This is a genomic window from Cryobacterium mannosilyticum (genome assembly GCF_004402705.1).
GTDB lineage: Bacteria > Actinomycetota > Actinomycetes > Actinomycetales > Microbacteriaceae > Cryobacterium > Cryobacterium mannosilyticum.
Map to the genome: position 1 here is coordinate 57672 of NZ_SOFM01000023.1, position 55390 is coordinate 113061.

Sequence of the window (55390 nt, forward strand, 5' to 3'; positions counted from 1 at the left end):
CATCAGCAGCCCCTCATGGCTGGTGTAGAACTCGGTGCGACGCATCGCCTCGAAGTCGGCGCCGCAGGCGATCATGAACTTGATGGCCCGGTCGATCTCCTTGGCCACCTTCTCGTAGCGCTGGTTCGCCGGGTTCGCCGCGAAGCCCTGGTTCCAGCTGTGCACCTGACGCAGGTCGGCGAATCCACCCTGGGTGAACGCGCGGATGAGATTGAGGGTGGATGCCGCGGTGTGGTAGCCCTTGACCAGGCGGGCCGGGTCGGCCTCGCGCGATTCGGGAGTGAAGTCGTAGCCGTTGACGATGTCGCCGCGGTAGGCCGGCAGGGTGACGTCGCCCCGGGTCTCGAAGTCGCTGGAGCGCGGCTTGGCGAACTGGCCGGCCATCCGCCCCATCTTGATCACGGGCATGGACGCGCCATAGGTGAGCACCACGGCCATCTGCAGCACGGTCTTGACCCGGTTGCGAATCTGCTCGGCGGTCGCGCCGCTGAAGGTTTCGGCACAGTCACCGCCCTGCAGCAGGAAGGCCTCACCGTTGGCGGCCTGGGCCAGCCGGTCCCGCAGGATGTCGACCTCGCCCGCGAAGACGAGCGGCGGCTGCGTCGACAGTTCAGCGGATGCCGCGGCCACGGCCTCGGAGTCGGGCCAGGTCGGCTGCTGCTTGATCGGCAGTGTGCGCCAATAGTCCAGGCCAGCGATCACAGATCGATCTGCGACAACGACTGGTTCGGTAGGGTCTACCACTGGGCTAGTCCTGTTTTCTCTTAGGTGGCACGCGGGAAAACTGCCTGCCGGGGCTGGGATTGTGGCCGGTTGCGGCCTCGGAATCTGGGCGAAACCAATGACGCGAGCTTATCGCGAAAGGCTTGCCCGCTTTTCTTTCACGCTGGTGGCGTAGACGTCCACGTACTCCTGGGTGCTCAGCCGCTGCAGTTCGTACATCAGCTCGTCGGTGATCGAGCGGAGCACGAACCGGTCGCCCTCCATGCCGTCGAACCGGCTGAAGTCCAGTGGCGTGCCGATGACGACTCCGATCCGGCGCACCTTCGGGATGCGGGTCCCGGTCGGCATGGCCTTCTCGGTGTCGATCATCGCCACCGGGATCACCGGCACGCCGGCCTCGAGCACCATCCGGGCCACCCCGGTGCGGCCGCGGTACATCTTCGCGTCGGGGCTGCGCGTGCCCTCCGGGTAGATGCCGAGCACGCCGCCGCCGGCGAGCACGCGCAGGCCGGTGTTGAGGGAGTCCTCCGACGCCTTGCCGCCCGACCGGTCGATGGGGAGCTGCCCGGTGGCCTTGAAGAACTGGCGCGTGGCCCAGCCCTTGAGACCCTTGCCGGTGAAATACTCGCTCTTGGCCAGGAAGACGACCCGCCGCGACACGACCAGCGGCAGGAACACCGAGTCGATGAAGGACAGGTGGTTGCTGGCGAGGATCACGCCGCCCTCTTTGGGGATGTTCTCCAGCCCGACCACCCAGGGCCGGAAGATACCGAGCACCAGCGGACCGATGACAATGTTCTTCATGAACCAATAAAACATTGGGCTCCCTCCGTTGGACTCCCTGAGCCTACTTCGTGAAAACGTGCTTCCGCGCGAGGTCGGCCGCTCCGACCACGCCGGCATCGTTCACGAGCTGGGCGATGGCGAACTCCGCCTCCGGGTGGTAACCCCGGGCCGGGAGGTTCTCCAGGTAGGCGGCGCGGATCGGATCCAGCAGCAGGTCGCCGGCGTCGGCGACTCCGCCGCCGAAGACGAAGATCTGCGGGTCGAGCACGGCGGCCAGGCTGGCACAGGCCTGGCCGAGCGAACTGCCAAGTTGGCGCAGCGCGGCCAGCGCGCCGTTGTCGCCGTCCTGGATCAACCGGCCGACGTCCTTGCCGGTGAGCTTGCCCTTCCCCTTGCGGGCGGCGGCGAGGCCCTGGCCGATTCCGCCGGCATCCGCCAGTTCGTTGGCAATCCGCAGCAGGGCCCGGCCGGACCCGTACTGCTCGATGCAGCCCTGGGCTCCACAGCCGCAGGAGCGCCCGTTCGGGACGATCCGCAGGTGCCCGAGCTCAGCGGCGCAGCCGAAGCCGCCGCGGAAGAGCCGGTTCTCGGAGATGATCGCGCCGCCGACGCCGGTGCCGATGGTGAGCATGACCATGTCGCTGTACATCTGGCCGGCGCCGAAGCTGAATTCCGCCCAGCCGGCTGCGTTGGCGTCGTTCTCGATCAGGATCGGCATGTCGAGTCGAGCTTCGAGGGTGGCGCGGAGAGGTTCGTGGCGCCAGTTGACGTTCGGGCCGTAGTAGACGACCGACTGGGCTGCGTCGATGAACCCGGCGGCGGCGATTCCGGCAGCGACGACCTCCTCGCCTTCGGCGAGGCCGGTGATCATCTCGACGACGGCATCCTCGATGCCGCGCGGGTCGCTGGCCGTGGTGGGGCGGCGATCGGAACGGATGATCGTCCCGAACTCGTCGACGAGGGCGGCGGCGATCTTGGTGCCACCGATATCAATCCCAATCGCGTGCACAGCGAACTTCTTTCGTAGGTGTGGCCGGGGGAAATACGCCGCGGGGCGATCAGGGATGCCGGGGCGTCCCCTCTAGAGTGTAGTGAACCAGCACCCTGCCAGACGAAACGTCCACGACCGCCGGCCGACGCGGATAGAGTGGGCGCAAACCCGTCCGGTGCCAAAGGAGTTACCGTGAAACAGTTCGACCAGCCCGCAATCGTTCCCGCCGACCCTCAGGCCAACGTCACCGACCTCTTGGCCGCCCGCGTCGCGGCCACGCCTGACTCCGTGCTCTTCTCACTGCCCGTCAATGGTCAGTGGACGCCGGTCACGACCAGTGAGTTCCACCGTCAGGTGGTGGCGCTGGCCAAGGGCCTCGTCGCCAATGGGATCGAACCCGGCGACAAGATCGGCCTGATGTGCAAGACCAGGTATGAGTGGACGCTGATCGACTTCGCCGCGTGGTATGCCGGGGCCGTGCTCGTCCCGGTCTATGAGACCAGCTCCCCCATGCAGATCCAGTGGATCCTCGGCGATTCCGGTGCCACAGCCGTGATCCTCGAAACGGCAGACCACTTCTCCCGGTTCGACGAGGTGCACCCTGACCTGCCGAGCATCCGGACCGTCTGGCAGATCGGCCTGGGCGACCTCGACAAGCTCGCCGCCTCCGGCACCGGTGTCACGGATGCCGAGATCGAGCGCCGCCGCAACCTCGCCGTGGGCGACGACATGGCCACGCTGATCTACACCTCCGGATCGACGGGCCGCCCGAAGGGTTGCGTGCTCACCCACTCCAACTTCGTGGAGACGACCCGCAACGCCTCGGTCGCGCTCAAGGAGGTCCTCGAGGACGAGAATGGAGCGTCCACGCTGCTCTTCATCACGACCGCGCACATCTTCGCCCGGTTTATCGCCGTGCTCTGCGTTCAGGCCGGAGTGCGGGTCGGCCACCAGCCGGATACCCGGCAGTTGCTGCCCGCGCTCGGCACGTTCAAGCCGACGTTCCTGCTGGCCGTCCCTCGCGTCTTCGAGAAGGTCTACAACTCGGCAGAGCAGAAGGCCGAGGCGGCCGGCCGCGGCAAGATCTTCGAGGCGGCGGCGCAGATCGCCGTCGACCACTCGATGCTCGTCGACCAGGGCAAACCGGTTCCGCTGATGACGAAGATCAAATTCGCCATCTTCGACCGCCTCGTCTACAGCAAGCTGCGCGCCGCGATGGGCGGCAACGTCAAGTACGCCGTGTCAGGATCCGCGCCCCTCGGCGCCCACCTCGGGCACTTCTACCACAGCCTCGGGATCAAGATCCTCGAGGGCTACGGCCTCACCGAGACCACCGCGCCGACCAGCGTCGGGCTCGCGACCAAGTTCAAGATCGGCACCGTCGGCCCACCCCTGCCCGGCGTCTCCGTGCGGATCATGGACGACGGCGAGATCGAGGTGAAGGGCGTCAACGTCTTCAAGGAGTACTGGAAGAACCCCGCCGCGACCGCCGCCACGTTCGACGACGGCTGGCTCCGCACGGGTGACATCGGCGACTTCGACAGCGAGGGATTCCTCACCATCACCGGGCGCAAGAAGGAGATCATCGTCACGGCCGGCGGCAAGAACGTCGCCCCGGCCGCCCTCGAAGACCCGATTCGCTCCAATCCGCTGGTCGGGCAGGTCGTCGTGGTCGGTGACCGCAAGCCGTTCATCGCGGCCCTGGTCACGCTCGACCCTGACATGCTCGCGGTCTGGCTGAACAACAACGGCGAGGATGCCGGCATGTCACTGGCCGCGGCGGCCGTGAATCCGACGGTGGTCGCCGAGCTGCAGCGTGCGGTCGACCACGCCAACGATCACGTCTCCCGGGCCGAGTCGATCCGCAAGTTCATCGTGCTCAGCACCGAGCTCACCGAGGAGAACGGCTACCTGACTCCGAAGCTGAGCATCAAGCGGGACGTCATCCTCAAGGACTTCGCCGACGTCATCGAGGGCATGTACGCGGGTTCGCCGATCACCGAGAGCAACCCGCTGCGCGGCTGAGTCGGACGAACCGGTGGCTCAGCGCAGGTAGTTCAGCGGCAGGCAGCCCAACGGCTCAGAACCAGGTGGACTGGCGGATCTCCTTCATGGCGGCCCGCCGGTTCTCCTTGTCGAGCCGGTCGAGGTAGAGCAGACCGTCGAGGTGGTCGGTCTCGTGCTGCAGCGCCTGCGCCATGATGCCGGTCCCGGACAGTTCGACCGGGTTGCCCTCGAGGTCGATGCCGGAGACGCGTGCGAACGGGAAGCGGCTGGTGGGGTACCACAGGCCGGGCACCGAGAGGCACCCCTCCTCGACGAGCTCGGGCTCGCCGGTCACCTCGACGACGACCGGGTTGATGATGTAGCCGATCACGCCGTCGACGTTGTAGCTGAAGGCCCGCAGGTTGACGCCGATCTGTGACGCCGCCACGCCGGCACGGCCGGGGAGGCGCACGCTGTCGACCAGGTCGTCGACGAGGCCCCGCACCCGGGCATCGATGACGCCGATCGGGTCGGAGACGGTCTTGAGTACGGGATCTCCGAATAGTCGGATCTGGCGCTCGGGCACAGGGAAGACTCCAAGTCGGTTCATGCGGCGATTGCCGCGGTGACGGTGGCGCTGGTGCCGGCAGTGCGGGTCAGGTCAGACCGCGCGGTCGGCCGGCAGGCCCTCCACCACGAGGGCAGCGAGGGTTCTGGCCGCCAGCTGGGTGATCGGCTTGAGGTCGTTGTACGAGATCACGCTGCCGGCGGCCAGCTGCGGGTCGTACGGGATCCGCACGATCTCCCGCACCCTCGACCGGAAATGCGATTCGATCTCCTCGAGCTTGACCAGGTTGGTGCCCTGCGTCGCCGTGTTGAGGGCGACGATGGCATTGCGCACCAGGTCGCCGTAGCCGTTGGCCTCCAGCCAGGTCAGGGTCTCCGAGGCGAGGCGGGCCTCGTCGACGCTGCCGCCGGAGACGATGACGATCGAGTCCGCGCGCTGCAGGGTAGCGCGCATGACCGAGTGGACGATCCCGGTGCCGCAGTCGGTGAGCATGATCGAGTAATACCGGGCGGCGAGGTCGGCGACGACGTTGTAGTCGTTCTCATCGAACGCTTCGGAAAGGAGCGGGTCGGTGTCGGAGGCGAGAATGTCCAGCCGGGTGGCGTCGCGGGAGACCAGCGCGGAGAAGTCGGTGAAGCCTCCGATCGACGCGGCCTTCGACACCACGTCCCGCACGGTCGACCTGGTCTGCTTGCTGACCCGTTCGGAGAGCGTGCCGCGGTCGGGATTCGCGTCGACGGCGATGATCCGGTCCTCGCGGGCGTCGGCCAGGGCCATGCCGAGCAGCGCGGTGACGGTGGTCTTGCCGACGCCGCCCTTGCGGGTGAGGATCGGCACGAACCGGGTGCCACCTTCGAACTCGCGGCGGATGCGCTCGTCCATTGCGTTGTGGGCGCGAACCTTGGCCGAATCGCCGAGGTTCACCAGGTGCAGCGTCGCCGCGTAGACGAAGCTGTTCCAGGTGCCATGGGGCGGCGGCTTGGTTTTGCGGTTGACCGCGAGCAGACGGTCGGAGGTGAGCATCGACGCCGACTCCGGCGCCGGGCCGTTCTCGGTGCGAAGACGCTCACGACGGGAGTGGGTGGCGGCGGAAGAATCGGCCGCCGGGACGGACAGCGCTGCGACGACGCCCGTCGCCGGGCGGGCGGCGCGGGCGGCGCGGGCGACGCCCGGCGTGCTGATCTCGACCGTGTGCGTGGCCGGGTGCGCGGCGGAATCCGCCGCCCGGGGGCCGCCGGACAGACCCGGACGGGTGCCGGTTACCGGCCGGGCGGAAAACGACGCATCCGCTCGCCCGTTCAGGTTGCCCGGAAGGGCGGCCGCCAGGTTCTGGATGGTGTGCGGCGGCAGTTCGCTGTTGTACTCGTCGCCGGGAACGGTGCCAGGCGACATGGAGGGTTCCTGGCCGGATTCCTCGTTGCCTGTGCGCTTATCTGACAAAAGACCCGTCCCTTCGTCGATAGATCGGCCCCAATCCTAGCGCGGTCGCACCACCACGAGCAGATCGCCCGCATCCACCTGCTGGGTTTTGGGGATCGCGACCCGGTCCACGACGCCGCTGATGGGAGACGTGATCGCCGCTTCCATCTTCATCGCTTCGATCGACGCCACGCTCTGGCCGGCCTCGATGGTGTCCCCCTCCTCGACCTGCAGGGTGACCACCCCGGAGAACGGGGCTGCAACCTGGCCGGGCCGGTTCGCATCCGCCTTTTCCGCCGCCTTGGTGCTGACGGTGATGCTGCGGTCGCGCACGAAAACCGGGCGGAGCTGCCCGTTGAGGGTGGTCATGACGGTGCGCATGCCCTTGTCGTCCGCCTCACTGATGGCTTCGAGGCCCACGTACAGCCGCACGCCCCTCGCGATCTCGACGGCGTGCTCGGTGCCCTGCTGAAGGCCGTTGAGGTAGTCGACGGTGTCAAGCACCGACAGGTCCCCGAACAGCTCGCGGATCTGCTCGTACTGGCGGGTCGGCGCCGGGAAGAGCAGCTGGTTGAGCATCGCCCGGCGGGTGAGGCTGTCCTTGTCGAGCGCGCCCCGCTCGTCGGCGGTGAGTTCGGTGACGCCGATGCGGATGTTGCGCCCGGCGAGCACCTTGCTGCGGAACGGTTCGGGCCAGCCGCCGGGCAGGTCGCCCAGTTCCCCGGCCATGAAGCCGATCACGGAGTCCGGCACGTCGTAGTTGCCCGGGTTCTCGGCGAAGTCGGCCGGGTCGGCGCGCACCGCGGCGAGGTAGAGGGCGAGGTCGCCGACCACCTTCGACGACGGAGTGACCTTCGGCACTCGGCCGAGGATGTTGTTCGCCGCGGCGTACATGTCCTCGATCAGTTCGAAGTCGTCCGCCAGGCCGAGCGCGACCGCCTGGGTGCGCAGGTTGGAGAGCTGGCCGCCCGGGATCTCGTGGGTGTAGACCCGGCCGGTCGGCGCGCGGAGGCCCGATTCGAAGGGGTGGTAGACCCGGCGCACATCCTCCCAGTACGGCTCGAGGTCGCAGACGGCCTTGAGCGAGATGCCCGTGTCGCGTTCGGTATGGGCGAGGGCGGCGACGAGCGAGGAGGCGGACGGCTGGCTGGTGGTGCCGGCCATCGGAGCGCTGGCGACGTCGACCGCGTCGGCGCCGGCACGTGCCGCGGCGAGCAGGGTGGCCAGCTGGCCGCCCGGCGTGTCGTGCGTGTGCACGTGTACCGGGAGGTCGAACCGTTCGCGGAGGGCGCCGACGAGCTTTTCGGCGGCCGCGGGGCGGAGTAGCCCGGCCATGTCCTTGATCGCGAGGATGTGCGCGCCGGACTCGACGATCTGTTCGGCCAGCCGCAGGTAGTAGTCCAGGGTGTACAGGGGTTCGGCAGGGTCGAGCAGGTCGCCCGTGTAGCAGAGTGCCACTTCGGCCACGCTGGTGCCGGTCGCGAGCACGGCGTCGATCGCCGGGCGCATCTGGGACACATCGTTGAGGGCGTCGAAGATGCGGAAGATGTCGACGCCGGTGTCGGCGGCTTCACGCACGAAGGCGTGGGTCACCTCGACCGGGTACGGCGTGTAGCCGACGGTGTTGCGGCCGCGGAGCAGCATCTGCACGTTGATGTTCGGCAGGGCCTCGCGCAGCGACGCGAGGCGTTCCCACGGGTCCTCGCCGAGGAAGCGCAGGGCCACGTCGTAGGTGGCTCCACCCCAGGCCTCGATCGAGAGCAGCTCCGGGGTCATCCGTGCCACGTAGGGGGCGACCGCGACGAGGTCGCGGGTGCGCACCCGCGTCGCCAGCAGCGACTGGTGCGCGTCCCGGAAGGTCGTGTCCGTCACGGCGAGGGCCTTCTGCGCACGCAGGTCGGCGGCGAAGCCCGCCGGACCGAGCAGCTGGAGGCGCTGGCGTGAGCCGGCCGGGGCCGCAATGGACAGGTCGAGCTTGGGCAGCTTCTCGGCCGGGTTCAGCAGCGTGATCGGCACGCCGTTGGGCTTGTTGACCGTGACGTCGGCCAGCCAGTTCAGGATCTTCGTGCCGCGGTCCTTCGAGGCCCGGCCGCGGAGCAGTTCCGGTCGCTCGTCGATGAAGGAGGTGCTCAGGTTGCCGGCGGCGAAGTCGGGGTCGTCGAGCACCGCCTGCAGGAAAGAGATGTTCGTCGACACTCCGCGGATGCGGAACTCGGCCAGGGCGCGCTTGGACCGGGTCACGGCGGAGGGGAAGTCACGGCCGCGGCAGGTGAGCTTGGCGAGCATCGAGTCGAAGTGCGGGCTGATCTGGGCGCCGGGGTTGATGGTTCCGCCGTCGAGGCGCACACCGGCACCGCCGGGCGAGCGGTAGGTGGTGATCTTGCCGGTGTCCGGCCGGAATCCCATAGTGGGGTCTTCCGTCGTGATCCGGCACTGCAGCGCTGCGCCGCGAAGCTGGATCTTGTCCTGGGTCAGGCCGAGGTCGGCAAGGGTCTCCCCCGCGGCGATACGGATCTGGGCGACGACGAGGTCGACATCCGTCACCTCCTCGGTGACGGTGTGCTCGACCTGGATTCGCGGGTTCATCTCGATGAACACGTGCTGGCCGGCCCGTTCGCCGACGGTGTCGAGAAGGAACTCGACCGTTCCCGCGTTGACATAGCCGATCGACTTGGCGAAGGCGACCGCGTCCGCGTAGAGGCGCTGGCGGATCTCGTCGGAGAGGTTCGGCGCCGGGGCGATCTCGATGACCTTCTGGTGGCGGCGCTGCACCGAGCAGTCGCGTTCGAACAGGTGCACGGTGGCGCCGGTCGTGTCGGCGAGGATCTGCACCTCGATGTGGCGGGGCCGCAGCACCGCCTGCTCGAGGAACATGGTCGGGTCGCCGAAGGCGCTGTTGGCCTCCCGCATCGCCTCCTCGAGGGAGCCGCGGAGCTCGCTCATCTTGGCGACCCGGCGCATGCCGCGCCCGCCGCCGCCGGCGACGGCCTTGGCGAAGATGGGGAAGCCGATTTCCTCCGCCGCGGCGATGAGCTCGTCGACGTCGCGGGACGGCGCGCTGGACCCCAGGACCGGCACGCCGGCAGCGATCGCGTGCTCCTTGGCGGTGACCTTGTTGCCGGCCATCTCGAGCACCTGCTCGCCCGGGCCGATGAAGGTGATGCCGGCTTCACGGGCGGCGCGGGCCAGTTCGGGGTTTTCGGAGAGGAACCCGTAGCCGGGGTAGATGGCGTCGGCGCCGCACTCCTTGGCCACCCGGATGATCTCGCTCACGGTGAGGTACGCCCGCACCGGATGCCCCGGCTCGCCGATCTGGTACGCCTCGTCGGCCTTCAGCCGGTGGAGCGAGTTGCGGTCCTCGAACGGGAACACGGCCACCGTTTTGGCGCCGAGCTCATAGGCCGCACGAAACGCACGAATCGCGATTTCTCCGCGGTTGGCAACAAGAATTTTCGTGAACATGCAGACCTTTCGAGCGTGGAGCCGCACACAGCTGACGGTTAGGTTCTCCCAGACTAGTGAAGGTAACGTATCTACTTGTGCACGTACTAAGCGTTAGCTCCCTCAAGGGAGGAGTAGGCAAGACCACGGTGACCCTTGGTCTGGCGTCTGCTGCCTTCGCCCGCGGCGTACGAACCCTGGTTGTGGACATTGATCCCCAGTCGGATGTCTCGACCGGCATGGACATCGAGGTGACCGGCCACCTGAACATCGCCGACGTCCTCGCGTCGCCCAAGGAGAAGGTCGTTCGCGCGGCCATCGTGCCGAGCGGGTGGACCCGCGGCCGTCAGGGCACCATCGACGTGATGATCGGCAGCCCGTCCGCGATCAATTTCGACGGGCCGCACCCCAGCATCCGTGACATCTGGAAGCTGGAAGAGGCGCTGTCCACGGTCGAGAAGGACTACGACCTCGTCCTCATCGACTGCGCCCCCTCCCTCAACGCACTGACCCGCACCGCGTGGGCGGCCAGCGACCGCGTCGCCGTGGTCACCGAGCCCGGCTTGTTCTCCGTCGCGGCGGCTGACCGCGCCCTGCGGGCGATCGAAGAGATCCGGCGTGGCCTGAGTCCTCGCCTCCAGCCTCTCGGCATCATCGTCAACCGGGCCAGGACGGCCTCACTCGAGCACCAGTTCCGGATCAAGGAACTCCGCGACATGTTCGGTCCGCTCGTGCTCAGCCCCCAGCTTCCCGAGCGCACATCGCTCCAGCAGGCGCAGGGCGCCGCGAAGCCGCTGCACACCTGGCCGGGTGACAGCGCCCAGGAGATGGCCCGCTACTTCGACCAGCTGCTCGAGCGGGTGCTGCGCACCGCGCGCATCGGCGAATACGCCGAACAGCACTGACACCCCGGACAGCAAAAACCGCCCGGCGGCGGTGCCAGGCGGCGGGACGTGCGGGTGAAGGCGCAGTGCGGAAAGGGTCAGGAGACCTTGCGGCTGGTCCTGCGGGCGGCGAGCTCGTCGGACGGGTCGATGGTCTGGGTGTCCAGTTCGACGAGACTGGTCTCGACCTCGCGAAGCACCTTGCCGACGGCGATGCCGAAGACACCCTGGCCGCGGCTGACGAGATCGATGACCTCGTCGTTCGAGGTGCACAGGTAGACGCTCGCGCCGTCGCTCATCAGCGTGGTCTGGGCCAGGTCGCTGACGCCGGATTCGCGCAACTGGTTGACGGCGGTGCGGATCTGCTGCAGGGAGATGCCGGTGTCGAGCAGTCGTTTGACGAGTTTGAGAACCAGGATGTCCCGGAAGCCGTAGAGGCGCTGGGAACCCGATCCGGCGGCGCCACGCACCGTCGGCTGGACCAGTTCGGTGCGGGCCCAGTAGTCGAGCTGGCGATAGCTGATGCCGGCGGCCCTGGCTGCCACGGCGCCACGGTAACCGGAATGTTCGTCGAGTTCCGGCATCCCGTCAGTGAAGAGGAGACCCAGTCCGTAACGGGAGGCGTCGTCTCGTTGGTTGAGCTCACTCATACGATCGCCTCTCGGGGGTGTCTGCGATGCCGATGATCGCTGTGTCAACGCTACCGAGGCGAACCGCCCTGATCAATGACATCCGCTCGACCAAAATCGGCGTGTCGGATGCAAGGAAGACTCGGGTCGATCGCGGCGGCACTCTTCGAGCGGCGTCGGTCTCCAGTGTATGGCTTTTTAGGTGAGACGCCCCAGCGCGGAGCGGATCAGACTCCCGCGAATCACCTCGAGCTGGCCGGCGATTTCGACCGCCATCTCGGCGGCCTTCGCCCGGCTGGAGGCGTCCTTCCGGCGCGACAGCGGCACCAGGGCGCTTTCGATCAGACCGAGTTCCCGCTCGGCGGCTCCGCGGAAACCGCGGAGGTGCCTCGGTTCGATGCCGCTGCGCTGCAGTTCCACGAGGGCACGCAGCACACCGAGCGCGTCCTCCCCGTAGACGTCGGCCGGGAGGATGATCGAGGCGGAGACGGCATCGTGCAGGAGCGTGGCGGCGGCCCCCGCTTCGCGCAGGAGTTCGTCCCTGCTCAGCCGGCGCACGTTGGACAACATCGAGGGGCCGGGGGTCACTCCGCCGGGCAGGGTGGGGGTGAGACCGTTGTCGATGTCTTCCAGGTAGCCGCGAATGACCTTCAACGGAAGGTAATGATCACGCTGCATCAACAGGATCAACCGCAGCCGGTCGAGGTCCCCCGCGCAGAACTTGCGGTAACCGGATTCGGTCCGTGCCGGGGAGACGAGTTTCTGTTCCTCGAGGAAACGCAGCTTGGATGGCGTGAGTTCGGGGAACTCAGGGGTCAGCCGGGCCAGCACCTGTCCGATGCTCAAGAGTGACGTCGCGCCCGGCTGCCGTGCCTGGGCGGAGGACGCGGGCACTAGTCGCTCGCCAGTGGCGAAAGGTCGAGCCGCGAGGCGTAGAACGTCAGCCGGAACTTGCCGACCTGGACCTCGGCGCCGTCGTGCAGCTGCGCCGAATCGATCCGGACACCGTCGAAGTAGGTGCCGTTGAGCGAAACGAGGTCTTTCACCTCGAACGTGCGGCCGTGGCGGAGGAACTCGGCGTGCCGCCGTGAGACAGTGACATCGTCAAGGAAGATGTCCGCATTGGGGTGACGGCCGACAGTGGTGACGTCGGCGTCCAGCAGGAAGCGCGCCCCCGAATTCGGTCCACGACGCACGACGAGCAGTGCCGACCCCGAGGGGAGGGCCGCGATGGCCTCCTGTTCCTCCGTCGTGACGTCGCCGTCGAGGGCGGCCAACTGCGCCGCGAACTCCTGGCTGAACGTCATCGTCGTGTCGGTGTTGGCGAAGTTTTCGGGCGTGCCCTTGCGCTGGGGTTCATTCGTCTTTTTGGAATCAATCACCGTACACCTCCTACTGGTCCAGCGTATCGGATTGAGCGGACGATTTTACCCGCGAAAGCCGAATCACCCTGGCGGCTTCAATTGCGTAGATTATGCCCGCCCACCAGTAAAGAAAGGCTCCCCAGATCCCGAATGCCCAGCCCACCGGACCAGACCACCAGGCCAGCATCGGGAAGGCCTGGCCGAGCATGATCATGGGCAGCGCGTAGAACAGGCAGAAGGTGGCGAGTTTGCCGAGCTGATGCACGGGAAGCGGCCCGAAACCGAAGTTGGCCAGGACGACGCCGAGGCCGAGCAGAAAGACATCCCGGCCGACGACGACGAGCACGATCCACCAGGGAACCAGTCCGCGGGAGGCGAGCCCGAGCAGCGCCGCGAAGATGTACAGACGATCGGCGGCCGGGTCGAGCAGTTGACCGAGCCTGGTGACCTGGTCGAACCGCCTGGCGAGGAACCCGTCGAGGAAGTCGGAGGCTGAAGCCACGACGAGCACGAGCAACGCCCAGGAATCCTCGCCGCGGATCAACAGGACGAGGAAGACGGGAACCAGGGCCAGCCGCAGCATGCTGAGGAGATTGGGCAGCGTGGCCACCCTCGAACTTACCTGTCGTTCCTCTGCCCCGCTCACAATTCCCGAGTCTACCGAGGCGCTCCCCGCAGCGGAGCGCGGCATCCCGTCAACCCGCCGATGCGCCGGTGCGGGGCTCCGCGTCGCCTCTCCCCGGCCGCGCACGGCTGGCCGTTTCGGACTTGGCACGGCTGCGCTCGACGCTTCGCCGGAGGGCCTCCATCAGGTCGAGCACTTCCCCGCCGCCTTCCGCGCCCTCCGCGCCCTCTCCGGACAAGCGGCCGAAGGTGACGCTGGTGTCGACCGTGTCGCCGGCCGCGAGCTTCGCCTCGATCAGCTCCCGCAGCTGGTCCTGGAAGTCGTCCCGGAAGTCTCCGGGCGAGAAATCGGAGGCGAATGATTCGACCAGTGCCGCCGACAGGTCCAATTCCTGGGCCGAAATGCGCACCTCCGCGTCGAGGGCGGGGAAATCCGCCACCCGGATCTCGTCCGCCCAGAGCAGAGACTGCAGCAGCAGCACATCGCCGCGCACGCGGAGCGCCCCGAGCCGGGTCTTCTGGCGCAGGGCGAATCGCACGATCGCGGTGCGGTCCGTCGCCTGCAAAGCGTGCCGCAGCAGCACATACGCCTTCGGCGATGAACCGTCTGGTTCGAGGTAATAGCTGCGCTCGTAGGTCATCGGGTCGAGTTGTTCGCTCGGCACGAACTCGACCACGTCGATCTCACGGCTCCGCTCGGCCGGCAGGGAAGCCAGGTCGGCGTCGGTGAGGATCACCGTGCGGTCACCATCGTCCCAGGCCTTGTCGATGTGGGCATAGTCCACGACCTGCCCGCAGATTTCGCAGCGGCGCTGGTAACGGATGCGCCCGCCGTCCTTGTCGTGCACCTGGTGCAGTGCGACATCGTGGTCCTCGGTGGCGCTGTAGACCTTGACGGGCACATTGACGAGTCCGAAGGTGATCGCGCCCTTCCAAATCGATCTCATGCCCCCAGTGAACACCGGTTGCCCGCGCCAGGCTAGCGGCCGGGCCCGCCGAGGCAGCCGAGTCGGCCCAGCGGCCCGCAGGGCGACCGAGCCGCTCCGATGGTCGAGCCTGTCTGGACCCCTGAATATATCTTCGAAAAAGTTATTCACAAGTAGTGACAAACGCTCACATTTGTGTTCGCATTTTGGTATCTTCGTGGCATGGACTCACCGGCAGAGCAACTCAGACAGGCAGCGGATGCCGTCGCCCGCCTGGGCTGCTCCAGCGCCGACTACGAGGCCCTGACGGATGCCGCGGCGCTGGCCGGTCAAAAAGACATCGCCACCGCACGCCGGTTGCTGGAGACCCGGGCCGCGTGGATGGCTGCGACCATCGCCGATCGCTCCCGCCCGGAGCTGGGCCATTCCGGCCTGGCCGCGCAGCAGGGGTTCCTCTCCCCGGAGGCGATGATCCAGAAAGTCACCGGCGCCAGCAAGAACGAAGCATTCAAGCTCGTCGCCGTCGGCACGATGCTCGCCCAGGCCGAGGCCGCCGACCGGCAGGCCGCAGACGCGCTCGGGTCGCCCGGTGTTGACGGGACCGGTGTCGATGGTGGTGCGGGCGGCGGGGCTGGTGTCGATGGTGGTGCGGGTGGCGACTTGGGCGGTCTCGACGGTCGCACTGATGGTTCCGGGGCCGGACCTGTGAGCGTCCCGCCCGATCCGGGCAGCCCGGGGTCGTGGCAGGGGCCGATCGCTCGCGCCGTGACCGCCGGGACCCTCTCCGTCGACGCCGCCGAATCCATTCGCAGGGGCCTGGGCGATATCGATACGGCCGTCACAGCCGACAGACTCGCCACCGCCCTCACCCGGCTGCTCGCGGAGTCCGCGACGTTGAATGCGGACCAATGCTTCACCCGGGCCCGGCGGATGCGCGACGACCTCGATCAGGCTGGCATCGCCGCGAGGGAGAAGCAGGCCTACGACGACCGGTTCCTCAAGGTCTACCGCCTCGCCGACGGGATGGTCCGCCTGCACGGGCTCTTCGCCCCCGAAGATGGCGAGTTCGTGCTCTCCACCTACGACTCGATCACCAGCCCGAGGCGCGGCGGGGTGCGTTTCGTCGACAAGAAGCGCAAAGCCTGGGCCAAGGCCGTCCAGGACGACCCCCGCAGCACCGCGCAGATCGCCGCGGACTCGTTCGTGCAACTGCTCAAGATCGCCGGCGAAGTCGACCCCGGCCAGATGCTCGGCGGCCGTCGCCCCGCCGTGCGCATCATCGTCACCCAAAAAGACCTCACCAACGCCACCCACACCAACACCGGCACCGGCACCCGCACCGGCACCCGCGCCGTCGCCGGCGGTGCCGACACCAGCACCGGGAGCGGGAGTGCAACCCAGGCACCGGCCCGCACATCCCCCTCAACACCATCAACACCCCATCTCACCGGGGCATCTGAAGCACCGGGAGCATCCGAGACGCCAGCAGGCCCCCGGCCCCTGCCGGCGGTCAGACCTGACACAGCAGCCCCGTCCACTCAACCCGGTCAACCCGGTCAACCCAGCCAACCCAGTCAACCCAGCCAACCCAGTCAACCCAGCCAACCCGACCTGTCCGGCCAGCCCGACCAACCCGACCAACCCGGCGAACCCGGCCAGTCCAGCGAACCCGGCCAGCCCAGCCAGCCCAGCCAGCCTGGCGAGCCCGACCTGTCTGATCAGCCCGACCTGTCCGGCCAGCCCAGCGAGCCCGGCCAGCCGGGGACGGCCCTGGTCCTGGCGGCCGGGCACGGGTCCATCGAGGGCAGCCCCGCCCCGATCTCCCTCGCCACCGTCCAACGACAACTCTGCGACACCGGCTACCTCGGAATCCTCTTCGACAACACGGGCCAACCCATCGACATCGGCAGGGAACAACGCCTCTTCACCCCCGCCCAACGCACCGCTATGGGCGCCCGCGACGGCGGCTGCGTCTGGCCCGAGTGCGACCGGCCACCCGCCTGGACCGAAGCTCACCACCTCAAGGAGTGGCTCCTCGAACACGGCTACACCGACCTCGCCGACGGAGTCTGCCTCTGCCACCCCCACCACCTGCTCCTCCACAACACGGGCTGGGTCATCCTCCGGGGCGGCGACCACTACTGGCTGAAGCCGCCGGTCTCGGTCGACCCGAAACAGATGCTCATCCCCCTACCCAGCAAGACCCACCGCCAACTCGACCCGGGCACGCCGACCCGGGACCGGGACACTGACTGACCGGCAACTCGCCCCGCGCACGCCGACCCGGGACCGGGACGCGGACGGACCGGCCGCGTCACCGGGTCCCCGACCGGCAGCGCCGCCGGCGAGTGAGGTCGCCGAGATCATGGCATCGGGTCCCGGCTGGCTCGACCACTGCAAGCTCCCGGCCCTCGGCAGGCAGAACCACCGCAAGTTCCCGGCCCTCGGCGGACTCAAGTACCAGGGCGGGATCGCCTGGGGCGGGGTCGCCTGGCGGCGGGACGGCACGACATCGGCCCACTAGCCGCGGACGGGGCGCGAGTGCATGCTGGTGCCATGAATCAGGGACCGGACCGTTCGGCCGCCAGCCAGGTCGTCACGGTCGGCGGCCATCGGATCACGCTCACCAGCCTCGAAAAGGTGCTCTACCCGGAGACCGGCACGACCAAGGCAGACGTGATCGCCTATTACGCGGCCGTGGCCGACGTGCTGATCCCCCATTCCGCCAACCGGCCGGCCACGAGGAAACGGTGGGTGCACGGCGTCGGCACCGCCGCGGAACCCGGCCACATGTTCTTTCAGAAGAACCTCGACGCGTCGGCCCCGAGCTGGGTCACCCGCCGGTCGATCGAGCACTCCGACCACGTCAACGTGTATCCGCTGGTCAACGACCTGGCCACGCTGACCTGGCTCGGCCAGGTCGCTGCGCTCGAAATCCATGTGCCGCAGTGGCAGTTCGGCCGAGACGGCCATCCGCGCAACCCGGATCGGCTCGTGCTCGACCTGGACCCTGGCGAGGGCGTCACCCTCGCCGAGTGCGCCCACGTCGCCCGGCTGGCCCGGGCCATCCTGCGCGACATGGGCCTGGATCCGTTCCCCGTGACCAGCGGGAGCAAAGGCATCCACTTGTACGCTGCGCTGGATCTCAGCCATACCTCCGACCAGGTCTCCGCGGTCGCGCACGAATTGGCGCGGGCGCTGGAGGCCGACCATCCCGACCTCGTGGTCAGCGACATGAAGAAAGCCAGGCGCGCCGGCCGGGTCTTCGTGGACTGGAGCCAGAACAACGCCGCCAAGACCACGATCGCACCGTACTCATTGCGCGGCACACCGTTGCCGATGGTCGCCATGCCCCGCACCTGGCGCGAATTGGCCTCCCCCGGGCTGGCCCAGATCGATTACCGCCAGGCCAGGCACCGGGTGGAACGCAACGGCGACGCACTGTCCGGCCTGCTCACCGCCCACCCGGGTTTACGGGCAGACTTCGGCGGCGCGACGGACCCAGGCCCCGGGGCGGCCGACCGGCTGGCCGAATACCGCAGCAAGAGGAACAGCGCGCGCACGCCGGAACCGGTGCCGGCCGAGATCACCGGGACAGCGGAGGGCCGCTCCTTCGTGATCCAGGAGCACCACGCCCGCAACCTGCACTACGACCTGCGGCTCGAGCATGACGGGGTGCTCGCCTCATGGGCGCTGCCGCGGGGAGTGCCGACCGAACCGACGAAGAACCACCTCGCCGTGCGCACGGAAGACCACCCGCTCGAGTACGGCACGTTCGAGGGTGACATTCCGGCCGGGGAATACGGCGCGGGCACGGTCAGGATCTGGGACAGCGGCCGATACGACCTCGAGAAGTGGCGCGACGACGAGGTGATCGCCACCCTGCACGGCGAACCGGGCGGCGGGCTCGGTGTGGCGCGACGATTCGCCCTGATCCACACGAAGGGCCCCGACCGGGCGGAGAACAACTGGCTGATCCATTTGATGAAGGCGACGGCGACGGCGACGGCCCGCCGTGCCGGGGCGGCGCAGGGGCCGCCCCGGGCGGCGGCCGCGCGCATCCGCCACTCGCCCATGCTCGCGACGCTCGGAACCCTGGCCGACCTGGCCGACCAGGATGGCCGGCCCTGGGCGAGTGAGATGAAGTGGGACGGGATCAGATTGCTCGCCTCCGTGACGATGAACGCCTCCGTGACAATGAACGCCTCCGTGACGATGAACGCCTCCGTGACGGTGGACGACCCCGGGGCCACGGTTCGCCTGGTCACCCGGAACGGCAACGACGTCACGGATGCCTACTCGGACCTGGTGCGCGCCCTGCCGGCGGTCGTCACGGCCGGATCGGCCGTGCTCGACGGGGAGGTCGTCGCCCTCGATGCCGCGGGCAGGCCGAGTTTCGGCCTGTTGCAGAACCGGACCGGCGGCACTCGGGTGAACTACCTCGTTTTCGACCTGCTCGAGCGGGACGGGCAGGACCTCACCGAGTTGTCGTATTCGGCGCGGCGCGAGATCCTCGGCCAGGTGGTGCACGGCAACGCCGACGTCCAGGTGCCGCCGGCCTTCGACGGCGATGCGGCGGCGGCCCTGCGAGCGAGCCGGGAGCTCGGCCTGGAGGGCATCGTCGCCAAACGGCTGGACGGCCGCTATGAGCCGGGCCGCAGGTCCCGGTCCTGGATCAAGATCAAGCACCATGCGACCCAGGAGGTCGTGGTCGGCGGGTGGCGCCCCGGCCGGGGCCACCGGTCCGGCTCGATCGGATCGCTGCTGGTCGGGATTCCGCACGGCGGCACCCTCGCCTACGCCGGCCGGGTCGGCACGGGGTTCCGTGATCTGGACCTTGAGGAGATCATGGCGAGGCTCGGGCCGATCGCCACGACCGCGAGCCCCTTCGCCGAGGTTCCCGCGGCTGACGCCGGTGACGCGAACTGGGTGCGGCCGATCCTCGTCGGCGAGGTGGAGTTCGCGGAGTGGACGGAGGCGGGGCGGCTCCGGCACCCCGTTTGGCGAGGCTGGCGCCCGGAAAAGTCGCCCGCCGACGTGGTCAGGGAAGGCCCCGGGTAGGCCCGGCCGCAGGTCAGGCGCGGCGCGGTTGCCTGGGCGGCTTGGGGAAGGCATCCCTCATGTGGTCCGAGGAGAGGTAGTCGCCGACGCCGATCATGATCAGGCTGAACAGGATTTGTTCGGTGACCATCCAGAACGGGTAGAGCCCGGGGATCGCGGCGAGGACAAGGGTGATCACGGGGAAGATCTTGCTGAACAGCCGCAGGCGGGAGTAGGCCCAGTAGTACCCCTTCTGGGCGCGCCAGGCGAAGTAGAACAGCGTGAGGGTCATCGCGAGCACCACGAAGGTGCGCATCCAGACCGAGAACGGCACTGCGGACCCGCCGAGGGCGATCACGACGGCCACGACCGCTGCCGCTGCACCGAGCACGAGTTCGGCAGCGAGCAGCCAGGCGATCGCGACGAAGGCGCGCCGGGTGCGCGGGTGGTCGCGCATTTCCGGCGGGATCGTGTATTCGACGCTCCGGCCTCCCGCGACCCGGTCGACGGCGAGAAACATGGGTTCCAGGTTCATGATGCCTCCGGAACCACGGTAGCCGCTCCGGGGAGTCAGCCCAGCCGCAGCCGCAACGCCGGCCACGCCGCGGCGAAGCCCGGATGCAGCGGGAGCGCGTCGACCTCGTCGGTCGGTACCCAGCGGAGTGCGATGCTCTCCCGGTCGCTGATCACCGGTTCGAACGGCCGGTTGGCGCGCACGACCACGGTCGTGTACGACCAGAACCCGAGGTCGAGCACCGAGCTGAATTGCACGCTGACCAGGTCGGCCGGCACCCCGGCCTCCTCGCCGGCCTCGCGCAGGGCGGCCTCGAGCGCGGTCTCGTGCTCGTGCCGCGCTCCCCCGGGCAGCCCCCAGGTGTCTCCCTGGTGGCTCCAGACGGCGCGGTGCTGAAGCAGCACGCCCAGCTCCAGGTGGTGCACGAGGAGACCGGCCGCACCGAATCGCCCCCAGAACTTCCGACCGTCGGGGCCGTAGACCCAGGTGTCGCCGTTACCGCTCATCTCCCCAGCATGCGTCACCGAGCCGTGAAACGTCACAGAGGCGTGGTCTGTCACAGGGCCGTGGTCCGTCACAGAGGCGTGGTCCGTCACAGAGCCGTGGTCTGTCACAGGGCCGTGGTCCGTCACAGAGGCGTGGTCCGTCACAGAGCCGTGGTCTGTCACAGGGCCGTGGTCCGTCACAGAGGCGTGGTCCGTCGTAGAACGTCGCCGGGCGGCAGGGCGCGGTAGTGCAGGTGAACCACACCATTGTCGAAGCGGTGTTCGGCCACCAGCTGAACCCGCAGCCGCACGCCGGCCGGGTAGAACCGGGTGCCGCCGCCCACGAGGACGGGCGACACGAACTGATGGTATTCGTCGACCAGGCCGGCCTCGATCGCGAGTTTCGCGAGCCCCGGGCCGCCCACGGACAGGTCGCGGTGGGCGGTGTCCTTGAGCCGCCGGATGACGGCAGGGTCGAACTCCCGCTCGAGCCTGGTGCGCGGAGCGCTGACCGATTCGAGTGTGGTCGAGTAAACGATCTTGTCGGTCGCCCGCCAGAGCGCCGCGAAGTCCTTGATGGCCTCCGGCTCGTCGGTGTCGTCGATGGTGTCCCAAGTGGCCATCACCTCGTACATCCGGCGCCCGAACAGCTGGGTGCCGATCTCCCGCTCGAGCTCGTTGACGAAGCCGTGCACCTCCGCGTCGGGCACGCTCCAGTCGAACTTGCCGTCCGCATCCGAGACATACCCGTCGAGCGACGTGATCCCGGCGTAGATCAGCCTGGCCATGGTTCTCCCGTCGCCGGCTTCCCGGCGGTCACGGCTGGCTGTGCCATTCGCCGTCACGGAAGATGATCGCGGACGGGCGGATTTCGACGGAGCCATAGAGCGCGCCCGGGCACTGCCTGGCCCAGTCGATGGCGGCATCGAGGTCGGGAACCTCGATCACGAAGGTGCCGTTGAGCCGTTCCCGGGTGTCCGCGAACGGACCGTCCTGCACCCGGAGCGCGCCGTCGCGGACCGAGATCGTGGTCGACGCCGCCACGGGCTGCAGGATGTCGGCGGAGACCAGCACGCCCCCGGCATCCAGCGACTTCGCGTAGGCGTCGAATGCCGTCCGACCCCAGTTCATGGCTTCTTCGCTGACCTCGGCGTCGCCGGGTTCCTGGCTGATGACGAGGAGTGAGTATCGCATCGGACGTCCTTCCGCTCGAACGATAGTGACACCACTCGCACGAGTGCGCCAGCGTCGGATCCACGTGCCCGGCGCAGGTCAGCCGTGGGCGGCGACGTAGTCGACGAGTCCCTTCACCGTCGCGACCTGGCCGTAGTCCCGCTCCGGCGTGTCCACCCCGGTCGCCCGGGCGATCGTCTCGATCAGGCGCAGGAAGTCGAGGGAATCGAGCTCGAGGTCCTGGCGCAGCCTGGCGGTCTCAACTTCCGCGGCGTAGCTGAGCGAGTGGGTGGAGCCGTCGGCCCGCACGAACCGCAGGGCTTCCCGTTCCGCGTTCGGGCCGGCCGCGTGCCGGTCGACGGCCTCATCGGCGATGTTGAGCCCCCGGCCTCCCGGAAGCCCCGACAGCCCGCGCCTGGCGTCGTCCCAGGTGAAGCCGGCGCAAGTGGCGTTGTAGTCGACCAGGTTCGGCCGCACTATCAGTGCGGCCAGGCCGGTCTGGTGCTGTACTCGGTTTGACCCGGCCGGAGGGTCACCGCACAGTGCCGATGGCGACCGTGGCGCCCAGGGCCGCCGAGGTCACGACCCGAGCGGCGAACCCGGCCCGGTCGAGGATGGCGGCCGTTCCCGGGGCCTGCGCGCGGCTGGTCTCGATGAGCAGCAGGCCACCGGCCGCCAGCCAGTCCGGTGCGCCTTCGGCCACCCGGCGATGCACCTCGAGTCCGTCGGCGCCACCGTCCAGGGCAGTGCGGGTCTCGTGCAGTCGCGCCTCCCGCGGCATCGTGTCGATGGCCGAGGTGGGCACATAGGGTGCGTTGACGACCAGGAGGTGCACCGTCCCCTTGATATCCGGGGGTAACGCGTCGAAGAGGTCGCCCTCGAACACCCGGTCCGCGCCGAGGTTGCGCCGGGCGCAGCGGACGGCGACCGGGTCGATGTCGGCCGCGTAGAGCCGGGCCTCGGGATGGGCGGCGGCCACGGCCATCCCCACCGCGCCGGAGCCGCAGCACAGGTCGACGACGGTGGATCCGGGGCCGCAACGTTTGACGCCCTCCCGCACCAGCAGGCCGGTGCGGCGGCGCGGCACGAACACCCCGGGTTCGACCGCGACACGCAGTCCGCAGAACTCGGCCCAGCCCAGGATGTACTCGAGCGGTTCACCGGCAGCCCGGCGCTCGACCATCGCGTCGGCCTCCCCCGTCGTGCGCGCGGCGGCCCGGATCAGTCGGGCCTCGTCCTCGGCGAACACGCAGCCGGCCGCCCGCAGCCGGGCGACGATGAGGGCGGAGGAGCCTGGTGACGCCACGGACTCAGACTGCCAGATCAGAGGCACGGTTCGCGAGTCACCACGGGTAGGGCCGGGGGATGTCGTCCGCGTCGACGTAGTGGATGCCTCCCTCCGGGTCGAGCGGCAGTCCGGAGGCGGAATCGCGGCAGGATGCCTCCCAGACCTCCTGCCCGGACAGGGCGTGGATCTCCCCGTTCGTCACGACCCAGCCGCGCACGGCCTGGTAGGGGACGCCGCCCTCCGGCGACAGGTAGCGGGTGCCCATCTCGACGGTGTGGAGCATGAGGCTGAATGTGTCGGCGGCGCTGATCCGGCAGGTGACGTATTCGAGCAGTTCCGAGTATCCGATGCTCGGGGTGGTGCGGCCCGTGGGATCCGTGTGGAACCTCGTGTGGCCGATCGCGTCCGCGGAGACGGTCAGCTCGTGGTTGCCGTTCCCGTGGCGCTTGCCGACGAGGGCCGCGACCAGATGCTCCTGGTTGTCGTGGCGCACGGTGGTCTGGGAGCAGCCCGTGCAGTCCAGGAGGTAGAGGGGCACTGTGGCCTGGAGCTCATGGGCGGGATTCGGGGCGAGGGTCGCGTTCGAATGGCAATAAGGGCAGGTGATGTGCATGGCTGGATCCCCCTTGCTGGGGCAGCTCCTCCATCCCGATCATGCAGGATCGTCTGCCGGGCGACCGAGGTCGTCTGCCGTCAAGTTAGCAGTTGTCCCGGCCTGCCGCAGTCGGCATGAAGGGGGACAGTTGCCGGTCTGGCCGTGAGCGCCCCGGGGTTCAGAGAATGGCCGGCATCGGAGGCGCGCACCGCACGAAGGCTCGTTCGCCTAGTCTCGAGGCATGGTCAGGACGATGATGCGCGGTGCCGGGCTGCTGGTGGCGGTCGTCGCCGTCGGGGCTCTCGGTCTGCTGGCGTTCCAGCCGGGCGGTCCGCTGGGAGCGCTTCTGGACGCCAGCGACTCCGGCACGACGGTCGCGCCCTCCGTCCAGTCCGACGCGGCCGGCACGGCGCCAGGCGGTGTGCCGCCGCGCCCGTCCGACGCGGTGGCGATGACGGTCGAGCACGTGCACGACGGGGACACGCTGTTCCTCCGCACGGACCGGCCCAATGCCCTCGTTCCGTCGACGGATGCCGTCAAGGTGCGCCTGATCGGGATCGACACCCCGGAGGTCGGCGACGGCGCCGAGTGCTACGGCGACGAGGCCACCCTGGCGCTGCGCACCCTGGTGCCCGACGGGAGCACGGTGTGGATCACCGCGGACCGCGAGCCGACCGACCGGTTCGGCCGCAGCCTGTTCTACCTGTGGAGTGACGACGGACGGTTCGTCAACTTCGAGCTCGTCGAGGGCGGGGCCGCCGAATCCCTGGTCATCCCACCGAACGACGCCTACTATCCCCTGCTGCGGGCCGCGGAGGATGCCGCAACGGCGGCGGGATCCGGCAGGTGGGGCGCCTGCTGAGACTTCAGGCGAACGCGTTGATGCCGGTGAGACGCGCGGAGTAGGCCCAGAGCCAGGCCGCGGCATCCGGATCGATGGCGTGGGCGTTCACCCCGGACACCCGGGCGTCCGGGCCGTCCGGCACGGTCGCTTCGGCGATGTCGCAGTCCTCGCAGTAGACCCCGCCCCGGCCGGCGAGGAGGGGCGAGGTCGCAGCCCAGGTCGAGGTCGCCGCCCCCTGCGCCGGGGACTTGAACCGCGGGTTGACGACGCCGTCCTCGGTGATCCAGCCCGACGCGACCATCTCCGCCCGGGGCAGATGGCGCTGGAGGTCCGTCATGATGCCGCCGGGGTGCACGGCGAACGCCCGCACACCCTGCGGGGCGCCGAGCAGGTCGAGCTGGACCGCGAACAGGCTGTTGGCCGTCTTGGCCTGGCCGTACGCCACCCACTTGTCGTAGCCGGCGCGAAACTGCGGGTCGTCGAACCGGATGCCGGACAGCTTGTGACCCGTCGACGAGAGCGCCACGACCCTGGCCCCGCCGTGTGCGGCGAGCGCGGGCCAGAGCAGGTTGGTGAGCGCGTAGTGGCCCAGGTGATTGGTGGCGAACTGCGATTCCCAGCCGTCACCGACCCTGGCCTCGGGGGCCGCCATGATGGCCGCGTTGTTGATCAGGATGTCGACGCTGCGACCGGTCGCCAGGAATCGGTCGGCGAAGGCGCGCACGCTCGCCAGGTCGGCGAGGTCGAGCTCCTCGACGGCGACGGCGCCCAGACCGCGCGCGTCCAGGGCTGCCCGGGCCGCGTCGGGTCGGCGAGCGGGAACGGTCACGCGCGCTCCCGCGCCGACGAGGGCGTCGACCGTCTCGATGCCGAGGCCGGAGTAGCCACCGGTGACGATCGCGGTGCGACCGGCCAGGTCGATCCCGTCAAGGACCTCTGCCGCGGTGGAGCCCGGCCCGAAACCGGAGTGGAGACTGTGTTGCGCTGTGTTCGTCATCCCTCCAGCGTATCCACGACGGCGGGACGGGCAGGTCGGGTCAGGTCAGGTCAGGGCAGGTCAGGTCAGGTCAGGTCAGGTCAGGGCAGGTCAGGTCAGGGCAGGTCAGGTCAGGTCAGAGAGCCACGATGGCATGCACCGCGGCGTCGCCGAGGCGGCCGCGGCCCGCGAGCTCGGTGAGCTCGAGCACCACGCCCACGCCGGCCAGGGCGTAGCCGGCGCGCTCGATCAGACGGGAGGTCGCGGCGATCGTGCCGCCCGTGGCCAGCACGTCGTCCAGGACGAGCACCCGGGACCCGGCAGCGAGCTGGCCGATTTCGAGTTCGAGGCAGGCCGAACCGTATTCCAGGTCGTATTCCTCGCTCAGGACGGCGCCGGGAAGTTTGCCGCCCTTGCGCACGGCGAGCACCGCGACGTCGGCCGCGTAGCCGACGGCCGCGGCGAGCAGGAAGCCGCGCGCCTCGATGCCGGCGACGGCGTCGAACTCCCCCGCGAACCGGCCGGCGAGCTCATCGATGAGGGCGCGGAATGCGGCGGCATCGGCGAAGACGGGGTTCAGGTCGCGGAACAGGATGCCCGGCTGGGGGAAGTCCGGATAGGAGGCGAGGAGGGTGGTGACATGGGTTGCTGCGGGAGTCGGCACTGATCCAGCGTAGGCGATGCCGGTCAGGCTAGTGCGGCCGCGCGGGCGAGGAGGACTCGTCCGGCGTCATCGCTGCGCCCAGCTCCCGCAGGAATCCGATCACGGCACGCCGGTCGGCGACGCTCAACTCGTCCGCGACGTCGATCATCCGCTGGTGCACCCCGCCCAGCGCCCGCTTGACCTCCCGGTGGGCCCGCGGGCTCACGTGCACGACCTGGGCTCGCCGATCGACGGCGTGCGGTTCCCGGCTGATGTGACCGGAGCTTGCCAGCCTGGACAGAAGTTTGGCCGTGGCAGCCGAGGTGATCCCGAGGCGGGCGCTTAGCTCGGTCGGGCCGATCGACTCCCCCGCGCGCTCGGCCCTGATCAGGTGGCGAATGGCGAGCAGGTCCGTTTCGTTGATGGCGAGCGCGGCCTGCGTGCGGCGACGCATGGAGGCATCCATTCCGCGGAATTCGCGAACCGCCTTCAACACTGCGCCGGCGCTGTCGGGGCCGTCACCGTGCATGCCGTCCCAATAGGCGCCCGGCGCTGGCGAGGCTGCTGGTGATGACATTCCCCCATGCTAGCCTCACAACTAGCTAACCTAGTTAGATACTTTTCCGAGTATCGTGGATCCAAGGACAGAAAGGGGCGGTCATGGCGCAGATCGAACTGCTCGCGGAACAGGTTGTGCTCGTCGATGAGACCGGATCAGCCATCGGAACGGCCCCGAAGAGCACCATCCACGGTCCCGACACCCCCCTCCACCTTGCGTTCTCCTGCTACGTGCTGAATCCGCTCGGACAGGTGCTCATCACCCGCCGGGCCCTGGCCAAGAAGACCTGGCCCGGAGTGTGGACCAATTCGTTCTGCGGACACCCGCTCCCCCATGAATCGATACCCGACGCCATCGACCGCCGTGCCCGGTTCGAACTCGGCCTCGACCTCGACGACGTCACGGTGACCCTCCCCGATTTCCGCTACCGCGCGGTGGACAGCAGCGGAATCGTAGAAAACGAGATCTGCCCGGTCTACCTCGCCATCGCCAGCGGGGACCCGATTCCGAACCCCGACGAGGTCGTGGAGTTCGCCTGGGTCGACCCGGCCACGCTCCGCCGCTCGGTCCTGGACCTGCCGTGGGCGTTCAGCCCCTGGCTGGGACTTCAATTGAAGGAGCTGACCGGCTTTGCTACCTGACATCGCGACCATCGGGGTCGGCACGGAACTGGAACGATTCTTCGCCGCGTCCCGGCTGCGTGCGAGTGACTACGGCGAGCACTACGTCGCGCTCTGGGACTGCCTGGAACAGGCCAGCACCGGAGGAAAACGAGTGCGACCCGCGCTCGTCCTGGCCGCGTTCACCGGACTCGGCGGCACCGACCTCAGCCTCGCCACACCGGTCGCGGTGAGCTTCGAACTGCTGCACACCGCCTTCGTCATCCACGACGACGTGATCGACCGCGACCTGGCCCGGCGCGGCGTGGCCAACATCGCCGGCCGGTTCACCGAACGGGCGCTCGCTCACGGGGCAGTGAGCACCCAGGCGGACACCTGGGCCGCCACCGCCGCCATCCTCGCCGGCGACCTTGCCCTCAGTGAGGCCCATCGGGCCCTGGCGATGCTGCCGGTCGAACGGGAACTCCGCGGCCGGCTGCTCGACCTGCTCGACCGCGCCGTGTTCGTCAGCGCCGCGGGCGAACTGGCCGACGTAACGAACACGACGTCGAAGCAACCGCTGTCGGTCGAACAGGTGGTCTTCACCCTCGAGCAGAAGACGGCCGTGTACTCGTTCGAGGCCCCGCTGCAGGCCGGGGCCGTCCTGGCCGGCGCGTCGACGGAGGCAATCAGCGTGCTGGGGCAATTCGGCCGGCTGATCGGCGTGGCCTTCCAGCTGACCGACGACATCCTCGGTGTGTTCGGTGACCCGGCGAAGACGGGCAAGAGCGTGGTCTCCGACCTGCGCGAGGGCAAGCAGACCGCCCTGACCGCCCACGCCGGCGCGACCGCGGCCTGGCCCGACATCGCGCCGTTCATCGGCAAGGCCGACCTTTCCGAGGAGGAGGCAGCGGAGGTGAGGCAGCGACTGCGGGACTGCGGGGCGCTCGACGCCGCGGATGAACTGGCCCGGAGCCACGCCGACCGCGCCGTCGCCGCCCTCGATACCCCGGTCATCCCGGAGCCGTTGCGCAGCCACCTCACGACGCTGGCCAGCACGGCCGTGAATCGCACGCGATGAGCCGCCGCACCCCCGCACCGAAGACCGAGATCGGCATCTACAACCGGGCGGCCCGCGCCAGCTCGGCGACAGTGATCGGCCACTACTCCACCTCGTTCGGCCTGGCCGCACGCCTGCTGGAACCCCGCGTGCGCAGCCAGGTCCGCACCATCTACGCCCTGGTGCGGATCGCCGACGAGATCGTCGACGGAGCGGCCAGCCAGGCCGGACTGAGCGTCGATGAGCAGCGGGCGCTGCTCGACGGCCTCGAACGGGAAACGACCCAGGCCATCACCCGCGGTTTCAGCACCAACCTGGTCGTGCACGCCTTCGCCGCCACCGCACGGGAGACCGGGATCGAAACCGGCCTGATCGCGCCGTTCTTCGCCTCGATGCGCCGGGACCTCGACCAGACCCCGTTCGACGCGGTCGGCGTGGCCGAATACATCTACGGTTCCGCCGAGGTGATCGGGCTGATGTGCCTGCGCTGCTTCATCCAGGACACGCCGCGCACGCAGGCCGACCTCGCCGTGCTGGAGACCGGCGCCCGCAGCCTCGGCGCCGCGTTCCAGAAGGTGAACTTCCTCCGGGACCTGGCCGCGGACCGGGACGCCCTCGGCCGCAACTACTTCCCCGGAGTGAGCATGCTCACGATGACGGACGAGGAGAAGAACGTGCTCCTCGATGACATGGACGCGGACCTCGCCGCGGCCGAACGGGTGCTCCCGATGCTTCCACGGGGAAGCCGGCGCGCCGTCACCGCGGCCCACGGGCTGTTCGCCCGCCTGTCCACCAAACTGCGGGCAACCCCCGCACGAGAATTGATGAGCGCCCGAGTGCGGGTGCCGGATCCGGAGAAGATCATGATTGCCCTCGGCGCATCGTTCGGCCCCCAGGCGTGGAAACGATGACGAACGGAACCCCGCACACAGTCGTCATCGGCGGTGGTATCGCGGGGCTCGCCAGCGCCGCCCTGCTCGCCCGGAACGGCCACGACGTCACCCTGCTCGAGGCGCAGGACGGCCTCGGCGGACGCGCCGGCTCCTGGAACGTCGACGGCTTCCGGTTCGAGACCGGGCCGAGCTGGTATCTGATGCCGGAGGTGTTCGACCACTTCTTCCGCCTCTTCGGCACGAGCACGGCCGAGCAGTTCACCCTGACCCGGCTCGACCCCGGCTACCGGGTCTACTTCGAGGACCAGCCGGAGCCGGTCGACATCGCCGCCGACCGGGCCGACAACATCCGTCTCTTCGAACGCCTGGAGCCCGGTGGCGGCGCGGCGCTCGACCGGTACCTCGTCTCGGCAAAAGAGACCTACGAGATGGCCGTGAAACGCTTCCTCTACACCACCTTCGCGTCGTTCCGGCCCCTGCTGGTGCCGGATGTGCTGGCGCGGCTCGGCCGGTTGGCACGCCTGCTCCTGCAGCCGCTGGACAAGTTCGCGGCCGGCTATCTGAAGGACCCGCGGTTGCGGCAGATCCTCGGCTACCCGGCCGTGTTCCTCGGCTCCTCCCCCGACCAGACCCCGTCGATGTACCACCTGATGAGCCATCTCGACCTCGCCGACGGGGTGCTCTACCCGCAGGGCGGCTTCACCAGGCTGATCGACAGCATCGCCGACATCGCCGTGGCGGAGGGCGTCCAGGTGATCACCGGCGCCCGGGTGACCCGGATCCGCACCACGGACGGCGTGAAGAGCGCCGTGACCGGGGTCAGTTACCAGACATTCGACGGCACCATCGTCGAGTTGGACGCCGACCAGGTCGTTTCCGCCGCCGACCTGCACCACACCGAGACCGAGCTCGTGCCGGCCGGCAAGCAGACCTACCCCGAGCGCTGGTGGCAGAAGCGGGTATCGGGGCCGGGCGCCGTGCTGGTGATGCTCGGCATCCGGGGCGAACTGCCCCAGCTCGAGCACCACACCCTGTTCTTCACCAGGGACTGGGGCGAGAACTTCGGCCGGATCTTCGGCAAGAAGCCGAGCGTCGCCTCGCCGGCGTCGTTCTACGCCTGCCTGCCCAGCGTGACCGACCCCGGAGTGGCCCCGGACGGGTACTCGAACATGTTCCTCCTGGTGCCGATTCCCGCCGACCCCGGCCTCGGCCGCGGCGGCGTCGACGGCGCCGGCTCCGCGGCGATCGAGAAGATCGCCGACGACACGATCGCCCAGCTCAGCGAGTGGGCGGGGATCCCCGACCTGGCCGAACGGATCGTGGTGCGGCGCACGGTGGGCCCGGCCGATTTCGCGGAGGACCTCAACTCCTGGCACGGCGGCGCCCTCGGCCCCGCGCACACCCTGCGTCAGAGCGCGTTCCTGCGCGGCTCGAACGCCTCCTCGAAGATCGACGGCCTGTTCTACGCGGGCGGTACGACGATCCCCGGGATCGGCCTGCCGATGTGCCTGATCAGTGCCGAGATCCTGCTCAAGCGGGTTCGAGCGGACACGAGCACGGGGCCGCTGCCGGAACCGCTTGCGCGGCCTCGGCCGGCAGCGGCGCCGAAAACGCCGTCGCCGACGCAGTCCAAAACGCAGTGACGTTCGCCTACCTGCTCACCCTGCTCGTGTCGCTCGGCGCGATGGTGCTGCTCGACCGGCGCTTCCGGCTGTTCTTCTGGCGGGGACCGAAACGCGCCGCGATCGTGCTGGGTGCCGGCCTGGTGTTGTTCCTGGCCTGGGACCTGGCCGGGATCGGCCTCGGCATCTTCTACCGAGGCGAGACGACGCTGATGACGGGCCTGCAGCTGGCCCCTGAGCTGCCGCTGGAGGAGTTCTTCTTCCTCGCCTTCCTCTGTTACCTGACGATGAACGCCGTGCAGGGCGCGCGGCTGCTGCGGGACGCGCGCACCGCGAGGCTGCGGCCGCACCGGTGACCTACCTGCTGCTGAACGCCGTGTTCCTCCTCGTTGCCGCCGTGGTCGCCGCCGTCGCAGTCCGGCTCCGGCCCGGGTACCGGCGGATCCTGCCGTCACTGGCGATCGCGCTCCTCGGCGTGCTGGTGCTCACAGCGGTCTTCGACAACATTATGATCGGGATCGGGCTGGTCGATTACGATCCGGACCGGATCAACGGGCTCCGCCTCGGCCTTGCCCCGATCGAGGATTTCGCCTACCCGGTCGCCGCGGCGCTCCTGCTGCCGGCGCTCTGGGCACTGTTGGGGAGAACGGATGACTGAGATGGCCACGTCGACGCTGTGGAAGACCCGGCAGGTGCTGCTGTCCTCCCGCCCACTGAGCTGGATCAACACCGCGTTCCCGTTCGCGGCCGCCTACGTCGTGACGACCGGGCGGGTGGATGCCCTCCTCGTGGTGGGCACCCTGTTCTTCCTGATCCCCTACAACCTGCTGATGTACGGCATCAATGACGTCTTCGACTACGAATCCGACCTGCGCAACCCGCGCAAGGGCGGTGTCGAGGGGGCGATGCTCGACCCGGGCCTGCACCGCACCGTGCTTGCGGCCGGGGTGCTGACGGCGGTGCCCGTGCTCGTCGCGATGCTCGTGCTCGCCGGGGCGCAGCATCCGTTGTCCTGGCTCGTGCTGGCGATCAGCCTGTTCGCGGTCGTGGCCTATTCGGTGCCCGGGCTTCGGTTCAAGGAACGTCCGTTCGTGGATTCGATGACCTCGAGCACGCACTTCGTGAGCCCGGCGGTGTACGGCCTCATCGTCGCCGGAGCCACCGTCACCCCCGGCCTGCTGGCCCTCCTCGTGGCCTTCTTCTTCTGGGGCATGGCCAGCCACGCCTTCGGCGCGGTGCAGGATGTCGTACCGGACCGGGAGGGCGGGATCGCCTCGATCGCCACCGCCCTCGGTGCGGCACGCACCGTGCGTCTCGCGATCGCCCTCTGGGCCGTTGCCGGGCTGCTGATGCTGGGCGCCGGCTGGCCGGGAGCCCTCGCCGTCGTGCTCGCGGTGCCCTACATCGTGGCGGCCTGGCCATTCCGGTCGATCACGGACGGCCGCGCGGAGGCCGCCAACGCCGGCTGGAAGCGATTCCTCTGGCTCAACTTCGTCACCGGCTTCCTCGTCACGATGCTGCTCATCGGCTGGGTGCTGGTCGGCCGCTGAACCGGCCCCGCTGCGGCGCCCCGGCGTGGTCGCCGAGTCCGTGGTCGTAGAGTCGAGGGATGGACCCCGTGATGACCGCCCGCGTCGACAGCTGGACCTGGGCGGTGCGCATGTTCAAGACCCGTTCGTCCGCCACGGCCGCCTGCCGGGCCGGGCACGTGCGGGTGAACGGCGACCGCGCCAAGTCGGCGCAGCCCGTGCGGATCGGTGACGAGGTGCGGGTGCGCAGCAACGGTTTCGACCGCATCCTGATCGTCTCCCGGATCGTCAGCAAGCGGGTGGGTGCCGCGGTGGCCGTCGAGTGCTTCGTCGACCAGACTCCCCCGCCGCCGCCCCGCGAAGAGGTGGCCCTGGTGCCGATGCGCGACCGCGGTGCCGGGCGGCCGACGAAGCGCGAGCGGCGGGACATCGACAAGCTGCGCGCCACCCGGCTGGGCGAGCCGGGCGAAGCCTCCTGGCTGCCCGACGACGACTGAGCGCCGAGGCCCGGTGCCAGGCGGTTCACGGCGCCAGGGCGGGCGATTCCCGGATGCCGAACTCGTCGCGCAGGACAAGGGTGGCCGCGTGCCAGCCGTTCATGCCGTGTACGGCCGGTCCGGGCGGCGTCGATGCCGAGCAGAGGTAGAGGCCGGGCACGGGCGTCTTCCACGGCCGGGTCGACACCACCGGCCGTTTGACGAGTTGCCGCAGGGTGACCTGCCCGCCGAGGATGTCCCCGCCGACGAGGTTCGGGTCGACCTGGCTCATCCCCCGCGCGGTGGAGGATGCGGTCGCCAGGATGGTGTCCCGGAACCCGGGCGCGAACTCCTCGATCCGCCGCACGATGGCCTCCGACCGGTCGGCATCCGACCCCGGCGGAACATGCGTGTAGGCCCAGAGCACCTGCCGTCCGTTCGGCGCCCTGGTCGAGTCGAGCACGCTCGGCTGGGTGACCAGCACGAACGGGTGCTCCGGCAACCGCCCGCGCGCCACCTCCCGTTCCGCTCCGATCACGTCGGCCCGGCTGCCGCCGAGGTGAACCGTCGGCGCGAGGACGAGCTCGGGGTTCGCCCACGGTACCGGGCCGGACAGGGCGACGTCGAGCTTCGCGATCCCGCTGCCGTAGTGGAAGCGTGCCAGCGCCCGCCGGTACCCGGTCGGCAGGGAATCCCCGGCGAACCGGTCCAGGAAGGCCGGTGAGGTGTCGAGCAGGGTCACCCGGGCCGGCGCCAGATCGCCGGGGACCCGCACCTCCCGGCCGAGGTCGAACCGGCCCCCGTGCACGATGATGTCGGCGACCATCGCGTCGGCAATGGCCTGCGACCCGCCGACCGGGTAGCCCCAGCCGGCCGCGTGGGCGTGAGCGGCGAGGAGCAGCCCGGCGCCGGCGGTGGCCAGCGACGGCTGGCGCCCGGGCGCGTGTGCGGCCACCCCGGCGAACAGTGCCTGCGCCGACTCGCCGCGGAGGATCCCGCGCTGGAGTTCCGTGCCGAGGCCTGCGACCCGCAGGCCGAAGACGAGGGCAGCGACCGGGTCGTCGGGCCAGCGGAGCAGCTGGTTGCCAGTCAGGGCGACGACGCCGTCGAGGCGGTTGAGCACCGGCTGGAACAGCCGGGCCCAGGCGTGTCCGCCCCGACCGAGTCCGTCCGCCGTGCGGTCCAGGCTGCGGTAGGCCACGGCCGCCCGCGCGGCGTCGAGGGGATGCGCGTAGGACACCTCCGGGATGATGAACGGCACTCGGGCGGTGAGCCCGAACGCGAGGAAGAACGGGGAGGCGAGCGCCGCCGGGTGCACCGCCGAGCCGACGTCGTGCCGGAACCCGGGCAGGGTCAGTTCTTCGGTGCGGAGCGCCCCGCCGGCCGTTCCGGCCAGCTCGGTGACGTGCACAGAGAGCCCCGCCCTGGCCAGCACCACCGCCGCGGCGAGCCCGTTGGGCCCGGCCCCCACGACGTTGACGTCAGGCACGGGCCCGACCGGCGAGGGACACCGGCGCGACGAGGAGGCCGACCTCCGATCGAATCCACCAGTCGTGGGAGGCCCGGCGTTCCGCCGGGGTCGAAAACCGGTACAGGTAGACGCGGGCGCGGATCTGCCGGGGCGGGGCATCCGGGAACGGGTTCACCCGCAGCATCCGCAGGGTGGGGCGGTCGCCCTCGAGCAGCCGGACCAGGAAGGTCTCGAACCAGCGGGTGTCGCGTGCGCCCAGGGCGAGGAACCACATGAGCCAGTCCAGGCGCAGGTGGTAGGGAGCGAATTGGCGCGGCATCCGCCCCGGTGCCCCCGGCTTGCCCCGGAACTCGTAGGCGAGCCAGCCGGTCTCGTCGCCAGGGTCGGCCGCGTCGCTGCCCTCGACGACAACCTCGAACCGTTCCCTGGTGACCGTGCCGAAGGCACCGTAGGCGTTCACCAGGTGGTAGCGGTTGAAGCTTGCGTTCATCAGCTGCCGGCGGGCGAACAGGTTGCGGAAGGGCCGGTAGCTGAGCACCAGCAGGAAGAGCGTGGCGGCCAGCACCACCGCGACGAACCAGATCGGTGCGGCCGGGGACTCGGCCGGCGCCGGGATCCCGGGCAGCACGGCGCGGAACGCGTTGTCGTCGATGGCGGAGAAGGCGAGCACGATCGTGACCCAGTTCAACCAGGCGAAGTTGCCGGTGAACACGAGCCAGAGCTGGGTCAGCACGATGACCACGGCGGCGACGGATGCGACCGGTTGGGGCGCGAAGAGCAAGAACGGCACCACGAGCTGCGCGAAGTGATTGCCGATGACCTCGCCGCGGTGGAACCACTTCGGCAGGTTGTGCACGAACCAGCTGACCGGGTTCGGCATCGGCTGGGTCTCGTGGTGGTAGAACAGTGCGGTCAGGTCGCGCCACTCCCGCCCGCCGCGGATCTTGATCATCCCGGCGCCGAATTCGAGCCGGAACAGCAGCCAGCGGCAGAAGATGATCACGGTGATCGGCGGGGCGACCTCGTTCGAACCGAGGAAGGCCATCACGAAGCCGGCCTCGAGCAGCAGGCTCTCCCAGCCGAACGAGTAGAACGTCTGGCCGACGTTGACGATGGACAGGTAACCGGCCCAGAGCAGCAGGAAGGCGACCAGCGGCAGCCAGGGCGGTCCGAGCTGCGGCAGCCCGGCCACCAGCAGGGCGGACAGGGCCGCGCCGGACCAGGCCAGGACCCGCAGCATCCGGTCGGAGTACCGCCAGTGGAACAGGCTCGGCGACTGCCGGAAAGTGATGCGGGAGACGAATCCCGGCACGGGGAGCAGACCGTGCTCTCCGAGCAGGGCCGGGAATTGGTTGACGGCCGAGATGAAGCCGATCAGGTAGCACGCGGCAACGCCGCGCTGCAAAACCTGCCGCGCGATCTCGTAGTCTCCCGCAGTGAACCAGTCCATGGTGGATTCACCATAGGCCTGCCCGCAGCGGCCTTCAATGGGTTCCGGGGCCCGGGCGGGTCGAGGGCGGACTCCCCCGTTCCCGGCACACCTGCCCTACCTTTGGACGCGCACGATCTCGTAGGCCACGGAGTCTGTGCCCGGGGTTCCGAACCGCGCGTTGACGGCGTACAGGTCGCCGCGCGGACCGAAGTCGATGGTGGTGGGGACGTCGAAATCAGGATCCGTGAGGGTACGGACGAACCTCGCCTCCGTTCCGTCCGAGGACAGGCGGAATTGGGCGATGCTGTTCTCGCGGTTCTGGACGACGTAGAGCGTGCGGCCCTGGAGCAGCAGCCCATCGGCGGCGGTCACGTCACCACCCGTGATTGTGATCCGGGTGGCCTCACCGTTGGACACGTCGACCAGGTACAGGGCGCTGCCCGAGCCGTCCGGATCGGCGGACTGCCCCAGGATGAGAGTGTCCTCGTCGAACACGGCGATGCCGTTCCCGTTGAAGGAGCCTGGAGGTGCGAGCGCGAAGTCACCGCCGAGCGGGATCTCCCGCGGCTCGCCGACGGTGTCTCCGTCCACCGGGAGCGCATAGATCACGGCCCGCTGGGAGTCGGTGAAGTAGGCGGTGTCGCCGGCGACGGTGAGGTCATTCACGAACCCGGCTTCCGGGATGTGGCGAACCGCGACCTCCTTGCCGGACCGGTGATCGTAGGCGCGGAGTTCGCCTGAGGGCCCGCCGGCGACGAGGAGCAGAGGACCGGCGATCTTGAGGCCGACCGCCGGGTCGCCGTCGGCAGCGACCAGGGGTGCGGTTTGACCGGTTCGGAGGTTCGCGGTGACTATCGTGCCGTCGACCAGGGAGCCGGCATAGGCCGTGTTCCCCTTCACCACGATTCCCTCCGGCCGGAAGCCGAGATCGCCGGCGACAGCGTCGTTGGGCAGGGTGATGGTTTCGGGAAAGCGCGTCTGGCGGTCGTTCGAATCGTCGGCCAGCGCCGGGGACGCGACGGCGAAGGAGAGCCCGATCACGGCCGCAGCGATCGCGATGCGGCCGGGCGTGGATCGATGTATCGGGTGAGAGCGAACAGCGGTTTTCATGTTGACTCCTGAGGTTCCGATGGGTGGGAATACCGTGACACCTGCTCATGATATCAAGCTGAGAAATCATCAGGAATGGCAGCGGATGGCTCGTGGGCCGCGACTGCGGGAAATCTTCTTGACGCCGTCGACTAAACCGGTATAGTTAACTAAACCGGTTCAGTCCGCGGTTGCAATCCGCGGCTGGCGATCAATGAGGAGACCCCGTGAGTGCTGACAAGGTGACCATCGCCGATGTGGCCAGGACCGCCGGCGTGAGCAAGGGTCTTGTCTCCTTCGCCCTGAACAACCGACCGGGCGTCGGCGCGGAAACCCGGGTGCGCATCCTCCAGGTTGCCCAGGACCTGGGCTGGAAGCCGTCGCTGCGGGCTCGTTCGCTCTCCACCCAGCGTTCATTCGCGCTCGGCCTGGTGATCGCCCGGAACCCGGAGGTTCTCGCCTCCGACCCATTCTTCCCGTCGTTCATCGCCGGCGTCGAATCGATCCTCTCCACCGAACGCCGGGCCCTCGTGCTCAGCGTGGTGCCCGACGAGGAGACCGAGCTGCAGACCTACCGGTCGCTGGTCGCCGACGGGCGGGTGGACGGGGTCTTCCTCAGCGACCTGCGCCACAACGACGCCCGCATCCCGCTACTCACCGAACTGGGCCTGCCCGCGGTCACCCTCGGCCGCCCCGACGGTGACAGCCCGTACCCCGCGGTCACCGTCGATGACACACCGGGGGTCACGGCATCCGTTCGCTACCTCGCGGAGCTCGGTCACCGCAGGATCGCGCACGTCGCCGGCAGCCCGAACCTGCTGCACGGCACCCGTCGCCGCGAGGCCTTCGCGGCGGCGATGGCGGCCGCCGGGCTGCCGGAGGGGCAGACCGTGGAGACCGACTTCTCGGTGGGGGCCGGCTCGGACGCCACCCGCCGGCTGCTCGGCCAGGCGATCCGGCCGACCGCCATCGTCTACGCCAACGACCCGATGGCGATCGCCGGCCTCGGCGTGGCGCACGAGCTCGGCATCCGGATTCCGGAGGACCTCTCGATCACCGGTTTCGACGACATCGACTTCTGCCGCTATGTGTTCCCGCCGCTGACCACCGTCAGCGCCGCGCCCGCGGTATGGGGCCGCGCCGCGGCGACGACCCTGCTTCACCTGATGGAGCACGGCCGCGCGGATGACGTGGACCTGCCGGCCGCCAGGCTCATCATCCGCGGCTCGGCCGCTCCGCCGGCCCGGCACTGACCGGCGCTCACCGACCCCGGCCCGCACCGACTTACCCGCTTACCCGCTTACCCGCCGTACCACCTACCGACCCACGAATGTACCCGCAGCAGGGCTGCTGCGATCCAAGGAAATGGAGAAAGAAATGCACAGCAAGGGATTGACCCGGCGGATCCTCGCCGTCACGGCCGCTTCGGCCACCGTGGTACTGGCGCTCGGCGCCTGCGCCTCCGGCGGGACGAGTGGCGACGCCGGAACGGCGCGCGGCCCGATCACGATCTGGTACTCGAACAACTCGAGCGAGATCGAGTGGGGCAAGCAGATGGTGACGGCCTGGAACGCAGACCACCCGAACGAAAAGGTCAAGGCGCAGGAGATTCCGGCCGGCAAGAGCAGCGAGGAAGTCATCGGCGCTGCGATCACCGCCGGGAACGCCCCCTGCCTGATTTACAACACCGCCCCCGTGGCCGTGCCGCAGTTCCAGAAGCAGGGTGGACTCGTCGACCTGAGCAGCTTCAAGGATGGCGCCTCCTACATCGAAGACCGCAGCGGTGACAACGCCGCGCAGTACAAGAGCGATGACGGCAAGTTCTACCAGATGCCGTGGAAGTCCAACCCCGTGATGATCTTCTACAACAAGGACATGTTCACCAAGGCCGGGCTCGACGCCGAGAACCCGTCGCTGGCCACCTACGACGAATTCCTGGCCACTGCCCGCACCCTCGTCTCAAGCGGCGCGGCCAAGAACGCGATCTTCCCGTCGCCGACGAGCGAGTTCTACCAGAGCTGGTTCGACTTCTACCCGCTCTACGCCGCCGAGAGCGGCGGCACGCAGCTGGTCGAGAACGGCAAGGCCACCTTCGATGACGCCACCGGCGTGAAGGTCGCCGAGTTCTGGAAGACCCTGTACACCGAGGGTCTCGCGAGCAAGGAGAAGTACCAGAGCGACTCCTTCGCTGACGGCGTCGCCGCCATGTCGATCGTCGGCCCGTGGGCCGTGCCGGTCTACAAGGACAAGGTCAACTGGGGTGCGGTGCCCGTTCCCACCAGCGCGGGCACTGCGGCCGACAAGACCTACACGTTCAGTGATGCCAAGAACGTCGCGATGTACTCGTCGTGCAAGAACCAGGCCACCGCCTGGGACGTGCTGAAGTTCTCGACCAGCAAGGCTCAGGACGGCCAGCTCCTCGACCTGACCGGCCAGATGCCGATCCGCGCCGACCTGCCGACCGCGTACCCGGCGTACTTCACGGCCAACCCGGCCTACCTGCAGTTCGGTGACCAGGCCGCTCGCACGGTCGAGGTTCCCAACGTGTCCAACTCGGTCGAGGTGTGGCAGGACTTCCGCGACGCCTACTCCAAGTCGGTCATCTTCGGCGAGGGTGACGTGAAGAAGTCCCTTGCCGGCGCAGCCGAGAAGATCAACCAGTTGGTCGCGACGAAGTAGCGACTGCCGATGTCCACCACCGCAACAGCGAAGCCGGCCGCCGGGAGATCCACTCGATCTCCCGGCGGGCGGGGCCCCCGCCACCGCCCGCTCCTGGGCAAGAACCCGATCGGGCTCCTGCTCAGCGCGCCGTACCTCGTCTTCGTCATCGTCGTCTTCGCGTATCCGCTCGTCTTCGCCGTGTACATGGCGTTCCACGACTATTTCTTCGCCGCACCCGGCGCCCAGGTCGACCGTCCGTTCGTCGGACTCGCCAACTTCCAGGAGGTGCTCTCCGACCCGGCCGTGATCCGTTCGTTCGGCAACGTCGGCATCTTCCTGCTGATCAACGTGCCGCTGACCGTGGTGCTCTCCCTCGTGCTCGCGACCGCCCTCAACAAGGCCGTCCACGGCCGCACGTTCCTGCGCGTGGCCTACTACGTGCCGTACGTGACCGCCAGCGTCGCGGTCGTCGGCGTGTGGCTGTTCCTGTTCAGCGGCAGCGGCCTGGTCAACCAGTTGCTCGGCCCGCTCGCCCCTGATCCGTCCTGGCTGATCAGCCCGACCTGGGCCATGCCCACGATCGCCCTGTTCGTCACCTGGAAGCAGCTGGGTTTCTACATCCTGCTCTACCTCGCCGCGCTGCAGAGCGTGTCCAAGGAGCTCTACGAGGCCGCGTCGACCGATGGCGCCGGCGCCCTGCGCAGCTTCTTCTCCGTCACGATCCCCGGCGTGCGACCCGCGACGGTGCTCGTGCTCCTGCTCTCGACCGTGACCGGCGCGAACCTCTTCACCGAGCCGTACCTCCTCACCGGCGGCGGCGGCCCGAACGGGGCCTCCACCTCGCCCGTGCTGCTCATGTACCAGAAGGGCATCGAGCAGGGCCACCCCGGCACTGCCTCGGCGATTGGAATCGTGCTCGTGATCGGAGTCCTCATCATCGCGTTCATCCAGCGCAAGATTGCGGGAGGTGACGAATCATGAGCCGCGGCCAGAACATCCTCCGCGGCGTCGTCCTGACGGTCGGCGCGGTCGCGTTCCTCTTCCCGTTCTACTACATGATCATCGGTTCGCTGCAGGCCTCGCCTGACTCGACACCGGGCGGCGCGTTCCCGAACCCGGCCAACCTGACCCTCGAGAACTACACCGACATCAACAGCCGGATCAACCTGATGCGGGGCCTGCTCAACTCGGGCATCTTCACCGGCGGCGTCATCGTCGGCACCCTCCTGTTCGGAGTGCTCGTCGGCTATGCGCTGGCCCAGCTGCAGTGGCGCGGTCGCGGGGTCACCTTCGCACTCGTGCTCCTGGTGCAGGTCGTGCCGTTCCAGCTGCTGATGATCCCGCTCTACGTCATGATCGCCCGGGACTACGGGCTCGCCGACAATTACCTCGGCATGATCCTCCCGTTCGCGATCAACTCGACCGCCGTCATCATCTTCCGCCAGTACTTCCTGCAGGTTCCCCGGGACCTGTTCGACGCGGCGAGGATCGACGGGGCCGGCGAGGTCACCGTGCTGACGAAGATCGCGATCCCGCTCGTGCGGCCGGCGATCCTGACCGTCGTGCTGTTGACGTTCATCGGACCGTGGAACGAGTTCCTCTGGCCGTTCCTCGTCACCAAGGAAGCCTCGATGCAGCCCCTCGCCGTTGCGCTGGCCAACTACATCAGCAATGTGGCCGCCACCGCGGCCAATCCCTTCGGGGCCGTCCTCGCCGGAGCCTGCGTGCTCGCAGCCCCGGCGGTCCTGCTCTTCATTGTTTTCCAACGACACTTTGTCTCCACCGATATCGGCTCCGGCGTGAAAGGTTAGAAATGTCTACCCCTGTGAACTTCCCGTACACCCTGACCAGAATGGGCGTCATCATGACGCCCGAAGAGGGCAACGACCTCGAGGCCGAAGGTGTGCTCAACCCGGGCAGCGGCCACACCCCCGACGGCACCCTGTATCTGCTCCCCCGCCTGGTTGCCACCGGCAACGTCTCCCGGGTCGGCCTGGCGAAGGTGATCATCACCGACGGCGTGCCCACCGGAGTCGAACGTGACGGCGTGGTGCTCGAACCGGACCAGGGCTGGGAACGCGGCGCGAACAACGCCGGCGTCGAAGACCCCCGGGTCACCTTCATCCCCCGCCTGCGACTGCACGTGATGACGTATGTCGCGTACGGCCCGCTCGGCCCCCGCACGGCGGTCGCCGTCTCCAGCGACCTGCGCGATTGGCGTCGACTCGGCCCGGCGCTGTTCAAGTACGACGAGGCACTCGACATGGACCTCAACCTGTTCCACAACAAGGACACCGTCTTCTTCCCCGAGCCGGTCACCGGCCCGGACGGGGTGGAGAGCTTCGCGGTGCTGCACCGCCCGATGTGGGACCTCGGCGAGGTCAAGCCGGGCGAGGGCATCCGGGTGCCGGCCGGTGTGACCGACACCCGGCAGAGCATCTGGATCAGCTACATCCCGGTCGCCGACGTGCTGGCCGACATCACGAAGCTCACCTTCTGGAGCGGCCACCGCTTCCTCGCCGGGCCGGAGTTCCCGTTCGAGGCGCTCAAGATCGGCGGCGGGCCTGCCCCGTTGCGCGTCCCGGAGGGCTGGCTGCTGATGCACCACGGCGTCACGGGAACAATCGACAGCGCGTTCTCCCAGCAGCAGAAGGTGAACTACTCAGCCGGCGCGATGATCCTCGACGCCGACGACCCCACCATCGTGCTGGCACGCACGAGTGAGCCGCTGCTCAAGGCGGAGACGCCCGACGAGATCAGCGGAATCGTGCCGAACGTGGTCTTCCCGACCGCGATCGAGGAGATCGACGGCGTGCGCTTCGTGTTCTACGGCATGGCCGACTCGAAGATCGGCGTTGCCCGCCTGGACCACGTCCCGGCCTGACAGGGCACCTGGGCCGCTGTCGACCTCGTGGCGCGGTCTAGGGAAGCCGGCGTACCGCAGAACCTGCGCCCGCTTCCCTAACCCGCCCCACGAGCGGCGGCGGCTGGGGCCGGGACCGGCGCGCGCTCGGGCGCAGGAGATGCGGGCTACTCAGCAGGCGGCAGGAGGCCGAGGGTCGCCAGGATCCGGGCCTCGGCTTCGCCGTCGGTGTGGCTGGCGGCGATGTTCGCCTCGGTGACCGCGCGCACGACCTCGTCGCGCTGGATCCCGACACCGCGCGGGGCGTCGATCCCGATCCGGATGCTGTCGCCGCGCACGTCGAGAATGGTGATGACGATGTCGTCACCAATGAGGATCTTCTCCCCCTGTTTGCGTGTAAGTACCAGCACCAGCCCAGCCTACCGCGACCCGTCGGCGGTGCCCGGGAGGCTCGGCACGGCCGCCAGTGTCGCGGCCGTCGCCGGCGCTCCGTCCACCCAGCCGATCGGCAGGCCCAGCTCGTCGACGGTTCCCGGCGTGCCTGTGGTCGATGCCCCGACGACGGCGACCGCGTCGATCTGCGTGATGGCCGCCAGCGCCGCCGCCCAACGGCCGGTGTCCGACGGTTTGCGGCCGGCCTCCACCACCAGCCAGACCTGGTCGGCGCCGATCGGCGCCAGCGTGTCGGCCAGGGCCGCGACCAGTCCCATCGAGTCGGCCAGGTTGCCGCCCAGGCCGAAGGCCACGAAGCCGGTCTGGCCGCGTTCGACTCCCCTGGCCCGGGCCGAGAGTGCGGTGCGGCGGTCGTCGGCGCGTTCGGCGTCATCGCAACGGGCCGCCCCGGCAACGAGCACCTCGCCTGCCCCGTTCAGCGCCATGGATCGCGCCACCTCGAGCGCGGCATCCGGAAATCCGACGAGCACGACCAGGTCGCCGTGCCCGGAGAGGGGCCGCGGCACCAGGGTCACCGGCGCCGGTTTCGGGGTCGGCGAACCGGCAGCCGGCTTGGCCGGTTGCGCGGACGTCGGCCCGGCGTCCGCGGCGCGCACGCGGGTCGCGGTGAGCACGATCGGGGCTGGATCCGGCTCGGCCTGGAAGGTGAGCTCGTCCATCAGGTAGGCGAAGTCGGCGGAGTCGGTCGACAGCGTGGGCCGGGGGTCGGCCTGCAAGCGGGCCTCGGCCGCGTCGGCGTCGTCGAGGAGGGCGGCGATGCCGAGCCTGGCCTGCAGGTCGAGCCGCGCGTGCGCCGCGCGGCGCCGACGCTCCGGCACCTCGACGGTGACCTCGAAGTGCCGCTTGGCGAAGAAGCCCCTGATGCCGCCGACGGTGACGCGTTCGGCGGCGACGATGCGCGCATCCGTCCCGTGCTCGGAGAGGATGCGCGCCTTCAACTCCTCGAGGCTGGCGCCCTCAAGCAGAAATCGTTTCGGTTCCACGAACCACTCCCACCGTCTCGATGGCGACGTTCGCCGACGTCACCTCCTGGTAGGAGAGCACCGGCAGCCCGCCGGCGTGCGCGGAGACGAGGCGGCGGATGGCCGGGCGCAGCGCGGGCGCGCAGACCAGCACCGCGGTCAGTCCGCTCGCTTCGACGTTCGCCAGCGCCTCCTTGAGCGAGCCGAGGATGGCGTCGATCCGGGCCGCGTCGAGCATGATCTGGGTGCCCTGCTCGGAGGGACGCATGCCCTCGAGCATGGACTGTTCGAGCCCCGGCTCGATCATGATCACGCGGAGCAGTCCGTCGTCGAGGTACTGGGCGGTGAGGGCCGGGCCGAGCGCCTGGCGGGCGGCCTCGACGAGTCCCTCCGGGTCGGCCGAGACCTTCGCCCGCAGCGAGAGGGATTCGTAGATGCGGGGCAGGTCGTTGATCGGGATCAGCTCCACCAGCAGCCCCTGCAGCACGCGCTGCACCTCGGCGAGGGAGAGCAGGCCGGGGATCAGATCGTCGACGGCGGAGGGGTTGACCTGTTTGACCCCGTCGGTGAGCACTCGCACGTCTTCCCGGGTGAGGAGCCGGGCCGCGTTGCCGGAGATGATCGAGGAGAGGTGGGTGACGAGCACGGAGACCCGGTCGATCACGGTGGCGCCGGTCATCTCCGCGCTGTGCCGCATCTCGCTCGGCACCCACTTGCCGGCCAGCCCGAAGACCGGTTCGACCGTGGCGGTGCCGGGCAGCAGGTCGAGGGCGTCGCCGAGGGCGAGGACCTTGCCGGCGGGCGCCGTGCCGCGGCCGGCCTCGACGCCGGCGATCCGGATGACGTAGGTCGCCGAGGGCAGGTCGACGCTGTCCCTGGTGCGCACGGGCGGCACGACGACGCCGAGGTCCATCGCGATCTTGCGGCGCAGGGACCGTACCCGGGCGAGGAGGTCGTCCTGGGATCCGGAGACAAGGTCGACGAGGTCGGGGGCGAGGAGGATCTCGAGCGCGTGCACCCGCATCGTTTCGATCAGGTCTTCGGCGGTGTCCGACCGCGGGGCCAGGCCCTCGGCGGCGACCGCGGCATCCTTGCCGGCCTGGTCGCGCTCTTCGCCGGCCTTGATCCGCCGGGAGAAGAGGATCAGGGCAATTCCGATCACCACGAACGGGATGATCGGCATGCCGGGGATCAGCGCCATCAGCAGGGCGGCGGCACCGGCGATCATCAACGCATTACGGGACTGGGTGAGCTGGGCGGACGCCGTGGTCCCGATGTCGGACTCCGCGTTGGAGCGGGTCACGATCATGCCGGTGGAGACGGCCATCAGCAACGCCGGGATCTGCGTGACGAGGCCGTCGCCGATGGTGAGGAGCGAGTACGTGCTCATCGCCTCGCCGATCTCGAGGCCGCGCTGGATCATGCCGATCGCGACGCCGCCGACCAGGTTGATGATGATGATGATGATGCCGGCGATCGCGTCACCCTTGACGAACTTCGAGGCGCCGTCCATGGCGCCGTAGAAGTCCGCCTCGGCGGAGACCTCGGCCCGGCGCTCCCTGGCCTGCGTGTCGGTGATCAGACCGGCGTTCAGGTCGGCGTCGATCGCCATCTGCTTGCCGGGCATGGCATCGAGGGTGAACCGGGCGCCCACCTCGGCGACCCGCTCGGCACCCTTGGTGACGACCACGAACTGGATCACGACGAGGATCAGGAAGATCACCGCGCCGATGATGATCGACCCGCCCACGGCGACCTCGCCGAAGGAGGCGATGACCTGGCCGGCGTAGCCGTCGCCGAGCACAAGGCGGGTGGAGGCCACGTTCAGGCCGAGCCGGAACAGGGTGGCCACCAGCAGCAGCGAGGGGAAGACCGAGAAGTCGAGCGGCTTCTTCACGAACATGGTGGTCAGCAGGGTGACCAGGCCGAGCAGGATGTTGATGATGATGAGGACGTCGAGGAGCACCGCAGGCACCGGCACGACGAGCAGGAGGATGATGCCGACGACGCCGATCGGAATGGCGAGTTTGGCGAGATTGCGGTTCATCGGTGGCCTCCGGCCGTCAGGGCAGGTTCGGTTACGGTGTGCACGCCGGACCCGGCGCCGGAGCCACGGGTCTTCAGAGCCATCACGAAGGCCAGCACCCGGGCGACCGCGTTGTAGAGCTCGACCGGGATTTCCTGGCCGATCTCGCACTCGGCGTGCAGGGCGCGGGCGAGCGGGATGTCGCGCACGATGGGGACGTGGTCGGTCTCGGCCTGCTCGCGGATGCGGGCGGCGATCACTCCGGCGCCCTTCGCGACGACGCGCGGGGCCGACTTGCCCGGTTCGTATTTCAGGGCGACAGCGAAGTGGGTGGGGTTGATCAGCACGACATCGGACGTGGCGACGGAGGCGATCATCCGGTTGCGGCTCATCGCCAGCTGCCGGGACCGGCGCTGGGATTTGACCTGGGGGTCACCTTCCGAGCTCTTGTTCTCGTCCTTGACCTCCTTCTTCGTCATCCGGGTGCGCTTGCGGTTGCGGCGGATCACGACGAACACGTCGGCGGCGGCGAGCACGAGCCCCGCGATCACCGCGGACTGCACCAGGGAGGCGGCGCCGCCGCCGGCCGCACCGATCAGCGCCATCACCGGCAGACCTCCCGCGGTCATCAGGATGGGCATCAGACCCTGGATCACCATCGTGAGCACCAGGCCGACGGCCACGGTCTTCAACAGCGCCTTGACACCCTGCCAGACCGCCTGCCCGCCGAAGGTGCGAGCGAAACCGGTGACCAGGTTGAACTGCTCGTACTTGCCGGCCACCTTCTTGAAGTGCACGCCACCCTGGGCGACCGCGCCGACCAGCACCGTGACGAACACGGTCGCGAGCATCGGGGTGAGCACGCCGGCCATGGAGCCCAGCGATTCGCCGAGCATCTGCACGGCCAGTTCAGGGTCCGGTCGGGCGACGAGCGAGCGGATGCTGATCATCTGGTTGGTTCCGGCCTGGGCGCCGAGCGAGATGGTGACCGGGGTCATGATGGCGGCCGCGCCGATGCCCAGCCACGCGGTGAGGTCCTGGGACTTGGAGAGCTGGCCCTTGGAGCGCACCTCGCGCATCCGTTTGTCGGTCGCCTGCTCGGTCTTCTCGCCGGAGTCCGACATCTACTTCACCCCCATCATCGTGCCGACGGCGTCGCCGGTCAGCGAGGAGACGATGCGCGGGAGCGCGACGAAACCGGCCGCGCCCAGCGACAGGGTGATCAGGATCTTGAGCGGGAAGCCGAGGGCGAAGGCGTTGAGGGCGGGCGCCACGCGGGTGAGCAGGCCGAGGCCGGCGTCGGCGAGGAAGAGCACGACGATCAGCGGGCCGGCGATCTGCACCGAGGCGAGCAGCATCTGGCCGACCGCGGTGGTCACGGCCTGCATCGGCACGGCCAGGTTCATGCCGCCGCCGATCGGCAGCGCGGCGAAGGTGCGGGCGAGGCCGCCGATGATCAGCTGGTAGCCGCCCGAGGCGAACAGGAGCGCCAGCGCGGTCATCTGGTAGAGCCTGGTGAACATGGCGCCGTTGACCATCGCCTGCGGGTCGAAGCCCTGGGCCAGCTGGAACCCGCCGAACATGTCGATCAGGTTGCCGGCGGACTGGATGGCGGAGAAGACGACGAGGACCAGGAAGCCGAGCACCCCGCCGACCATGATCTCGAGGATCAGGGCGCCGATGAAACCGGCCGTGTCGGGCGAGACGTAGCCGGGCGTCACCTGCGGCGAGACGGCCAGGGCCAGGCCGAGGGCCAGCATCCCCTTGATCCGCAGCGGAATCGCGTTGTAGGAGAACGGCGGTGCCACGACGAGGAAGACGACCATGCGCACCCCGGCGAGCATGACCGCTTCGATCCACGCGAAGTCCAGGGTGATGTTCATCAGCCTCCGCCGATGAGGGAAGGGATCTTGTCGAAGAGCATGTGCGTGAACGAGACGATCTCGGAGATCATCCAGTGGCCGGAGACGATCAGGGCCACGGCCACGGCGATCGCCTTGGGCACGAAGGAGAGCGTCACCTCCTGGATCTGGGTGATCGACTGCAGCAGGGAGATCGCGAATCCCACGACGAGGGCGGTGATCAGGATCGGGGCCGACAGCATCCCGGCGACCAGGATGCCCTGGAGGCCGATGTCGAGAACGGCGTTGGTGTCCATCAGCCACCCCGGTAACTGCTGATCAGGGTGGTGATGATCAGACCCCAGCCGTCGACGAGCACGAAGAGGAGGATCTTGAACGGCAGGGAGATCATCACCGGCGGGAGCATCATCATGCCCATCGACATCAGCGCGGCGGAGACGACGAGGTCGATCACGAGGAACGGCACGAAGATGACGAAGCCGATGATGAACGCAGCCCGAAGCTCGGAGATCATGAAGGCGGGGATCAGGGTGAGCAGGTTCACCGCGTCGGCGTTTGCCGGGTTGGCCTGGTCGGCGGCCCGCGTCATCAGGGCGAGGTCTTCCTCCCGGGTGTGCGCGAGCATGAACGTGCGCAGCGGGCCGGAGCCGATCGTCACCGCGTCATCGAAGGAGAGCGTGCCGTTCAGGTAGGGCTGCAGGGCGTGCTCGTTGATGTCGGTCAGGATCGGCGCCATGATGAACAGCGACAGGAACAGGGCCAGGCCCGCGAGCACCTGGTTCGGCGGGATGGACGGCAGCGCGAGGGCGTTGCGGGTCATCGCCAGCACCACGAAGATCTTGGTGAACGAGGTCATCATCAGCAGCAGCGCCGGTGCGACCGAGAGCAGCGTGATGCCGATCAGGGTGACGATCGCCGAGGACGGCGAACCGTCCGGTCCGTTGATCGACACGTTCAGGCCGCCGCCGGGCGGCGTGGTCGGGGTGGCGGGGTCGGTCGGCGGGGTGGGGTCGACCGGTGCGGCGTGTCCGGCCGGGGCGATGACGAGCACGATCGCCGCGACGATCACGACCAGCAGGGCCGCCATCACGAATGCCCTGGCGATGCGCCAGCGCCGGTCTGCCCGCAGGGCTGCGGGGTTCACCGTCCCTGCCGGAGGGCGGCTGCGGTCTGCTGCCACGTCGCCGGCGAGAGGATGGAGCCGCCGAGGCGGTTTTGGTTCGGTCTGACCTGGCCCGTGCGGATCTGGGCGGCCCGGCCGGCCGCACCGTGGCGCGGGCGCAGGATGAGCGGCGGCGCCAGCTCGGTTTCAGGATCGGTGTCGGTCGCCGCGTTCACGACGGCACCGGTGGCCGCCGCGTCGAGCGAGCGAGCGAAGACCGAGTCGCCCGCCGCGGCGCCGGCGTCGGCAGCCGACGGCGAATCTCCGTCGTGCAGCACGTTGACGTTCTGCTCGGTCACGCCGAGCACGAACCGGCGGCCGTCGATGTCGACGACGACGACGGATGCCTTCTGGCCGAGCCCCTGGCGGCCGACCACGGTGACGAGGTTCTGGCTGCGCGTCGCCCGGGAGCCCCGCGTCAGGCGTCGCTGGAGCGCCCAGAGCAGCCCGAGCACCGCGGCCAGGGAGAGGGCAACCCGCAGAGCGACGAGGAGGGTGTCCACCTAGGTCAGGCTCTCGGCCACGTCGAGGATCTGGGTGATGCGCACCGCATAGTCCTGGTCGACGACGACGATCTCGCCGTGCGCGATCAGCCGGCCGTTCAGCAGGATGTCCGCGGGGGCCCCGGCCGAGCGGTCGAGCTCGATGACCGCGCCGGGTTCCAGGGCGAGCACGTCGCGCACAGACATCCGGGTGCGCCCGATTTCGACGGTGAGGGCCATTTCGACGCTGTTGATGCGGCCGAGCTTGCCGACCACCGAGCCGGTCGCGCGGCCGGTGGAGCCGATGGTTCCGTTGTCGCGCAACCGGATCGCGAACCAGCCGGTGACGGCGCCGCCGCCGCTGAGCTCGTAGACGACCGTTTCGGCATCCGCGAACAGGGCGGTCGCGTCTTCGACCCTGGTCTCCCCCAGCACGCCGACCCCGAAGACGCCCGAGGCACCCTCGAGCGCCGGGCGCAGCACGTCCTGGCTCGAGACCAGGGCGGATTCCGCTCCGGCCGCGGCGTCGAGCGACGCCGGCTCGGCCAGCACGATGGCGATGTCCGCCGAGGTCACCCCGACGAAGGAGGCGACGACCGCGGCGCCCAGCCGGCCGGCCAGGGCCGCGCCGGAGCACGGTACGGCCTGCAGTGACGTCGGGGTCGGCAGCAGCCCGATCAGGGCGTCGACGGCGGCGGCGGGCAGGGCGGTGGAGGTGGGGGTCATGCGAAGGTCTCCTCGGTGTCGATGACGATGCAGGCCAGGCGGGAGCCGTTGGATCCAACGGCGGCGCGTGCGAGCGGCTGGCCGTCGACGACGACGTCGAGCGGGCGGTGCTTGGAATGGGGAATGGCGAGGACGTCTCCGACGGCGAGGCCGAGGATGACGCTGGGCAGCACCCGGATCGGGGTGAGCTGAAGGGACACGTCAACCGGCACCCAGGCCAACTGCGCGTGCAGGAGGTCCTCGGGGTTCGAGGCGTTGCTGGTCGGGTTGGTCTCGCCGAGCTGGGGCAGGAGCGTGTCGGCCGGCAGTGCGAGGGTCGCGGTGGCCGTCGATTCGCCGACCCGCATGGAGAAGGTGGCGACGATCATCAGGTCGCCGGTGGCCGCGGCCTGGGCGAACTGCGAGTTGTACTGGATGCCGCCGACCACGATCGGCGCGACGAGCAGGGCGCCGAGGCAGTAGCGCAGGTCTTCCAGGGCGTCGTCCATCAGCCGGCGCACGAGGGCCTGCTCGATCTGGGTGAAGACGCGCTCGGGGGCGAAGGTGCTGCCCGAGCCGCCGAGCATGTGGCTCACCCAGGACAGCGCGGCCGCCGCGGGGAACTGGATGACGGCCTTGGCGCTGAACCCGGTCACCGGGCAGAGCACCATCGCCGTGGTCGCCGGCAGGGACGACGCGTATTCGTCGTAGCTGCGCATGATGACGTGTTCGCAGGTGACCTGCGACAGCACCCGCACCTTGGCGGTGAGCTGGGTGCCCCACTGCCGGGCGAAGGTTTCGAAGGCGAGCTCCAGCACGCGCGAGTGCTCGCGGGCGAGCGTTGTCGGTCGACGAAAGTCGTACACCTCGACCGTGCGCGCCGCCGAAGCGGGCACACCAATCACTGCTTGTTCCTGGACCGTCACGACAAGCACTATCGGTCAACGAATCGCCCGCGTTAGGAGTAGCGACATCCAACTTGTGCCGCGGTGTGTCCGTGCCGGCTGGGGTGGTCAGTGTCCGGTCTTGGCTGGCGCCTTCTCCGTCGTGGTCGTCTTCGTGGTCTTCGTGGTCTTGGTGGTCGATTCGGCGGATGCCGCCGGCTCCGTCGCGGGGTCGGCGGAGGCCACCGGGGCGGGGATCACGGCGGTGCCGTCGAGCACGGAGGGGATGAGCGCCCGGACGGCCTCCGGCTGGCTGGAGAGCATCACCACGTCGACCCGGCGGTTCTGGGCCATCGCGGCGAGGTCTGAGCCGGTCGCCACAGACCGGGCCGAACCGTAGCCGACCGACGAGATGCGCTCCTGGGCGATCGCCCCGAACTCGACCAGCCGGCGCAGCACGGCGGTCGCCCGTGCTGAGGACAGCTCCCAGTCGGTCGGGTAGTTGACCGTGACGCCGTGCCGGTCGGCGTGGCCCTCTATCTTCACCTCGTTGGGCTGGGTGGCGAGAATCGGCGCGATGGTGTCGAGCACCTGGATGGCCTGTGGGCTGAGCTCGGCGAGGTTGGGCGCGAAATAGGCCTCCGAACCGACCAGGCCGACGGTCAGACCGCGCGAGTCGATCACGAACTGGACCATGCCGCCGATCCCCTTGGCGTCCACGGCATCCTGAATCGCCTTCTGCGCCGAGCTGAGGTTCTTCACCTCCGCGACGGCGAGGTCCAGGTTGGTGAAGCCGGTCGCCTCGCCCTGCTTGACCTTGTCCTTTTTGACGACGACGCCCTTGGCGGTGTCGACCTTGCCGACGTCGGTGGCGCCGAACCCGGTTGCGAGGGAGTTCTTCAACTGCACGAACTTGGACTGGTCGACCGACGACATGGCGAAGAGCACGATGAACATGCACATCAGCACGGTGACCATGTCCATGTAGGACGCCATCCACCGCTCGTCGACATGCTCGACGTGTTCCTCTTCGAGTCCCTTGCTGCGGCCGCGTCCCCGGCCGTGACCGCTCATGCCGCCTTGGGCAAGGACTTGGCCGCCTTGTCCGCCTTGCCCGCCTTCGCCGACTTGGAGGATTCCGCCGGCACCATGGCCCGCAGCCGTTCGCCGAGGAGGCGAGGCTGGCTTCCGGCCTGCACGGCGAGGGCGCCCTCGAGGAGCAGCGTCATCCGCTCCACCTCGATGTCGGAGAGCCGCTTGAGCCGGTTGCCGATCGGGAGCCAGAGGAAGTTCGCGGAGAGCAGACCCCAGAGGGTGGCGACGAACGCGGCGGCGATCAGCGGGCCCAGGGTCGAGGGCGTGTCGAGCTGCTCGAGCACGTGGGTGAGCGAGATCACCGTTCCGATGATGCCGACGGTGGGCGCGTAGCCGCCGAGGCTGGTGAAGAACTTGGAGGCGTTTCGGCTGGCCTTGGTTCTGGTGGCCAGCTCGTCTTCGAGCAGGATGCGCAGTTCGTCACCGTCGGTGCCGTCGGCGATGTTCTGCAGTGCGCCCCGCAGGAACGGGTCGTCGACGTTGTCGGCTTCCTGTTCGAGGGCGAGCAGGCCGGCGCTGCGGGCCTTCTCGGCCAGACCCACGATCTGGTCGATGACCTGCTGCGGCGGGGTGGTCTTGCCGACGAAGGCACCGGGCACGGCCTTGAACGCCGAGATCGCATCGCGGATCGTTCCGCCGGCGATGCCGACGGCGATGGTCGCGCCGAAAACCAGCACCATCGGGGCCGGCAGCAGGATCGAGGAGATGTGGCCGCCCTCGATGGTGATCATCGCGAAGAGCGAGCCGAAGGCGAGGGCGATACCGATCAGGGTTGCGGGATCCATCAGAGCCTCCGCGGGCGCTGGGGCTGCACGGGACCCGGCGCGGTGGGGTCTTCAATTGCGTGCGGACCGCTGACGATTTCGAGAGGTCTGACGCCGCTGCTGTAATCGGCATCTGAGGTCAGATAGGCCAGGGAGATCACATGCGCCCGGAAGCGGGCGATCTTCTCGATGACCTCGTCGAGGCCCTCCGTGACGATGAATTTCGCGCCGTCGACCATGACCAGGGTCGTGTCGGGGCTGGCGTGGATCCGCTCGATCAAATCAGGGTTGATCGCAAACTGGCTGTCGTTCAGCCGCGTCACAACAATCATCGGGCCCATCCATGGTCTCCGGACGATTCAAGTAACCGTCGTGAACCACTGTCGGTCGCCGTGCCCCGGCCGTTAGTTGCCGGCCGGGACCGTCTGCCGCCCGGAGGTGGCGAGCCCTCGCCGAACTGTGACTCAAGCACCTTTTCAGGCCTGAAAACCCTGCAAAACTCACCGCTCGGCGATCATTCCCGCTCGGGTGACACTCGGGACGCACCCGGGTGGCAGTCTGCGGGCCGGATCGGGGTCCTCTCACGAGGTCCGATCCGGCCCGCCATTCACTCGCTATCAGCGCTTGAGGTTGGTGAGCTCCTGGAGCACCTCGTCTGAGGTGGTGATGATGCGGGCGTTGGCCTGGAAGCCGCGCTGGGCGACGATCAGGTTGGTGAACTCCTGGGAGAGGTCGACGTTCGACATCTCCAGCGCTCCCCCGCTGAGCGAGCCGAGGCCGCCTGAGCCGGGTGCACCGAGAGCGGCGTTACCGGAGTTGAAGGTGGAGCGGTACTCGGAGGATCCGGCCTTCTCGAGGCCGCCCGGGTTCGAGAATGTCGCGAGGGCGATCCGGCCGATGGATGCCTGGCCGCCGTTGCTGAATAGCCCCACCAGGGTGCCGTCCTTGCCGAGGGTGAAGGACTTGAGCGTGCCCGCCTCAGACCCGTTCTGGGAGTTGAACGTGGCGGTCGGGAGTCCGGCGTAGCCCTTGAGATCTCCCATATTGACCTCTACCGTGCCCACCATCAGCTTCGCCCCGCTCACGACGACTCCACCTGCGAACGTGAGCGGCGCAGCGGCAGTCGTGGTGCCGTCTGCAGCAGATACGTCCCACGTTCCAGCGCCCGTGCTCTTGAAGGTCAGCGCCAACGTGCGGGATGCCCCGAGAGCGTCATACACCTTGACATCGCGCATCAGCGTGGTTCCGATAGGCGCATCAGACGGCAGGTTCCCGCCCATTACGGCCTTATCCGTGGGCTTCGCCGGAATGATCGACTGCAGCGGAAGGGTGATGTTTCCGATGGTCCCGCCCTCGTTGATCTGGCCGTTGACCCCCGTCCAGCCCTGCACGATCGCGCCGGCCGGGGTGACCAGGCGGCCCTCCCCGTCGAAGTCGAAGGCGCCGGAGCGGCTGTAGAGGGTTTCGCCGCCGAGCTGGGTGACGAAGAAGCCGTCGCCCGAGATCATGATGTCGGTGGCCTTGCCGGTGGCCTGCGAGGAGCCCTGGGCGAAGTTGGTGGAGATGCCGGCGACCTTGACGCCGAGTCCCACCTGGGCCGGGTTGGTGCCACCGACCGTGGCCTGCGGGCCGCCCGCGCCCTGGCTCAGCTGCGAGAGGGTGTCCTGGAATTGGACGGCCGAGGCCTTGAACGCGGTGGTGTTGACGTTGGCGATGTTGTTGCCGGTGACGTCGAGCATGGTCTGGTGCGAGCGAAGACCTGAGATGCCGGAGTACAGGGAACGAAGCATGGGATGCTGCCTTTCTGAAAGGAAGTGAGTCTGAAAAATGGGTGAAAAAGTGTTGATTAGAGAGGGCCCGACGGTGCGGGCCGAGATCAGGCGGTGACCGTGGGAACCGCCGGCGGATGCGCGGTCACGCCGGAAATCGCATCCAGGGCCACGTTCGTGCCGTTGATGGTGACCTGTGGAACCGGGCCGGCGTAGGAGACAGCCGAGGCCGTGCCCGTTGCGCTGGTGCCGTCGGCCTTCGTGTAGGTCACGTTCTGGCCGACCAGGGCCGCCGCGGCCACCCGCATCTGCAGCGAGAAGTTCTCGTCGGCCGTGGTGGAGAGGGCGGAGAGCTTCTCCATCATGGCCAGCTGGGTGGTCTGGGCGATCATCTGGTTGGTGTCCATCGGCGAGCTCGGGTCCTGGTTGCGTAGCTGCGTGACCAGCAGCGACATGAACGCCTCGGAGTCGAGGGTTTGCTTCGGCGCCCGGGTGGGCGTGGTGGTGTACATTCCGGTGGCTGCCGGGGCGGCAACTGCGTCGATGGTCACGATGGTCTCTCTTCTGCTCAGGCCAGGATGTCGATGGTGTGCGTGCTTCCGAAGACGGGGGCACGGAACTGGTTCGGGATGCTGTCGCCGGCGCCTCTGCCGCGCTCGGTGCGGGCCTCTGGCTGCGGCCGGTCCCGACGGTTCGCGGACGGATCGGAGGGCGAGTCGTGTGCGGACAGGTCCAGGTGGGCGTTCAGCCCGCCACCCGAGAGGTCCCGGCGCAGGTCGGGCAGGATGGCGCGCAGGGCGTCCCTGGCCAGGTCGGTCGGGGCGAAGAGTTCAACCCGGATGTTGTCGCCGTTGACGTGGGCGCGCACGGTGACGGGTCCGAGGTTGTCGGAGCTGACGCTGATCGTGAGCACGTGGTTGCCGTTTGCGGCGCCGGCAAGGCTGAACAGCGGGCGGGCGACCTGCGCGGCCAGAGCGGGCGCTGCGGGCGCCGGTGCGGCGGCGGCCGAGGCGGGCGTCACTGCCGGAGCCGGGGTGACGACGGCGCCGGCCGGAACCGCGACGGTTGCGGGG

At 68.9% G+C, this 55390-nt stretch carries 59 protein-coding genes (2 of these 59 only partly in view); 19 read left to right on the forward strand and 40 right to left on the reverse strand.

Annotation, left to right across the window (positions count from 1 at the left end; genetic code table 11):
- The 3 genes from E3O32_RS08390 to E3O32_RS08400 all read right to left on the reverse strand — a co-directional run.
- On the reverse strand, positions 1 to 702 hold the 5' portion of the coding sequence (locus E3O32_RS08390) for a class II 3-deoxy-7-phosphoheptulonate synthase (protein ID WP_134508487.1). It extends 627 nt beyond the left edge of the window; 702 of the gene's 1329 nt are visible here — the first part of the coding sequence; its start codon is at positions 700 to 702; its stop codon lies beyond the left edge, outside the window.
- Positions 703 to 852: 150 nt separating this feature from the next.
- The gene (locus E3O32_RS08395) at positions 853 to 1542 is read right to left on the reverse strand and encodes a lysophospholipid acyltransferase family protein (protein WP_134508489.1); all 690 of its coding nucleotides are present in this window, start codon (positions 1540 to 1542) and stop codon (positions 853 to 855) included.
- Positions 1543 to 1570: 28 nt separating this feature from the next.
- Positions 1571 to 2518, reverse strand: coding sequence for an ROK family glucokinase (locus tag E3O32_RS08400; protein WP_134508491.1), 948 nt, complete (start codon positions 2516 to 2518; stop codon positions 1571 to 1573).
- A 174-nt stretch (positions 2519 to 2692) separates the two neighbouring features.
- On the opposite strand from E3O32_RS08400, the gene E3O32_RS08405 reads away from it, so the two are divergent.
- Entirely contained in the window at positions 2693 to 4525 is a 1833-nt protein-coding gene (locus E3O32_RS08405; protein WP_134508493.1) for an AMP-dependent synthetase/ligase, read from the forward strand.
- Positions 4526 to 4580: 55 nt separating this feature from the next.
- Here the strand turns inward: E3O32_RS08405 and E3O32_RS08410 are convergent, their stop codons facing one another.
- From E3O32_RS08410 to E3O32_RS08420, 3 genes are all read right to left on the reverse strand, one after another.
- Positions 4581 to 5072 carry a peptide deformylase gene (locus E3O32_RS08410; protein ID WP_134508606.1) on the reverse strand — a complete coding sequence of 164 codons (492 nt, stop codon included), beginning with the start codon at positions 5070 to 5072 and terminating at the stop codon, positions 4581 to 4583.
- 75 nt (positions 5073 to 5147) lie between these two features.
- Positions 5148 to 6446: a MinD/ParA family ATP-binding protein gene (locus tag E3O32_RS08415; RefSeq protein ID WP_241974722.1), complete on the reverse strand. Its 1299-nt coding sequence runs from the start codon at positions 6444 to 6446 to the stop codon at positions 5148 to 5150.
- A gap of 84 nt (positions 6447 to 6530) precedes the next feature.
- Positions 6531 to 9935 carry a pyruvate carboxylase gene (locus tag E3O32_RS08420; RefSeq protein ID WP_134508495.1) on the reverse strand — a complete coding sequence of 1135 codons (3405 nt, stop codon included), beginning with the start codon at positions 9933 to 9935 and terminating at the stop codon, positions 6531 to 6533.
- Positions 9936 to 10012: 77 nt separating this feature from the next.
- Between E3O32_RS08420 and E3O32_RS08425 the strand changes: the two genes are divergently transcribed.
- Positions 10013 to 10819, forward strand: coding sequence for a ParA family protein (locus E3O32_RS08425; protein ID WP_134508497.1), 807 nt, complete (start codon positions 10013 to 10015; stop codon positions 10817 to 10819).
- Positions 10820 to 10896: 77 nt separating this feature from the next.
- Here E3O32_RS08425 and E3O32_RS08430 read toward each other — a convergent pair whose 3' ends face one another.
- The 5 genes from E3O32_RS08430 to ku all read right to left on the reverse strand — a co-directional run bounded on the left by E3O32_RS08430 (position 10897) and on the right by ku (position 14362).
- The gene (locus E3O32_RS08430; protein ID WP_134508499.1) at positions 10897 to 11448 is read right to left on the reverse strand and encodes a MerR family transcriptional regulator; all 552 of its coding nucleotides are present in this window, start codon (positions 11446 to 11448) and stop codon (positions 10897 to 10899) included.
- Between the two features lie 177 nt (positions 11449 to 11625).
- A complete protein-coding gene (gene ftsR, locus E3O32_RS08435; RefSeq protein WP_134508501.1) occupies positions 11626 to 12321 on the reverse strand; it encodes a transcriptional regulator FtsR in 696 nt (231 codons plus the stop codon).
- A complete protein-coding gene (locus tag E3O32_RS08440; RefSeq protein ID WP_134508610.1) occupies positions 12321 to 12734 on the reverse strand; it encodes an FHA domain-containing protein in 414 nt (137 codons plus the stop codon). The genes ftsR and E3O32_RS08440 overlap by 1 nt, the downstream gene beginning before the upstream one ends.
- Before the next feature lie 85 nt (positions 12735 to 12819).
- Positions 12820 to 13437, reverse strand: a complete 618-nt coding sequence (locus E3O32_RS08445) for a CDP-alcohol phosphatidyltransferase family protein (RefSeq protein WP_255455499.1) — start codon at positions 13435 to 13437, stop codon at positions 12820 to 12822.
- Between the two features lie 49 nt (positions 13438 to 13486).
- Complete coding sequence (ku, locus tag E3O32_RS08450; protein ID WP_134508505.1) at positions 13487 to 14362, reverse strand: non-homologous end joining protein Ku; 876 nt, start codon at positions 14360 to 14362, stop codon at positions 13487 to 13489.
- 201 nt (positions 14363 to 14563) lie between these two features.
- Here ku and E3O32_RS08455 point away from each other — a divergent pair, with 201 nt between their 5' ends.
- From E3O32_RS08455 to E3O32_RS08460, 3 genes are all read left to right on the forward strand, one after another.
- Positions 14564 to 16597 (forward strand): DUF222 domain-containing protein, encoded by a 2034-nt coding sequence (locus E3O32_RS08455; protein ID WP_134508507.1) that lies wholly within the window; start codon positions 14564 to 14566, stop codon positions 16595 to 16597.
- A 109-nt stretch (positions 16598 to 16706) separates the two neighbouring features.
- Positions 16707 to 16865: a hypothetical protein gene (locus E3O32_RS17240; protein WP_166790804.1), complete on the forward strand. Its 159-nt coding sequence runs from the start codon at positions 16707 to 16709 to the stop codon at positions 16863 to 16865.
- 32 nt (positions 16866 to 16897) lie between these two features.
- A complete protein-coding gene (locus E3O32_RS08460; protein WP_134508509.1) occupies positions 16898 to 19402 on the forward strand; it encodes an ATP-dependent DNA ligase in 2505 nt (834 codons plus the stop codon).
- Between the two features lie 13 nt (positions 19403 to 19415).
- Here the strand turns inward: E3O32_RS08460 and E3O32_RS08465 are convergent, their stop codons facing one another.
- The 7 genes from E3O32_RS08465 to E3O32_RS08495 form a co-directional block, all read right to left on the reverse strand.
- Positions 19416 to 19916: a hypothetical protein gene (locus E3O32_RS08465; RefSeq protein ID WP_134508511.1), complete on the reverse strand. Its 501-nt coding sequence runs from the start codon at positions 19914 to 19916 to the stop codon at positions 19416 to 19418.
- Positions 19917 to 19951: 35 nt separating this feature from the next.
- The gene (locus E3O32_RS08470) at positions 19952 to 20401 is read right to left on the reverse strand and encodes an NUDIX hydrolase (protein ID WP_134508513.1); all 450 of its coding nucleotides are present in this window, start codon (positions 20399 to 20401) and stop codon (positions 19952 to 19954) included.
- A 176-nt stretch (positions 20402 to 20577) separates the two neighbouring features.
- Positions 20578 to 21168 (reverse strand): dihydrofolate reductase family protein, encoded by a 591-nt coding sequence (locus E3O32_RS08475; RefSeq protein WP_134508515.1) that lies wholly within the window; start codon positions 21166 to 21168, stop codon positions 20578 to 20580.
- Positions 21169 to 21196: 28 nt separating this feature from the next.
- On the reverse strand, positions 21197 to 21574 hold the full coding sequence (locus tag E3O32_RS08480) for a YciI family protein (RefSeq protein WP_134508517.1): 378 nt from the start codon (positions 21572 to 21574) through the stop codon (positions 21197 to 21199).
- Between the two features lie 78 nt (positions 21575 to 21652).
- The gene (locus tag E3O32_RS17815; protein WP_338145189.1) at positions 21653 to 22030 is read right to left on the reverse strand and encodes an acyl carrier protein; all 378 of its coding nucleotides are present in this window, start codon (positions 22028 to 22030) and stop codon (positions 21653 to 21655) included.
- 55 nt (positions 22031 to 22085) lie between these two features.
- The gene (locus E3O32_RS08490; RefSeq protein WP_241974723.1) at positions 22086 to 22859 is read right to left on the reverse strand and encodes a putative protein N(5)-glutamine methyltransferase; all 774 of its coding nucleotides are present in this window, start codon (positions 22857 to 22859) and stop codon (positions 22086 to 22088) included.
- A 37-nt stretch (positions 22860 to 22896) separates the two neighbouring features.
- Positions 22897 to 23454, reverse strand: a complete 558-nt coding sequence (locus E3O32_RS08495; RefSeq protein WP_134508519.1) for a hypothetical protein — start codon at positions 23452 to 23454, stop codon at positions 22897 to 22899.
- 223 nt (positions 23455 to 23677) lie between these two features.
- On the opposite strand from E3O32_RS08495, the gene E3O32_RS08500 reads away from it, so the two are divergent.
- Positions 23678 to 24298, forward strand: coding sequence for a thermonuclease family protein (locus E3O32_RS08500; RefSeq protein WP_134508521.1), 621 nt, complete (start codon positions 23678 to 23680; stop codon positions 24296 to 24298).
- Between the two features lie 4 nt (positions 24299 to 24302).
- Here E3O32_RS08500 and E3O32_RS08505 read toward each other — a convergent pair whose 3' ends face one another.
- From E3O32_RS08505 to E3O32_RS08515, 3 genes are all read right to left on the reverse strand, one after another.
- Entirely contained in the window at positions 24303 to 25277 is a 975-nt protein-coding gene (locus E3O32_RS08505) for an SDR family NAD(P)-dependent oxidoreductase (RefSeq protein WP_134508523.1), read from the reverse strand.
- Between the two features lie 115 nt (positions 25278 to 25392).
- Positions 25393 to 25920 carry an adenine phosphoribosyltransferase gene (locus E3O32_RS08510; RefSeq protein WP_134508525.1) on the reverse strand — a complete coding sequence of 176 codons (528 nt, stop codon included), beginning with the start codon at positions 25918 to 25920 and terminating at the stop codon, positions 25393 to 25395.
- 28 nt (positions 25921 to 25948) lie between these two features.
- Entirely contained in the window at positions 25949 to 26476 is a 528-nt protein-coding gene (locus E3O32_RS08515) for a MarR family winged helix-turn-helix transcriptional regulator (protein ID WP_134508527.1), read from the reverse strand.
- An 83-nt stretch (positions 26477 to 26559) separates the two neighbouring features.
- On the opposite strand from E3O32_RS08515, the gene idi reads away from it, so the two are divergent.
- Genes idi through E3O32_RS08555 form a run of 8 tightly spaced genes read left to right on the forward strand, consistent with a single transcriptional unit; the run spans position 26560 to position 32658 of the window.
- The gene (gene idi, locus E3O32_RS08520) at positions 26560 to 27099 is read left to right on the forward strand and encodes an isopentenyl-diphosphate Delta-isomerase (protein ID WP_134508529.1); all 540 of its coding nucleotides are present in this window, start codon (positions 26560 to 26562) and stop codon (positions 27097 to 27099) included.
- Positions 27089 to 28138: a polyprenyl synthetase family protein gene (locus E3O32_RS08525; protein ID WP_241974724.1), complete on the forward strand. Its 1050-nt coding sequence runs from the start codon at positions 27089 to 27091 to the stop codon at positions 28136 to 28138. The genes idi and E3O32_RS08525 overlap by 11 nt, the downstream gene beginning before the upstream one ends.
- Positions 28135 to 29028, forward strand: coding sequence for a phytoene/squalene synthase family protein (locus E3O32_RS08530; RefSeq protein ID WP_134508530.1), 894 nt, complete (start codon positions 28135 to 28137; stop codon positions 29026 to 29028). The genes E3O32_RS08525 and E3O32_RS08530 overlap by 4 nt, the downstream gene beginning before the upstream one ends.
- Positions 29025 to 30653 (forward strand): phytoene desaturase family protein, encoded by a 1629-nt coding sequence (gene crtI / locus E3O32_RS08535; protein WP_134508532.1) that lies wholly within the window; start codon positions 29025 to 29027, stop codon positions 30651 to 30653. The genes E3O32_RS08530 and crtI overlap by 4 nt, the downstream gene beginning before the upstream one ends.
- Positions 30650 to 30988, forward strand: a complete 339-nt coding sequence (locus E3O32_RS08540; protein WP_134508534.1) for a lycopene cyclase domain-containing protein — start codon at positions 30650 to 30652, stop codon at positions 30986 to 30988. The genes crtI and E3O32_RS08540 overlap by 4 nt, the downstream gene beginning before the upstream one ends.
- Positions 30985 to 31290: a lycopene cyclase domain-containing protein gene (locus tag E3O32_RS08545; RefSeq protein ID WP_134508536.1), complete on the forward strand. Its 306-nt coding sequence runs from the start codon at positions 30985 to 30987 to the stop codon at positions 31288 to 31290. Before E3O32_RS08540 ends, E3O32_RS08545 begins: the two co-directional genes overlap by 4 nt.
- Positions 31283 to 32182 (forward strand): prenyltransferase, encoded by a 900-nt coding sequence (locus E3O32_RS08550; RefSeq protein ID WP_134508538.1) that lies wholly within the window; start codon positions 31283 to 31285, stop codon positions 32180 to 32182. The genes E3O32_RS08545 and E3O32_RS08550 overlap by 8 nt, the downstream gene beginning before the upstream one ends.
- 59 nt (positions 32183 to 32241) lie before the next feature.
- Positions 32242 to 32658: an RNA-binding S4 domain-containing protein gene (locus E3O32_RS08555; RefSeq protein ID WP_134508540.1), complete on the forward strand. Its 417-nt coding sequence runs from the start codon at positions 32242 to 32244 to the stop codon at positions 32656 to 32658.
- Between the two features lie 25 nt (positions 32659 to 32683).
- On the opposite strand, the gene E3O32_RS08560 is transcribed toward E3O32_RS08555, so the two are convergent.
- The 3 genes from E3O32_RS08560 to E3O32_RS08570 all read right to left on the reverse strand — a co-directional run bounded on the left by E3O32_RS08560 (position 32684) and on the right by E3O32_RS08570 (position 36650).
- Entirely contained in the window at positions 32684 to 34126 is a 1443-nt protein-coding gene (locus E3O32_RS08560) for a phytoene desaturase family protein (protein WP_134508542.1), read from the reverse strand.
- Positions 34119 to 35558 (reverse strand): lipase maturation factor family protein, encoded by a 1440-nt coding sequence (locus E3O32_RS08565; RefSeq protein WP_134508544.1) that lies wholly within the window; start codon positions 35556 to 35558, stop codon positions 34119 to 34121. The genes E3O32_RS08560 and E3O32_RS08565 overlap by 8 nt, the downstream gene beginning before the upstream one ends.
- Positions 35559 to 35654: 96 nt before the next feature.
- Positions 35655 to 36650, reverse strand: coding sequence for an LVIVD repeat-containing protein (locus E3O32_RS08570; RefSeq protein ID WP_134508546.1), 996 nt, complete (start codon positions 36648 to 36650; stop codon positions 35655 to 35657).
- A 206-nt stretch (positions 36651 to 36856) separates the two neighbouring features.
- Here E3O32_RS08570 and E3O32_RS08575 point away from each other — a divergent pair, with 206 nt between their 5' ends.
- The 5 genes from E3O32_RS08575 to E3O32_RS08595 all read left to right on the forward strand — a co-directional run bounded on the left by E3O32_RS08575 (position 36857) and on the right by E3O32_RS08595 (position 42174).
- Positions 36857 to 37882, forward strand: a complete 1026-nt coding sequence (locus tag E3O32_RS08575; protein ID WP_134508548.1) for a LacI family DNA-binding transcriptional regulator — start codon at positions 36857 to 36859, stop codon at positions 37880 to 37882.
- Positions 37883 to 38006: 124 nt separating this feature from the next.
- Positions 38007 to 39308 (forward strand): extracellular solute-binding protein, encoded by a 1302-nt coding sequence (locus E3O32_RS08580; protein ID WP_420898101.1) that lies wholly within the window; start codon positions 38007 to 38009, stop codon positions 39306 to 39308.
- A 9-nt stretch (positions 39309 to 39317) separates the two neighbouring features.
- Positions 39318 to 40271, forward strand: coding sequence for a carbohydrate ABC transporter permease (locus tag E3O32_RS08585; protein ID WP_134508550.1), 954 nt, complete (start codon positions 39318 to 39320; stop codon positions 40269 to 40271).
- Entirely contained in the window at positions 40268 to 41101 is an 834-nt protein-coding gene (locus E3O32_RS08590; RefSeq protein WP_134508552.1) for a carbohydrate ABC transporter permease, read from the forward strand. Before E3O32_RS08585 ends, E3O32_RS08590 begins: the two co-directional genes overlap by 4 nt.
- Positions 41102 to 41103: 2 nt before the next feature.
- Positions 41104 to 42174 (forward strand): glycoside hydrolase family 130 protein, encoded by a 1071-nt coding sequence (locus tag E3O32_RS08595; RefSeq protein ID WP_134508554.1) that lies wholly within the window; start codon positions 41104 to 41106, stop codon positions 42172 to 42174.
- A 146-nt stretch (positions 42175 to 42320) separates the two neighbouring features.
- Here E3O32_RS08595 and csrA read toward each other — a convergent pair whose 3' ends face one another.
- From csrA to E3O32_RS08675, 16 genes are all read right to left on the reverse strand, one after another.
- Positions 42321 to 42563: a carbon storage regulator CsrA gene (csrA, locus tag E3O32_RS08600; protein ID WP_134508556.1), complete on the reverse strand. Its 243-nt coding sequence runs from the start codon at positions 42561 to 42563 to the stop codon at positions 42321 to 42323.
- 9 nt (positions 42564 to 42572) lie between these two features.
- The gene (locus E3O32_RS08605; RefSeq protein WP_134508558.1) at positions 42573 to 43589 is read right to left on the reverse strand and encodes a hypothetical protein; all 1017 of its coding nucleotides are present in this window, start codon (positions 43587 to 43589) and stop codon (positions 42573 to 42575) included.
- The gene (locus E3O32_RS08610; protein ID WP_134508560.1) at positions 43564 to 45615 is read right to left on the reverse strand and encodes a flagellar biosynthesis protein FlhA; all 2052 of its coding nucleotides are present in this window, start codon (positions 45613 to 45615) and stop codon (positions 43564 to 43566) included. Before E3O32_RS08610 ends, E3O32_RS08605 begins: the two co-directional genes overlap by 26 nt.
- Positions 45612 to 46718: an EscU/YscU/HrcU family type III secretion system export apparatus switch protein gene (locus E3O32_RS08615; RefSeq protein WP_134508562.1), complete on the reverse strand. Its 1107-nt coding sequence runs from the start codon at positions 46716 to 46718 to the stop codon at positions 45612 to 45614. The genes E3O32_RS08610 and E3O32_RS08615 overlap by 4 nt, the downstream gene beginning before the upstream one ends.
- Complete coding sequence (locus tag E3O32_RS08620) at positions 46719 to 47477, reverse strand: flagellar biosynthetic protein FliR (RefSeq protein WP_134508564.1); 759 nt, start codon at positions 47475 to 47477, stop codon at positions 46719 to 46721.
- Positions 47477 to 47752: a flagellar biosynthesis protein FliQ gene (gene fliQ, locus E3O32_RS08625; RefSeq protein ID WP_134508566.1), complete on the reverse strand. Its 276-nt coding sequence runs from the start codon at positions 47750 to 47752 to the stop codon at positions 47477 to 47479. Before fliQ ends, E3O32_RS08620 begins: the two co-directional genes overlap by 1 nt.
- Positions 47752 to 48543: a flagellar type III secretion system pore protein FliP gene (gene fliP, locus E3O32_RS08630; RefSeq protein WP_134508620.1), complete on the reverse strand. Its 792-nt coding sequence runs from the start codon at positions 48541 to 48543 to the stop codon at positions 47752 to 47754. Before fliP ends, fliQ begins: the two co-directional genes overlap by 1 nt.
- Positions 48544 to 48596: 53 nt before the next feature.
- Positions 48597 to 49121: a flagellar biosynthetic protein FliO gene (gene fliO, locus E3O32_RS08635; RefSeq protein WP_134508568.1), complete on the reverse strand. Its 525-nt coding sequence runs from the start codon at positions 49119 to 49121 to the stop codon at positions 48597 to 48599.
- Positions 49122 to 49826, reverse strand: coding sequence for a flagellar motor switch protein FliN (gene fliN, locus E3O32_RS08640; RefSeq protein ID WP_134508570.1), 705 nt, complete (start codon positions 49824 to 49826; stop codon positions 49122 to 49124).
- A complete protein-coding gene (locus E3O32_RS08645) occupies positions 49823 to 50710 on the reverse strand; it encodes a flagellar motor switch protein FliM (RefSeq protein ID WP_134508571.1) in 888 nt (295 codons plus the stop codon). The genes fliN and E3O32_RS08645 overlap by 4 nt, the downstream gene beginning before the upstream one ends.
- 108 nt (positions 50711 to 50818) lie before the next feature.
- Entirely contained in the window at positions 50819 to 51763 is a 945-nt protein-coding gene (locus tag E3O32_RS08650) for an OmpA/MotB family protein (RefSeq protein WP_134508573.1), read from the reverse strand.
- Positions 51760 to 52569 (reverse strand): motility protein A, encoded by an 810-nt coding sequence (locus E3O32_RS08655; RefSeq protein WP_134508575.1) that lies wholly within the window; start codon positions 52567 to 52569, stop codon positions 51760 to 51762. Before E3O32_RS08655 ends, E3O32_RS08650 begins: the two co-directional genes overlap by 4 nt.
- Positions 52569 to 52889 carry a flagellar FlbD family protein gene (locus tag E3O32_RS08660; RefSeq protein WP_338145190.1) on the reverse strand — a complete coding sequence of 107 codons (321 nt, stop codon included), beginning with the start codon at positions 52887 to 52889 and terminating at the stop codon, positions 52569 to 52571. Before E3O32_RS08660 ends, E3O32_RS08655 begins: the two co-directional genes overlap by 1 nt.
- A gap of 276 nt (positions 52890 to 53165) precedes the next feature.
- A complete protein-coding gene (locus E3O32_RS08665; protein WP_134508577.1) occupies positions 53166 to 54338 on the reverse strand; it encodes a flagellar hook protein FlgE in 1173 nt (390 codons plus the stop codon).
- Between the two features lie 86 nt (positions 54339 to 54424).
- A complete protein-coding gene (locus E3O32_RS08670; protein WP_420898102.1) occupies positions 54425 to 54868 on the reverse strand; it encodes a flagellar hook assembly protein FlgD in 444 nt (147 codons plus the stop codon).
- A gap of 17 nt (positions 54869 to 54885) precedes the next feature.
- Positions 54886 to 55390 carry the final stretch of a flagellar hook-length control protein FliK gene (locus E3O32_RS08675; RefSeq protein ID WP_134508579.1) on the reverse strand. 1148 nt of this gene lie beyond the right edge of the window, so 505 of the gene's 1653 nt are visible here — the last part of the coding sequence; the start codon falls outside the window, past its right edge; its stop codon occupies positions 54886 to 54888.

Coding starts and splice junctions, on each gene's coding strand:
- E3O32_RS08415 (WP_241974722.1), bottom strand. CDS start 6,446: ATGTCGCCTGGCACCGTTCCCGGCGACGAGTACAACAGCGAACTGCCG.
- E3O32_RS08460 (WP_134508509.1), top strand. CDS start 16,898: ATGAATCAGGGACCGGACCGTTCGGCCGCCAGCCAGGTCGTCACGGTC.
- ku (WP_134508505.1), bottom strand. CDS start 14,362: ATGAGATCGATTTGGAAGGGCGCGATCACCTTCGGACTCGTCAATGTG.
- E3O32_RS08475 (WP_134508515.1), bottom strand. CDS start 21,168: ATGGCCAGGCTGATCTACGCCGGGATCACGTCGCTCGACGGGTATGTC.
- E3O32_RS08495 (WP_134508519.1), bottom strand. CDS start 23,454: ATGCACATCACCTGCCCTTATTGCCATTCGAACGCGACCCTCGCCCCG.
- E3O32_RS08610 (WP_134508560.1), bottom strand. CDS start 45,615: ATGAACCGCAATCTCGCCAAACTCGCCATTCCGATCGGCGTCGTCGGC.
- E3O32_RS08665 (WP_134508577.1), bottom strand. CDS start 54,338: ATGCTTCGTTCCCTGTACTCCGGCATCTCAGGTCTTCGCTCGCACCAG.
- E3O32_RS08620 (WP_134508564.1), bottom strand. CDS start 47,477: ATGAACATCACCCTGGACTTCGCGTGGATCGAAGCGGTCATGCTCGCC.
- E3O32_RS08465 (WP_134508511.1), bottom strand. CDS start 19,916: ATGAACCTGGAACCCATGTTTCTCGCCGTCGACCGGGTCGCGGGAGGC.
- E3O32_RS08430 (WP_134508499.1), bottom strand. CDS start 11,448: ATGAGTGAGCTCAACCAACGAGACGACGCCTCCCGTTACGGACTGGGT.
- idi (WP_134508529.1), top strand. CDS start 26,560: ATGGCGCAGATCGAACTGCTCGCGGAACAGGTTGTGCTCGTCGATGAG.
- E3O32_RS08580 (WP_420898101.1), top strand. CDS start 38,007: ATGCACAGCAAGGGATTGACCCGGCGGATCCTCGCCGTCACGGCCGCT.
- crtI (WP_134508532.1), top strand. CDS start 29,025: ATGACGAACGGAACCCCGCACACAGTCGTCATCGGCGGTGGTATCGCG.
- E3O32_RS08470 (WP_134508513.1), bottom strand. CDS start 20,401: ATGAGCGGTAACGGCGACACCTGGGTCTACGGCCCCGACGGTCGGAAG.
- fliN (WP_134508570.1), bottom strand. CDS start 49,826: ATGACCCCCACCTCCACCGCCCTGCCCGCCGCCGCCGTCGACGCCCTG.
- E3O32_RS08455 (WP_134508507.1), top strand. CDS start 14,564: ATGGACTCACCGGCAGAGCAACTCAGACAGGCAGCGGATGCCGTCGCC.
- E3O32_RS08650 (WP_134508573.1), bottom strand. CDS start 51,763: ATGAGCGGTCACGGCCGGGGACGCGGCCGCAGCAAGGGACTCGAAGAG.
- E3O32_RS08590 (WP_134508552.1), top strand. CDS start 40,268: ATGAGCCGCGGCCAGAACATCCTCCGCGGCGTCGTCCTGACGGTCGGC.
- E3O32_RS17240 (WP_166790804.1), top strand. CDS start 16,707: ATGGCATCGGGTCCCGGCTGGCTCGACCACTGCAAGCTCCCGGCCCTC.
- E3O32_RS08595 (WP_134508554.1), top strand. CDS start 41,104: ATGTCTACCCCTGTGAACTTCCCGTACACCCTGACCAGAATGGGCGTC.
- E3O32_RS08395 (WP_134508489.1), bottom strand. CDS start 1,542: ATGTTTTATTGGTTCATGAAGAACATTGTCATCGGTCCGCTGGTGCTC.
- E3O32_RS08530 (WP_134508530.1), top strand. CDS start 28,135: ATGAGCCGCCGCACCCCCGCACCGAAGACCGAGATCGGCATCTACAAC.
- E3O32_RS08565 (WP_134508544.1), bottom strand. CDS start 35,558: ATGGACTGGTTCACTGCGGGAGACTACGAGATCGCGCGGCAGGTTTTG.
- E3O32_RS08515 (WP_134508527.1), bottom strand. CDS start 26,476: ATGTCATCACCAGCAGCCTCGCCAGCGCCGGGCGCCTATTGGGACGGC.
- E3O32_RS08555 (WP_134508540.1), top strand. CDS start 32,242: ATGGACCCCGTGATGACCGCCCGCGTCGACAGCTGGACCTGGGCGGTG.
- E3O32_RS08615 (WP_134508562.1), bottom strand. CDS start 46,718: ATGTCGGACTCCGGCGAGAAGACCGAGCAGGCGACCGACAAACGGATG.
- E3O32_RS08570 (WP_134508546.1), bottom strand. CDS start 36,650: ATGAAAACCGCTGTTCGCTCTCACCCGATACATCGATCCACGCCCGGC.
- E3O32_RS08655 (WP_134508575.1), bottom strand. CDS start 52,569: ATGGATCCCGCAACCCTGATCGGTATCGCCCTCGCCTTCGGCTCGCTC.
- E3O32_RS08480 (WP_134508517.1), bottom strand. CDS start 21,574: ATGCGATACTCACTCCTCGTCATCAGCCAGGAACCCGGCGACGCCGAG.
- E3O32_RS08500 (WP_134508521.1), top strand. CDS start 23,678: ATGGTCAGGACGATGATGCGCGGTGCCGGGCTGCTGGTGGCGGTCGTC.
- E3O32_RS08550 (WP_134508538.1), top strand. CDS start 31,283: ATGACTGAGATGGCCACGTCGACGCTGTGGAAGACCCGGCAGGTGCTG.
- fliP (WP_134508620.1), bottom strand. CDS start 48,543: ATGGCGGCCCTGCTGGTCGTGATCGTCGCGGCGATCGTGCTCGTCATC.
- E3O32_RS08440 (WP_134508610.1), bottom strand. CDS start 12,734: ATGACGTTCAGCCAGGAGTTCGCGGCGCAGTTGGCCGCCCTCGACGGC.
- fliQ (WP_134508566.1), bottom strand. CDS start 47,752: ATGGACACCAACGCCGTTCTCGACATCGGCCTCCAGGGCATCCTGGTC.
- E3O32_RS08660 (WP_338145190.1), bottom strand. CDS start 52,889: ATGGGCCCGATGATTGTTGTGACGCGGCTGAACGACAGCCAGTTTGCG.
- E3O32_RS08585 (WP_134508550.1), top strand. CDS start 39,318: ATGTCCACCACCGCAACAGCGAAGCCGGCCGCCGGGAGATCCACTCGA.
- E3O32_RS08420 (WP_134508495.1), bottom strand. CDS start 9,935: ATGTTCACGAAAATTCTTGTTGCCAACCGCGGAGAAATCGCGATTCGT.
- E3O32_RS08505 (WP_134508523.1), bottom strand. CDS start 25,277: ATGACGAACACAGCGCAACACAGTCTCCACTCCGGTTTCGGGCCGGGC.